Source organism: Desulforamulus putei DSM 12395 (genome assembly GCF_900129195.1).
Classification (GTDB): Bacteria; Bacillota; Desulfotomaculia; order Desulfotomaculales; family Desulfotomaculaceae; genus Desulfotomaculum; species Desulfotomaculum putei.
Map to the genome: position 1 here is coordinate 1 of NZ_FQUY01000020.1, position 55,476 is coordinate 55,476.

Genomic DNA, 55,476 nt, shown 5'->3' on the forward strand with positions numbered 1-55,476 from the left:
CATCAATTCCACAACAGATGGGGTAAACGATTTTTAACATTAAAGTCTCCCTTCGTAAGAAATTATTGAGAAAAGCAGGCATTGACTGACTGTCCAGCTATAAACGAGTTGTTTATACAAAGATAAGTCTTCGTGCTCTGAAGGCACACTTATTTGTGCTTGAAAGGACAGTCTACACATATAAAAATACGGTCTGCTCCCAAAGGAACAGCGCACTCACCTCCACGTGATTTGTAGTTGCCTGTTATCTCAATAAGATAGTTTTAAAACAAAACAAGCTCATAGGCAACGTTTCATTCCGTTTTGTGCCTTGAGCTTGCGAAAGGAATGGTTATAAAAATGGATGAAATGCTAAAAGCCATTCTGAATGCAATAAAGACTGTTCAGGAAGAAGTAACCGGCATGAAAGCAGAAATCTCCGGTATGAAAACAGAAATTGTCGGTATAAAAACAGAAATCGCCGGTATGAAAACAGAAATTACTGATATGAAAGCGGATATTGCCGGTGTGAAAGCACAGGTTTCTAGTTTGGAAGCAGAGGTTTACGGTATCAAACTAGAAATTAACCATATGAAAAATGACATCAACGACCTGAGATCGGCCGTTAAGCGGATTGAAGAAAGACAGCATCGTATGGAGGCCAAACAGGATATTATTTACGAGCAAACGGCCAGGCTGACCGAAAACCATGAGGAAACAAGGAAGAGGATCTCTGAATTAGAACATGACAATTATTATACCATGGCAATGATCAGCCGGCACGAAGCCAGGTTTATCGCCATGAGAAACAAAGAAAAATATGAGGAACTGAACAACAAAGGGGCTTAATGCCCCTTTGTTGTTCAGTTCCTGTTGATGGCCCTTTGTCCGATATCTTTTCTATAATGGGCTCCCTCGAAATCAATGGCTGCCACTCCCTGGTAGGCCCGGGCAATGGCATCGGGTATGTCCTTACCGGTGGCAGTTACACCGAGCACCCGTCCGCCAGCGGTCACGATTTTTCCTTCCCGCCGGGCAGTCCCGGCATGGAATACTTCCACACCGGCGGGCACCTGATCCAGGCCCTTGATTTCTTTCCCTTTTTCATACTTGCCGGGATATCCCCCGGCAGCCATGACCACGCAGACCGCCGCTCCCTCTTTCCATTGGATGGGTTGCTGGGCCAGGCGTCCCTCCAAAATGGCTTCGATGATGTCCACCAGGTCTGTCTCCAGCAAAGTCAACACAGGCTGGGTCTCGGGGTCGCCAAACCGGGCATTGAATTCCAGCACCTTCGGCCCCTCCTGGGTAACCATCAGCCCGGCATACAAAACACCCCGGTAATGTCTGCCCTCGGCCGCCAAGGCCCTGACGGTGGGATAAAGTACTTCCCTCTCCACCACTTCCGCCAGTTCCGGCGTGTATACCGGCGCCGGTGCGTAGGCCCCCATGCCACCGGTGTTGGGGCCGGTATCGTTGTCCCCCACCCGCTTGTGGTCCTGGGCAGCCACCATGGGAACAACGGTTTCTCCGTCCACAAAGGCCAGCACACTGACTTCTTCACCCTGTAAAAACTCTTCAATCACAACTTTGTCTCCGGCCCGTCCAAAGGCCCGCTCGGCCATAATGATGTCTACAGCCGCCAGGGCTGTCTCATCGTCCATGGCAACTATGACGCCCTTGCCCGCCGCCAAGCCGTCGGCTTTAATGACGCAGGGCGCGCCATGCTTTTTAACATACTCCCGGGCTTCCTCCGCTTTGTCAAAGGTGGCGTAACGGGCCGTGGGGATGTTGTATTTGGCCATCAGGTCCTTGGCCATGGCTTTGCTGCCTTCGATTTCAGCAGCTGCCCGGGAAGGACCGAATATCTTCAAGCCTTCTTTTTGAAACAAATCCACAATACCATTGGTCAGGGGTATCTCCGGTCCCACCACCGTTAAATCAATTTGTTCCCCTTTGGCAAACTCCAGCAGTCCGTTGATATCTTCCGCCGGAATGTTCACACAGGTGGCCAGGCTGCCGATCCCGGCATTTCCCGGCGCGCAAAAGATCTGCTCCACCCTGGGACTCTGCCGGAGTTTCCAAACCAGTGCGTGTTCCCGGCCACCGCCGCCAACCACTAGAATTTTCATGTAATCCACTCCACAAGATAAAATAGTCGTTTTGAAAACCGAAGTTATTTAAATAAGGTTCGCTAAACAGAACCTGACAAATCAGTGTTTAAAATGCCGCAGACCGGTGAACACCATGGCGATGCCATGCTCGTTGCAGGCCTGAATGGATTCCTCATCCCGAATGGAGCCGCCCGGTTGAATGATGGCAGTAACACCTGCTCTGGCCGCTTCATCCACAGTGTCCCGGAAGGGGAAGAAAGCATCGCTGGCCAGTACAGCGCCTCTGGCCTTGTCGCCGGCCTGCTCAAAGGCGATGCGTGCGGCACCCACCCGGTTCATTTGACCGGCGCCGACGCCGATGACCTGGCCGTCTTTGGCAAGCACGATGGCGTTGGACTTCACATGCTTTACCACCGTCATGGCAAACATCATTTCTTTAAGTTCTGCCGCCGATGGCCGGCGTTCGGTCACAACCTTCAGCTCATCCGGATTGGCAACCACCCTGTCGGCCTCCTGCACCAGCAGCCCACCGTTTACCTTTCTCACTTCCAGAACATCACTGGTTTGTCCGGTCAAATCGCCGGTCCTGAGAAGCCGCAGGTTTGCTTTCTTCTTTAATATCTCCAGGGCCTCGGCGGTAAAGTCCGGCGCCACCACTGCCTCCAGGAAAATCCGGGACATCTCGCCGGCGGTGTCGGCGTCCACCGTTCTGTTGCATGCCACAATACCGCCAAAGGCGGAAACGGGATCCGCTGCAAAGGCCTTTTTATAGGCCGTAACCAGCGATTCAGCCATGGCGGCGCCGCAGGGGTTGTTGTGTTTAATAATCACCGCGCAGGGATCGCTGAATTCCCGCACCAGTTCCAGGGCGCTGTTGGCATCCAGAATGTTATTATAGGAAAGTTCCTTGCCGTGCAGTTGTTCCGCGTTGGCAATACAGGGGCCGGTAACGGAAGGATCCCTGTAAAAGGCGGCTTTCTGATGGGGGTTCTCCCCGTAGCGCAGGTCTTGCGCCTTTACCAGTGACAGGTTGAATTCCGGCCGAAAATCCTCTGTGCCGATGACTCCGTTCAGATAATTGGCAATGGCCGTATCGTAAGCGGCGGTATGGGCAAAGGCCTCCCTGGCCAGCTCCAGGCGCAGGGAAGGGGTAAGTTCTCCGTCCTTCTCCAGTGCCTCCAGTACCTGGCCGTAACGCTGCGGGTTCACCACAATGCCCACGCAGGCATGGTTTTTGGCGGCCGCCCGCACCATGGTGGGGCCGCCGATATCTATGTTTTCGATGGCATCGGCCAATGTTACTCCGGGTTTGGCAATGGTTTCACGGAAGGGATAGAGGTTGACCACCACCAGGTCAATGGGGGTAATTTGATGTTCCTTTAACTGGTTTAAATGTTCTTCGGTCCGCAGGGCCAGAATACCGCCATGAACATTGGGATGCAGGGTTTTCACCCGGCCGCCCAGGATTTCCGGAAAACCGGTTACATCAGAAATATAGATCACCGGCACCCCGGCCTCCCGCAGGGTTTTGGCCGTCCCGCCGGTGGAAACAATTTCAACCCCTAGGGCGGACAGCCGCCGGGCAAATTCCACCAGCCCGGTTTTATCCGATACACTAATTAAAGCGCGTTTAATCTTCACCAACACCACGCCCCTTGTTTTTATCAATGAATACTTTTCTTCCTTGCACCCGCAAACGTCCCTGGGCAAACAGCTTAACGGCCTCGGGATAAAGCCGGTGCTCCTGTTGGAGAATCCTGGCGGCCAGGGTTTCTTCCGTATCGTCATCCAAAACTGGCACCGCCGCCTGCAAAATAATGGGTCCGGTATCCATGCCTTCGTCCACAAAATGAACGGTACAGCCGGAAATCTTGACCCCGTAGGCCAGAGCATCCCTTTGACCGTGCAAGCCGGGAAAGGAAGGCAGCAGGGCGGGATGAATGTTCATAATCCTGTTGGGAAAGGCCTGCAGCAGGGGTTCCCCCACCAAACGCATGTAGCCTGCCAGACACACCAGTTGAACCCCGTGGTCTTGCAAAATCTTCACCACCGCTCTTTCGTAATCCCCTTTGCTCGCAAAGGCCTTCAGGTCTACGAAATGGGCAGGGATGCCCGCTGATTTAGCCCTTTCCAGGGCATAGACCCCGGGCTTGTCACTGATGACCACCACCACTTCCGCCGGGACCAAACCCTGGTTGCAAGCGTCCATAATGGCTTGCAGATTGGAACCACGGCCCGAGGCCAGTACGCCAACTCGTAATTTTCCCATGTTTTTAATCTCCCAGGAAACAAATAATTAGTGTGAAAATAGATATTTTTGAAGGCCATTGGCTTTTGGCCATTAGCCATTGGTATACTCCACCAACGGGTCCCCTGCTTCAACCCTGCCAATGAGGTAGGCGGCTTCACCCCGCTTGTCCAGTTCCTGCAGTACCGCCGGCGCCTGTTGCGGGGGCACCACCAGAACCATGCCGATGCCCATGTTGAAGGTGCGCAGCATTTCCTCTTCGGCCACCCGGCCGATCTGCTGGATCAACCGGAACACAGGCGGCACCGGCCAGGCTGCACGGTCCAGTACCACCTTCACCTCCCGGGGCAGGATTCTGGGAATGTTTTCCGTCAAGCCGCCCCCGGTAATATGGGCCAGCCCCTTAATCTCAAACCTTTCCAGCAGGGGCAAAACCGTTTTCACATAAATGCGGGTGGGAGTCAGCAGTTCTTCCCCAACGGTGCGACCCAACTGCTGCACATAGGTGTCCACCCGGTATCCCGCCACTTCCAGCAAGGCCTTGCGGGCCAGGGAATACCCGTTGCTGTGCAGTCCCGAGGAGGGTAAACCGATCACCCTATCCCCGGCGGCGATGCTTTTCCCGTCAATAATTTTGCTGCGGTCCACAATACCCACGGCAAAGCCGGCAATGTCGTACTCTTCCTCGGCATAAAAGCCCGGCATTTCAGCGGTTTCCCCGCCGATTAAGGCACAACCGGCCTGGCGGCAGCCCTCGGCCACCCCGCTGACAATGTCGGCCACCCTTTCCGGAACCAGCTTCCCGACAGCCAGGTAATCCAGGAAAAACAGCGGTTCCGCCCCTTGCACCAGAATGTCGTTAACGCACATGGCCACCGCATCAATGCCGATGGTGTTATGAATACCTGTTAACTGGGCCACCCTTAATTTTGTGCCCACTCCGTCGGTGCCGGAGACCAGGACCGGTTCCCTGTATTTGCCGGGTTCCAGGGCAAACAGCCCGCCGAAACCGCCGATATCCGCCAGCACCCCCGGGCGGAAGGTGCTGCGCACCGCCTGTTTCATAAGATGTACCGCCCGGTTGCCGGCCTCTATGTCCACCCCTGCTCCGGCATAGGTGAGGGGTTGTGATTTTGGCAGTGACATGGGTACACCCCCCTATTCCAAACTATACTTGCCGCTTTCCTTTGGCCTGGGCACTTCCACCGGGTAGTTCCCGCTAAAGCAGGCGGTACAGAAATGATTTTGCTTAGGCGCAAAGATATCCAGCAGTCCTTCCAAACTGAGGTAATGCAAACCGTCCGCGTTGATGCTGCGCCGGATCTCTTCCAGAGGCATCTTGGCCGCAATGAGCTCCTGTTCATCCGAGGTGTCAATGCCATAGTAACAGGACCGCAGTACCGGCGGGGAACTGATGCACATGTGCACTTCCCTGGCCCCGGCCTGCCGCAGCATGGCCACCAGTTTTTGGCTGGTGGTGCCCCGCACGATGGAGTCATCCACCATCACCACCCGCTTTCCCTGCAGGACTTCCCGGATGGGGTTTAACTTCAGCCTGACTCCGATTTCCCGCATTTCCTGGGTGGGCTGAATGAAGGTCCGGCCAATATAACGGTTCTTCATCAACCCTTCTTCAAAAGGGATCCCGGATTCCTCGGCATAGCCCCTGGCCGCGGCGGTGCCGGAGTCCGGCACCGGGATGACAATGTCCGCTTCCACCGGGTATTCCCTGGCCAGCTGGCGTCCCATCTCCCGGCGCACCTTGTTTACATTGAAAGTATCCATGGTGCTGTCCGGCCGGGCAAAGTAAATATATTCAAAAATACAATGGGCCGGATTTTGCGCCTTAAAACCCTGGGTGGAAGTCACCCCTTCACGGTCAATACGAATAATTTCTCCTGGTTCCACATCTCGTATAAAGGCGGCCCCCACCGTAGTTAAGGCGCAGGATTCGGAAGCTATCACATACCCGTCCCCCAGGCGGCCCAGGCACAGGGGCCGGAAGCCGTGGGGATCCCGTGCTGCGTACAGGGCGTTCTCGGTAATGATTAACAGGGAGTACGCCCCCTTAACATCAATCATGCATTTCATCAGGGCTTCTTCCAGGCTGTTGGCATTGTACCTGGCAATCAGGTTTACCAGCACCTCGCTGTCGGTGGAGGACTGGAATACCGAACCGGTGGAGGCAAGCTGGGACCGCAGGTCGGTGACATTGGTCAAATTCCCGTTGTGAGCCAAGCCCAGCATGCCTTTGGCATAACGAAACACCAGCGGCTGCGCATTGAGGGGCTGGCTGGCCCCGGTGGTGGAATAGCGAACATGGCCGATGGCCATGTGGCCGGAGAATTTGTCCAGGCTGTGCCTGGTAAACACCTCCGTCACCAGGCCCATTCCTTTGTGCAGCTGTACCTGCCTGCCGTCCGCCACCGCGATGCCGGCGCTTTCCTGCCCCCGGTGCTGCAGGGCATACAAACCGTAATAGGTTATCCTGGCCACGTCCATCCCGGGAGCATAGATGCCAAATACGCCGCATTCTTCAACAGGCTTGTCCGGGAGCGCAAAGGGATTTACTTCATTAAACATGCAATCGCCCCCCGCCAGGTTTCTTCTATTTTTTTCACGGGCAGGTTTACCAGGTTACCGCCGCAGCCGGTGCAGCCGGGATTCACCACATTAATAATCAGTGAATCGCCCCCCACTGTTCCCAACTGGGTATAGGGAACGCCGGCATCCACCAGTTTCTTCACCAGTTCAACACCTTTATGCCGGTCGACGCTGATGATGATGCAGGATTGGGACTCGCCGAACAGCAGGGCGTCTCCCCTGAAACGGCGCACCATGGTGATGTCAGCCCCAATGCCGCCGGAAATGCAGCATTCGGCCAGGGCCACGGCCAGTCCCCCTTCGGAACAGTCGTGGGCCGATTTAATGAGCCCGCTCTTGATTTCATCCAGCACAAACCGCTGTACTTTTTTCTCCAGCTCTAAATTGAGGGCCGGTGGTTTTCCTTTTTCCAGGCCGAACTGTATTTTCAAATATTCGCTGCCGCCCAGTTCCGGCAGGTTTTCGCCGATGAGAAAAATGGCGTCTCCCGCTTGCTTGAAGCCCTGGGTGCATACTTTATCCAGATCCTCTACCAGGCCCACCATGCCGATGGTGGGGGTGGGATAAACCGCGTTGCCCCTGGTTTCGTTGTAAAAACTCACGTTGCCGCCGGTCACAGGGGTTTCCAGCGCACGGCAGGCCTCGGCCATGCCTTCAATGCACTGCCAGAAGGTCCACATGACTTCCGGCTTTTCCGGGTTGCCAAAGTTCAGGCAGTTGGTAACAGCCAGGGGTTTGGCGCCGGAACAGACCAGGTTGCGGGCAGCCTCCGCCACCGCAATGGCAGCGCCGGTTTTGGGGTCCAGGTAGCAGTAACGGCCGTTGCAGTCAGTGGTCATGGCAATCCCTTTGCGGGTGCCCTTCACCCGCAGAACCGCAGCATCGGAACCGGGTGTTACCACCGTATTGAGGCCTACCATATAATCGTATTGCTTGTAAGCATACTCTTTGCTGGCAATGTTGGGGGAAGCCAGTAATTTCAGCAGCACCTCGTTATAGTCGTGGGGCATGTTAAGGGAATCCACCGGGTAGTTTTGCACTTCCTCCAGATAAGCCGGCACCCGGGTGGGACGGTGATAAACCGGCGCCTGTTCTGTTAAAGCCCTGGCCGGAATCTCCGCCACCACCTGGGAACCTTCCTTTATACGAAGAATACCGTCACCGGTGACCCGGCCCACCACCACAGCGTCCAAATCCCATTTGGCAAAAATCTCTTTTACCTTTTCTTCAGTCCCTTTTTCCACCACCAGCAGCATGCGCTCCTGGGATTCCGAAAGCATCACTTCATAGGGGGTCATGCCCTCTTCCCGCCTGGGCACCAAGGCCAGATCCATTTCCAGGCCTGTGCCCGCCCGGCTGGCCATTTCACAGGAAGAACTGGTAAGGCCCGCCGCCCCCATATCCTGAATACCCACCACATAACCTGTTTTGATGACTTCCAGGCAGGCCTCCAGGAGGAGTTTTTCCATAAAGGGGTCTCCCACCTGAACGGCGGGACGTCTTTCAGCCGCTTCTTCGGACAGCTCCTCGGAGGCAAAGGTGGCCCCGTGGATACCGTCACGGCCTGTCTTGGCGCCTACCACCATGACCGGGTTGCCAATGCCGGCGGCCACCCCTTTCTTGATATCCTTCTGGTCAATTAAACCCACGCACATAACATTGACCAGGCAGTTGTCTTCGTAGCTGTCCGCAAAATAAACTTCACCGCCGACGGTGGGTACACCGATGCAGTTGCCGTAGCCGCTGATGCCGGCCACCACGCCGTCAAACAGGTAGCGCACCCGGGGGTTGTCCAATTCACCGAAACGCAGACTGTCCAGCACTGCCACAGGTCTGGCCCCCATGGTGAAAATATCCCGTAAAATGCCGCCCACGCCGGTGGCAGCGCCCTGGTAAGGTTCAATGGCGGACGGGTGATTGTGACTTTCGATTTTAAAGACCACTGCCTGTCCGTCGCCGATATCCACAATGCCGGCATTCTCGCCGGGTCCCTGTAAGATAGCCGGTCCCTCGGTGGGAAGCGTTTTTAAGGCCGGTCGTGAGGTTTTATAGCTGCAGTGTTCCGACCACATGACGGCAAAGATGCCCACTTCCACATAGTTAGGTTCCCGGCCTAATATTTCCACGATTTTTTCATATTCAGAGTCGGTGAGGCCCATTTCTCGCCATACTTTGGGGTCCATTACCATCTAGCCGCACCTCCTCTGCCAGAAATCCAGTAGGGATTGAAAGATGAGTTGTCCATCGGTATTGCCCAGAACTGCCTCGGCACAGCGTTCGGGGTGAGGCATCATGCCCAGCACGTTGCCCTGCTCGTTGCAAATGCCGGCGATGTTGTTGAGAGAACCATTGGGGTTGGCTTCCGGGGTTACTTCCCCGTGGGGGTCACAGTAGCGGAATATAACCTGCTTATTTTCCTCTAACTGCCGGAGGGTCTCAGGGTCGGCATAGTAGTTTCCTTCACCATGGGCAATGGGGATTTTGATGACCTGCCCTTCCGAAGCCCGGCAGGTAAAGGGGGTGGTATTGTTTTCAACTCGCAGATAAGTGTCATGACACAGGAACTGCAAATTTTTATTGCGGTGCAGGGCGCCGGGAAGCAGTCCGGCCTCGGTCAGGATCTGGAACCCGTTGCAAATGCCCATCACCATGCCTCCCCTGCGGGCAAACTCAATCACCGGCTTCATCACCGGCGAAAACCTGGCCACTGCGCCGCATCTCAAATAGTCTCCGTAGGAAAAGCCCCCGGGCAGTACGATACAGTCAAAGCCATCAACACTGCCGGATTTATGCCAAATGTATTCCACCGGCTGCCCGGTTACGGTTTGAATGGCATGCAGGCAGTCGGCGTCACAATTGGAGCCGGGGAAAACCACCACTCCAAATTTCACCCTTTACACCTCCACCAGTTCAAATGTATAATCTTCAATCACCGGGTTCACCAGCAGCTTATCACACATGTCCCTGACCTGTTTTTCCGCTTCGGCCCGGTCGGCAACCTCCAAATCCACCACCATGTAGCGCCCGATGCGCACCTCCTGTACGTTATGGTAGCCCAGGGCATACAGAGACTTCCGCACCACGCTGCCCTGCGGGTCCAATACACTTTTCCTAAGGGTTACGTAAATCTTAGCTTGAAACACGTCAAACCCTCCTCTTATTAGCCGTCGGCTATCAGCCATCAGCCTTCAGCTTTTTAGGTTTCATTTTATTAAAATGTTTTACTCTTATGAGTAAGAATCATATTTTTCGTCTGTTGTTGTATTTAGCTTTCCAGTTAGGATAAATAGCCTTGCCTCATTTTGGCAGCCAATGGCCACCAGCTCAAAAACCAAAAGCTGATGGCCGATGGCTGACGGCTGATGGCTAAACCCCAAAGGAATACCTATCAGCCTACTCCCCCGTCAATCTCCTTAGAACCTCCCGGTAGGCTCCTTCCACGTTGCCGAGGTCCCGGCGGAAGCGGTCTTTGTCCAGTTTCTCACCGGTGGTTTTGTCCCAGAAGCGGCAGGTGTCCGGGGAGATTTCGTCCCCTAACAGCACCTGGCCCTTGTGAGTGCCAAACTCTAATTTGTAATCAATTAAATCAATGTTGACCGGAGCTAAATACTCCCGCATGATTTCATTAACCTTCAGTGCAGTTTCCTTGATAAATTCCATTTGTTCAGGGGTGGCCAGTTCCAGTGCAGCAATGTGGGAAGCGTTGATTAAGGGGTCGCCCAGGGCATCGTCCTTATAATAATATTCAAGCACGGTCCTGGGCAGAATCGTTCCCTCGGGCAAACCAATTCTTTTCGCCAGGGAGCCTGCCACAATGTTACGTACCACAACTTCCACCTTGATGATTTGCAAAGCCTTGACAATCATCTCACGGTCGCTGACCAGTTCCACAAAGTGGGTGGAGATGCCCTTGCTTTCCAGCAGTTGGAAAAACACTGCCGATACTTTGTTGTTGATAATTCCCTTGTTGTCGATGGTACCTTTCTTTTGCCCGTTAAAGGCGGTGGCATCGTCCTTGTACTCCACCCAGAAATAATCCGGGTTGTCGGTGCGGTAAACCTTTTTGGCCTTACCCTCATAAATCATTTCCAGCTTTTGCATCTGAGAACTCTTCCCCCTTTTACTTCATTTTTACAGACCGAAGCGTGCATAGATTTCATCGATGTGCTTCAGGTGGTAGCTATAATCAAACAGCCCCGCCAGTTCCTCACTGGTTAAGTGGGCCTTAATGTCAGCATCACCCTCCAAAAGATCCAGGAACCTGGTGCCGGTGCGCCAGGCTTCCATGGCATTGCGCTGTACCAGTTCGTAGGCCCGTTCCCGGGTCAACCCTTTGTCCACCAGGGCCAGGAGCACCCGCTGGGAAAAGACCAGGCCAAGGGTTTTCTCCAGGTTTCGTTTCATGTTTTCCGGATAGACCAGCAGCTTTTCCATAATGCCGGTAAACCTGTACAACATGAAATCCAGTGCGGTGGTGCTGTCCGGGATAATGACCCGCTCGGCGGAAGAGTGGGAAATGTCCCGCTCGTGCCAGAGGGTTACATTCTCCAGAGCGGCCATGGCATTGGCCTTTACCACCCGGGACAGACCGGACACGTTTTCAGCCGTAATGGGGTTCCGTTTATGAGGCATGGCCGAGGAACCCTTTTGCCCCTGGTTGAAGTATTCTTCCACTTCCAAAATGTCTGTTCGCTGCAAATTGCGAATTTCTGTGGCAAATTTGTCAAGGGAGGCAGCGATGACAGCCATGGTACACAGGTACTCCGCATGACGGTCCCGCTGGATAATTTGTGTGGATACTCTGGCAGGTTGCAAACCCAGTTTCTTGCACACATATGCTTCAACCCGGGGGTCAATATTGGCATAGGTGCCCACAGCGCCGGAGATAGCGCCCACACTGACGGTCTTAATGGCGTGCTGTAGTCTCTCGATATTCCGTTCGGTTTCCGCCACCCAGAGCAGCATCTTGAGGCCAAAGGTCATGGGTTCGGCATGAATGCCGTGGGTGCGACCAATCATCAAGGTATACCTGTGTTCTTTGGCCTTTTCCAGCAGCGCCTGGCGGAGGCGTTCCAGCCGTTGCAGGAGCAGTTCCCCCGCTTCCTTCATGCGCACACACTGGGCGGTGTCCACCACATCGGAGGAGGTCAGGCCCATGTGAATGTATTTGGCATCTTCGCCGACGTTCTCCGCCACGCAGGTTAAAAAAGCAATGACATCATGGCGGGTGACTTCTTCAATTTCCAGAATGCGCTCTACCGTGAAAGAGGCCCGGCGTTTAATGTTTGCCAGCGCTTCTGCCGGTATTTGGCCCAACTCAGCCATGGCTTCGCAGGCGGCAATCTCCACATCCAGCCATTTCTGAAACTTATTTTGGTCCGACCAGATCTGCTTCATTTCAGGCAAAGTGTAACGTTCAATCATATATAGAAAGAATCCTCCGTTTCCTTACTGTCACTGTTTGACGCTCAGATAACCGTCTACGCCCAATTCCTTCAACCTGGCGTCTTTGGCCTCCACTTCGCCGGCCAGTTCTTCCTTGAACCGATGCAGTTTTTGCCGCACGGTGTCATCCGATAAGGCGATGATTTGGGCTGCTAATATGGCGGCATTTTTGGCGCCGTTAATGGCCACCGATGCCACCGGAATCCCCGGGGGCATTTGCGCAATGGAATAAAGGGCATCCACCCCATCCAGGGCGCCGGATTTAACCGGCACCCCGATGACAGGCAGAACGGTGTGGGCTGCCAGGACACCCGGCAGGTGCGCCGCCAGTCCGGCGGCTGCAATGATGACTTTTAGTCCCCTTGACTCGGCGGTCCTGGCATATGCCGCAGTTTTATCCGGCGCCCGGTGGGCGGAGGAAATGCTCAATTCATAGGAAATACCGAACTTCTCCAGGGTTTTCACAGCATCTTTCATCAGGGGCAGGTCAGAATCGCTGCCCAGCACAATACCAACCAGTACTGACATGGCCAAACCTCCTTAAAATTAAATATTTATTCACCTTATTCACCGGCCAGGAAAATGAAGCGTGTGATAACCAGGACAAACAGGATATACATCAGCCAGTGAACTTCCCTGGCACGGCCGGCGAGAACCTTTAAAGCAGTGTAGAAAATAATACCCGCTGCAATACCATTGGCAATACTGTAAGTAAAGGGCATTAAAGCAAAGGTCATGAAGGCAGGAAAGCCTTCGGTAAAGTCATCGAAATCAATTTCCCGGACAGCGGAAACCATCAGCACTCCTACGATGATTAAGGCCGGTGCAGTGGCAGCGCTGGGGATTAATCCGGCCAGAGGCGCCAGAGCCAGGGCCAGCAGGAACAAAACACCGGTGGTGACAGCAGTCAGGCCTGTCCGTCCGCCTTCACCGATACCGGCGGCGCTTTCTACATAAGCAGTTACGGTGCTGGTACCCATCAAAGCGCCAAAGGAAACACCCAGTGCATCCACCAGCATGGCCCTGCCGATTTTAGGAGACTGGCCGTTTTTGTCCAGCAGCCCCGCTTTATCGGCGGTTCCTACCAGAGTTCCAAAGGTATCAAATAATTCCACAAAAGTAAAGGTAAACACAACAGTCCAGATACCCATATGCAGGGCGCCCATAATATCCAGCTTGCCTACATAAAGATTGCTGAAATCCGGTAAAGCAAAAGGAGTAAAGTTTTCAGGAATGATGGTAACACCCAGTGGAATACCAATGATGGTAGAAACCAGAATACCGATCAGCAGGGATCCTTTCACCCGGTTGGCCATTAACACTGCAGTGACGGCCAGGCCGATCAGCGTTAACAAGGTGGCAGGGTTATGAAATGAGCCCAGGAAGATGTTCCACTCGAAAAATTTCAGGGTTGCTACCCCACCTTTTTGCAGGGCCTCTAATGTTGGAGGAATGACGGGACCTGCTTTAACAATGGTAAGTTCAGACAGTTTTAAGCCGATAATGGTAATAAATAAGCCGATACCGACCGTGATGGCCCGTTTGAGTGAGTTTGGCACAGCCACAACCAGAATCTGACGCACCTTGGTAACCGTAAGAATAACAAAGATAATACCGGAAATAAACACCGCGCCAAGGGCCACCTGCCAGGGCATCCCTACATGCTGGGCGGCCACAGCGGCAAAAAAAGCATTAAGACCCATACCGGGTGCCAGGGCAATGGGGAAATTAACAAACAGACCCATGGCAATGGTTACTACACCGGCTGCCATGGCTGTGGCAAAAAACACAGCATTCTTATCCATACCGGTGGCAGACAAGATGTTGGGGTTCAAGAACAAAATGTAGGCCATGGTCATAAAAGTCGTCAGGCCGGCCACCACTTCTGTCCTTACGGTGGTTTTGTTCTCCTTGAGCTTGAATAACTGTTCCAGCACTTTCCAGATTTCCTCCTTAATTTAGTAAGTTTTCAGTGGCCCGGGTTCGTTTTTCCAGGTTATTATGACCCCTAGAAGATTTATCATGCAGGTTCAGAATTTTACACCACAGACCAAAACAAAAAAGCCCAGAACGATAGGTTTCATTCTAAGCAGAGTGAAACCTACCGCCTGGGCTTTTATCCCTATCGGTGTAGCGTAAAACGCCTGTACCGCTCGGACCAAACCAACCCTCCCCAAGGGGTTGCGGAACCCTAGGTACACTTTCCCTCCCGTAGTCAGGCAATTACGGTTGCCCGGTAGAAACACTTGAGCCAATTCCCAAGCATATACGGAATGATTGCTTTGTACAATCCAATACTAGCAAGACTGTGTACATTTGTCAACGAGCCAGGACAATTTTTTACATGAGTTGCTTTGTTAATTTTTTTCAACCTACTCCCATTCAATGGTTCCCGGAGGTTTGGAGGTGATGTCGTAGACCACCCGGTTGATTTCTTCCACCTCGTTCACCAGGCGGGTGGAAATGTTGGCCAGCACGTCATGGGGAATGCGGGCCCAGTCGGCGGTCATGCCGTCGTGGCTGTAGACCGCCCGCACTACGATGGCGTAGGCATAGGTACGGCCGTCACCCATCACGCCGACGCTGCGCATGTCTGGCAGCACCGCAAAGTACTGCCAGATCTCCCTGGCCAGACCTGCCTTTTTAATCTCATCGGTCACCACAAAGTCGGCCTCTCTTAAAATCTCCAGCTTGCCTTTGGTAATTTCCCCGAGGATTCTTACCGCCAGACCGGGGCCAGGGAAGGGTTGACGCCAGACAATCTCCTCCGGCAGACCCAGTTCCTCCCCTAACCGGCGCACTTCATCCTTAAACAGCCAGCGCAGGGGTTCAATCAGTTCAAACTTCATGTCTTCCGGCAGGCCGCCCACATTATGGTGGGATTTGATTACTGCGGCTGTAGCGGTGCCGCTTTCAACAACATCCGGGTACAGGGTTCCCTGCACCAGGAAATCGATGTCTCCCAGTTTTCTGGCCTCTTCTTCAAAGACACGGATAAACTCAGTACCAATAATTTTACGCTTTTGTTCCGGGTCGGTGACACCTTTGAGTTTCTCCAGGAACCGCTCCGAAGCATCCACATGCACCAGCTTGATATTAAACCGGTTACGGAAGGTATCCACCACCTGCCGGGCTTCGTTTTTCCTTAACAGCCCGTGGTCCACAAACACGCAGGTTAATTTGTCTCCTACCGCCCTGTGCACCAGCACCGCGGCCACCGAAGAATCCACGCCGCCGCTCAGGGCACACAGTACCTGGCGGTCTCCCACCTTTTGTTTAATCTCCTGCACCGCTTCCTCCAGAAAGGAACCCATGTTCCAGGAGCCGGTGCAGCCGCAAATGTCAAACAAAAAGCTTTTAAGAATCTCCATTCCCTTGGGGGTGTGGACCACCTCCGGGTGAAATTGCACGGCATATAACTTTTTCTCCGGATTGGCCATGGCAGCCACGGGAGCTTTTTCCGTTCTGGCGATGACCTGAAAGCCCGGCGGCACCTCTTCAACCCGGTCGCCATGGCTCATCCAGCATTCCTCATCGGCAGTGAGGTTTTTAAAAATATTGTCGCACTGCATCACCTGCAGGTTGCTGCGGCCATACTCGTGATGTTCGGCGGCAACCACTTTCCCCTTCAATTGGTGAGTCATCAACTGCATACCGTAACAAATGCCCAGTACGGGAATACCCAGTTCATACACCGCCGGGTCAACGGTGGGCGCGTTTTCCAGGTAAACGCTGGAGGGACCGCCGGAAAAGATGATGCCCCTGGGGTTTTTCCCCTTAATCTTGTCAATGGAAACGTTATGGGGTTCGATTTCACAATAAACATTACAATCCCGAATGCGGCGGGCAATGAGCTGGGTATACTGTCCGCCGAAATCCAGAACCAGGATGAGCTCCTGCTCAGCTAAAGACATCTTGATTCCTCCGTTCAGTAAAAACTTAACCCTTGTATATTTCCTGCTTCAGCACAGCAATGTAAGGTAAGTTACGATAGCGTTCGTTGTAGTCCAAACCGTAACCAACCACAAACTCATCGGGGATGCTGAACCCGTTATAATCAATGGGAACCTCCACTTTGCGGCGGTCGGGCTTGTCCAGGAGAGTGCAGACCTTTAGGGTAGCGGGACCCCGGGATTTCATATTTTCCAGCAGGTACTGCAGGGTGAGCCCGGTATCCACAATGTCCTCCACGATAATAACATGCTTTCCTTCAATACTCTTGTCCAGGTCCTTCAGTATGCGGACAACGCCGGAGGAAACCGTGCCGGACCCGTAGCTGGAAACAGCCATAAAATCAAAATAGGTCGGTATGTCAATGTTGCGCACCAGGTCTGCCAGGAAGATCATGGCCCCTTTCAGAATGCCAACCATGAGGATGCTTTCGCCCTGGTAGTCCTGAGTAATTTGCCGACCCAACTGTTTTACCCGTTCATTAATTTGCTTCTCATCTAAAAGTATTTTCTCCACATGGGGATGCATCATCTTCACTCCTTGCCAGTCATTGCCTACCAAATGAGCATAACAAAAAAACCTTTTTTTCGTCAATAGTTGAACTTTAAGTTTCCTTTGTTTAGATTTTCCGATATTCCGATAAAAATGCCGTTCCCATGAGAAACGGCATAGAAAACTTTACCCGGGTTGATTTTGTTTGGTTTCTACCGGCACCTCAATCTTCAGGTTCCGGTCGTAATCCCATATCTTGATTAGAATTTCCAGCCCGCCGGTACCGGTGTCTGCCTTGTTTGCCCTGATCATGGCCTGGCGAATGTTCATTTCCTTTTTATCCACCCAAACCTTATAATAAAAACCATCAAATTGGTCTTCTAAAAACACATTCTCCACATTGGGCGTCAGTTCAAAGACCAGGCACTTGTCTCCGTCCAACTTTTCTTCGCCCACCAGGGCCAGTTCCGGGATATCTTTAAAATTAAAATTGGCCAAAGGGTTTAACTCTGAAAAAAACAATTCCGTTTGCGACAGTTTTAAATCCTTCAGGGTCAGCCATTTGCCGGAGAAGGGATCCTTCATGTAGGTGTTGTCTTGCACCTGGGTAAATTCCACCGGTGTTTTCAGGACCGTACCTTTGATATGAACCTTATCCGGCATCACCCGCTCCCCTTCCACCTTGCTGTAAAACTCATGTTCCCCCAGGAGTTTTGATTCCACCACAAAGCGAAAACTGCGGCTGGCAAAGGTGTTATCCAGGGCCGTTGTAAAGATTTTTTCCTGGTCTACCCGACCGGTTCCCGAAAACAACCGGCTGCTTAAAAAAACAAGTGCAATAATAATTCCAGCCACAGCCGCCATTGGGCCGAGCCGGCGCCTGTTGAAAAATATCCATCTCGGTGTGAGCACAAAAAATCCCCCCAGGCTAAGTTCTTTCTAAAATAATACTGTTGAATCTTCTGCTTTATACCAATAACACATGAAAAAGACGCCAGGGGTAACAATAAAAGGGAGTCAATGGTATAATGTACCTGTTGGAGTTCATACAATCGGGAGGGGTTCTGTGAGTCTCAAGGACATGCAAAAGGATGTACACCAATGGATCAGCCAGTTTGAGGAGGGTTACTGGCATCCCCTGTCCATGCTGGCCCGCTTGACCGAGGAAGTGGGTGAACTGGCCCGGGAAGTGAACCACCTGTACGGCCAAAAGCCCAAAAAGGAAGGGGAACCGGAGGGGAACCTCGCTCTGGAGCTAGCGGACATTTTGTTTATCGTCGGCTGTTTTGCCAATTCATTGAATATTGACCTAGACAAGGCCTTCCAGGAAATGATGGAAAAATACCGGCAGCGGGACGGCAATCGCTGGACGCGCATTCAGCCGGAGGAAAAATAAAGTGCGGAGGTATATGCAGATGGCTAAGGCGGCTTTCATTAAACAGTCCGGCATGCATCCCCTTTCCCTGCTGGACAGGCTAACCAGGAACTTTATGCAAGAGGATTTTATCTTGTACCAGGAATACCGGAACCTTGACCTTTTATTAAGCAGGATGGAATCCCTCAGCCGGCGTGCCGACGGCGGGAAGCGGCCGGTCTTTGTTTTATTTGCGGGAGGAGACTGCGCGTTCATCAATACATTAAAAGAAAACAGCAACCTTTTACAGACCATTTCTCCCGGTGAAAAGGAGCAAACCCTGGTTGTCTTTCAACAGGAAGTCTTGGAAGGTATCCTGGGCCTCAGTCCCCGGGAGCAAGCGGAAAACGTCATTTACACCGAAGACCTGGCCGCGGCCCTGCAGGCCGTAGATGATGGACAATATTCCTTCGTCTTTTTACTGAATGAATAGCTGCTGTCAGGAGGATGAAGCGGAAAATCCAATCGGCAAAAACAAACAGAGGTGAGAAGGAAATTCCTTAACGGAATGACCGTCTCACCTCTGCTGTTACTTTTAAAACCTTTTATTGCCCAACCTCTGAATTCTTTCCATGGGGCTAATGATATTGGTAATGCGAACGCCAAAGTTTTCGTTAACCACCACCACTTCCCCGGTGGCCACCAAAGTTCCGTTTACCAACACTTCCACCGGTTCATCGGCCAGGGCATCCAATTCCACCACTGAACCGGGCGCCATCTTTAATACATCCTTGATGGGGCGTCTCGTTCTGCCCAGAACAACGCTGACCCGCAGGGGGATATCCAGGATCAAATCCAGGTTCCTTTGCTCCAGGGATCCCAGAGACAAAGGTTTATATTCCGGTTGGGCGGCGGGTTGCTGCGGCAAAGGCGTCGGGGCCGGCGGGGGGCTGCTCTCCCGGGCTAACATCCCTGCCTCCAACTCCTGCGGGCCGGGTACGCCCGGTGATGCAACTTTCGGCTCCTCAGGCTGCGATTCCGGCATGCCCATGATATCCCTTAAAAGAAGATTCGCTTCTTCTTTGGCTGTCTCCACACTCATGATCTGCATGATATCGGTATCAACCAGATCACCGATCTTCATATTAAAGGAGACAACTACGATAATGTCCTCGATTGTTTCCGGCGGCTGCGCCAGGGGATCTTCCTTTGTTTTCAAAAGGTTGGTCTCCGGCGGTGAAATGTTGATGGGCCGGTGGAACATCTGTGACAGGGAGGTGGCGGCGGTGCCAATCATCATGTTCATGGCCTCGGAGGCGGCACTGATTTCCATCTCTGAGATTTCCTCGGACATGGGGGTGCCGTCTCCCCCCATCATCAGGCTGGCCATGGTGGCAGCGTCATTTAAACGAATGACCAGCAAATTATATCCGCTCAGCCCTTCGCTAAAATCAACCTTAATGACCAGATAAGGAACATCAAAGGAAGCAAACAATTCCTTCTTGGTTAGAATTCTCACACGGGGGCTGGTGATACTGACCCGCTGGTTTAAAATTTCCGATAAGGTCGTCGAAGCAGACCCCATGGAAATATTGCCGATTTCCCCCAGGGCATCCATCTCTTCCGGGGTCATTAAACCGGTTAGATCCAGGTCTTGCAAGCCGTCCCCCGGCGTGTCCGGACTGCCTGCCGGTTCCTCCGGCGGGACTCCGGCGCCTTCTGCCGCCGCTTCTGTTGCCGATAATGGGTCCTGGTTGCTGCCCATGGTTTGGGCTCTCATTAATGCATCAATTTCTTCCTGGCTTAAAAGTTTAGACAATTTCCCACGCCTCCTCGGCCAGTGAGGTCACCTGAACTGCCAGACTCTGGCCGACCGTTCCCACTTGGACTTTATATTTAAGCTCATCATCCACATACAAATCAAGGTCCTGGGTATACCCCCTGTTCAGGGGTAATACATCCCCCACCTGAAGCTGCAGGAATTCTTTTACACTGATATCTGCATGTCCTGCCACCACGCTGATCTCAACATCAGACTCACCCAGCCAGAACTCCAGCGCCCGCAGGTCCTTCTCTTCCTGCTCGGTCTCCCTGATAAACTGGTTGGCCATGGTAAATCTGGAAAGTACAGAGTCAAGCAAACTGTAAGGCAGACAGAGATTGATAAGTCCTCGCACCTCCTCTCCCACACCGGCGGAAAAGGTGATCACCGCTACGATATCGTTGGGCGATATCAACTGGTGCAGGTGCGGGTTGGCATCAATTGATTCCACCTTGGGAGTAATGCTGACAATATCTTTCCAGGTGATGGTTAAGTGATCCAACAGTCTTTTGATAATACGGTTGGCTACAGAAAGCTCAATATCCGTAAGTTCCCTTACCTTTAAAGGCATTTCGCCGGGACCCCCGAACTGCAGGTCAATGACAGGAAATAAAAATTGCAGGTTGGTTTCCATCAGGGCTGTCCCTTTCAGGGGCGCTAGGCTGAAGATGGTCATCACCGTCGGAGTGGGCACTGAATTGATAAACTCTTCATATGTAAATTGCCCTATGGAAGCTACTTCAATGGAAATGGTGGACCTCAGATAACCCGATAAAAAGTTGGAGAGCAGCCGGGCATAACCCTCGTGTAAGACCTGGAGGGTGCGCAGCTGTTCCTTGGTAAATTTATTCGGCCTGCGGAAATCGTAGAGCTTTAACTTTTTATGCTCCTTAGCTTCGACCGCCTCCTGTGGTACATCACCTGCCATCAAGGCCGCCAACAGCGAATCTATTTCCCCCTGGCTGAGAACATCCTTGGACAACTTCTACACCCCCCTTAAAACAGGCATTGGCTGGCTCATTACCCTCTGGACAGCACACGCTCGACCGCCTGCAGGATGCGGTCCTGTTGAAAGGGCTTAACGATAAAGTCCTTGGCGCCGGCCTGAATAGCTTCCATAACCATGGACTGCTGCCCCATGGCGCTGCACATAATGATATTGGCGTTGGGATCCACGGCCCGGATGGCCTTGACACCCTGAATACCGTCCATTTCAGGCATGGTAATGTCCATGGTCACCAAATCCGGCTTTAATTCCTTATACAGTTGCAGCGCCACAGCGCCGTTTTCCGCTTCCCCCACCACTTCATAACCGTTTTTGGTGAGTATATTTTTAATCATCATACGCATAAAAGCAGCATCATCCACGATAAGAATACGCTTACTCATTCTACGAATCCCCCTAATCATTAAAGTGTTAGTCCTAAAGAGTTAAATAGGGTTTGCAGTGAACCCTGGTCGGTGAACAAGAAAAAGTGACCCTTGATTTGCTCCTGGTTTTCAAACAGCAACGTTTCTATGGTTAAAATGTGTTCCTCGACGTAACCGCCGGCCACCAGCGAGGCACTTAACACGGCGCCCAGCATGTCGGTGGCAAACATGGGAACGGTAGGAATCATGGTTAATCCGGTCATGCTGCTGATGGCGCTGAGAAAAGAACCTGTTAAAACATTGCCGATTTCTTTTACCACCGATTCTCCCATTTCGTCCAGTTCTCTGGTGGTTCCCTTTTCCATGCCCATCAGCATATCCACCAGATTGAATGTACTTTCCAGATTAAATATAAACAGGATCTGGCCTGGCACATCCCCGTCCAATCGCAGGCTCACGCAACTCACCACTTCTTCCAGCCCGCCAATCAGGTTCATCACCTCTTCCAACGAAAGGAACCTGCTCTGGGGAACTGCCATATCGATACGTTTATTGACCATGGTAGCCAGAGCGGTAGCTGCATTACCAAGACCTATATTGCCAATTTCCTTCAGTACGTCCATATGGGTCTCTGTCAAAACTCGGTTACCGGCCATTTCATCCCATCCTTTCAGCCACCGTCAACTGATTATTTTTTTCGGTAGAAACACGGAGAAACCTTTTCAAAGCCCATTTCTGCATAATTAAAGATCGTTTCACTGCCGCCGATAAACAAGTACCCTCCGGGGTTCAAAGATTGAGCAAATTTGAAGTTCACCTTATCCTGGGCTTCCCGGGTAAAATAGATGGTCACATTTCTACAGGCAATCAAATCGTATCCTCTAGGATAATTATCGGCCAGCAGGTTATGCTGCTTAAAGGAAACTTTCGATTTTATTTTACCGGAGATGTGATATTTCCCCTGTTCGAGGGTAAAATATTTGGCCAGCCGTTCCTTTGACACATTTCTTACGGCATCCGCACCGTAGCTGCCCACCGCCGCCGCCTGCAGGATGGTGTTATCGATATCCGTGGCATCGATTTGATGCCTTTTCCCGGGAGATATCTCTTCCAGAATGATAGCAATGGTATAGGGCTCACACCCGTTGGAACAGGCCGCACTCCAGATTTTCAGACTGCCCCTTTTCTGTATCAACTCCGGTAATACTTTGGATTCCAAGGTTTGAAACATTTTAACATCCCGAAAGAATTCCGAGACATTGATGGTGAGATAGTCCAAAAACTCATGCCAGGCATTTCGGTTGCTGTTCAAGTAGTTAAAGAAAACCTGATAATCCGCATACTGCTTGCGGGTTAATAAATTATCCAAACGTCTTTTCAGCTGGTTCTCTTTATAACTGTTAAGATCCAAACCAAAGGTTTGATAAACCCTCTCCTTAAAACGTTCAAAATCTGTCATTTTATATCACCTTTATGGGAGATCCGATTGTTCGTATCGTTACCTGCCCGTTGGAAGTATCAAAGATCATGGTGCGGCCCCGGTTACCGCCCAGTTCTTCGGCCAAGATGCGGATCCCTAGTCTGCTTAAGATTTCACGGGCCATGGCTGCGTTTCGCTGCCCGATGTTTAACACAAATTTCTCGTCCAGACCCGAGAACATCTGGGCACCCCCTGCCAGTTTAGCAGTTAACCGGCTCGGGTTCCCACCTTTGCGTTTAATCTCTTCGATCATAAGCGGAATCCCTGTATCCGCAAACTTTGCGGGTTTGGTTACATTGTTAAATTGGGTACTGTCGGGAAGCATGATGTGTAAAAGCCCCCCTACCTTGGCAACAGGATCGTACAGCGCCACCCCAACACAGGAACCCAGACCCAGGGTTATCAGTCGATGGGGGGATGATGCCACCTTGTAATCGGCGATGCCCACTTGGATTTCCGCATTTCCCTTTGACAGCTCCATGTCTGCCCCCCTTAAGGTTATGATATCATGCAGTTTCTTTATATTTAAGGTAAATTCACCTTATTTTCGCAAATTATTTGCTCTGTCCCACATTTCATCGGCGGTCTGGATGGTGCGGGAATTGGCGGCATAGGCTCGCTGAGCCTCAATCATGCCGATCATTTCCACTGCCAGATCCACATTGGAGCGTTCCAAATAACCAGACCGTATGTACCCAATGCCCTCTTCGCCGGGTGTTCCGGAGGTTGCCTCCCCGCTGGCTGCCGTTGGCATATACAGGTTGTTCCCTTTGCTCAGCAGATTGGCCGGAGCCGGAAACGTATATAACTGAATGGTACCCACGGGATCAGTATCAATTGAACCGTCTTTTTTGATGCCGTAGACGTTACCCTTCTCATCCACTTTATATGATTGGTATTCTTCCGGATTCAGCTCGCCGTCCCAATCCAGCTTATAACCGCTTGCATTGACCAGAACCGGTTCGTCGTCGACGGTGGTGATGTAAAAGGACCCGTCTCTGGTGTAGTATTCTTTGTCATCCTCCCCTGTGACAGGTATCACCTTGAAAAATCCCTGCCCTTCGATGGCTAAATCCAGGTCGCGTCCGGTTTGCAATAAGTCACCCTGGTCAAAGATCCTGGCAATGGAAACCGTCCTAACGCCGGATCCTCCTTCCGGTCTGGGATCAGAGGCGGTTGGAATACCCTCATCCCCCAGGGCTTGCCGGACCATATCGGCAAAATTGACCCTGCTTTTTTTAAAGCCGGTGGTATTGATATTGGCAATGTTATTACCAATGGTATCAAGCTTTAACTGGTGTGCCCGCATGCCGGAGGCCCCGCTGGCCAGGGTCTTAATAATCATTTCATCACCCACTTATTTAAATTTTTTCAAATACGCAATTACTTCACGCGCCCTACCTGATTGATGGCTTTATCCAGCAGTTCATCGTTCACTTGTACCAATTTCTGACTGGATTCGTAAATACGGGCCACAGGGATGATATCAATCATTTCCTGTACCGGGTCCACGTTGGATTTTTCCAGCCACCCCTGCAGCACCGTGGTATTGGTAGCCGGTTCAGCAGTCCCGTCGGGGTCAACAAAATAATTGCCGTCCGTCTTTTTAAGCAATGCAGGGTCCGCAAACTCAACAATCCGGAGTTTATCCACTTCCTCGGCTTCTTTTCCCTCCCCTGCGAAAATGGCGCCATCCTCCCGTATAACCAGGTGTTCCGGATCTTCAACGGTAATGGGACCTCCTTCGCCCAGTACCCGATATCCTTCACTGGTTAAAAGATTGCCTTCGGCATCCACCTGGAAGGAGCCGTCCCGGGTATAGAATTGTTCGCCGCTGTCATTCTCCACCGCAAAGAACCCTTTGCCCTCCAGCGCCACATCGGTGGGGTTCCCCGTTTCCGTCAGGGGGCCGGGCTTAAAATCAATATGAACCTGCGTTATCATATTGCCCAGATTTCCCTGGCCGATGGGCTGCCGCTTGCCGCCGGGACCGTTGGCCTCCAATGCCAGCTGCAGGGTTTCGGAAAACCGGTTTTCCAGCACGTTATTCTTCTTGTACCCGGGTGTGGCCAGGTTCGCCAGGTTATTTGAGATATTATTCAATTTCGCCTGTTGAACATCCAGGCTGTTCATGGCGATATAGAGCCCGCGTAGCATGTCCTTCCCTCCAACTAACGATTTAACATATCCTGCAGGGTCTTCCGTAATTTTTTCATCACCTGGGTATGCAGCTGGCAAACCCTGGATTCCGATACCTCCAACACATGACCGATTTCCTTTAAGGTTAAACCTTCCCAGTAGTACAGCGACAGGATGAGCTTATCCCTTTCTCCCAGCTTCTCAATGGCCAGTGTCAAAAGCTTTTTGTTTTCCTTTTCTTCTACAATACTCAGGGGATCCGGGCTGTTGATGTCCTCCACGGTTTCCAGCTTGCTCATGGCGCTGCCGTCATGGCCGGCCATTTCCTCATCCAGTGATTGAAAATACATCCGGTTGGCCTGCCAAATCAATTGATGCAGTTCCTCCAGGGAAATACCCATTTCCTTTGCCAGTAATTCATCGGAAACAGCTTTCCCTTTTTCTCTTTCCAGGCGCTCCCGGGTACTTTTCAGAACCTGAAACTTTTGCCAGGTGGTCCGGGGCAGCCAATTCTGCCGACGTACTTCATCCAGCATCGCCCCCCGGATCCGGTGATAGGCATAGGAATCAAAGCTGTTGCCCATGGCGGGATCAAATTTATCCAGAGCTTCCATAAGTCCGATGACCCCGTAGCTCTCCAGATCCTCCCTTTGAATAAAGGAGGGCAGCTTGACTGCCACGCGGCCGGCCAGATGCTTGACCAGGGGCAGGTAGTGAAGGATTAGTTGCCGCCTGGCTTCCTCATCCCGGGTTTGTATAAACTTTTCCCAAGCCAGATTTATCGACATGCTACCCACTTCCAGTTACTGTCTGCGTTTTATCTCCGCCATACGTTCAAAAACAAAAGCCATAATCAAATCCTGCTGGGCCGGTCTGATATCCAAAAATTTGAATCCCACATGATACACCTTTGTATCTTCAGCAACCAGCTGGCATCGAACAGCCTGGGCCTGTAACTTAAATTCCTGCTGTTTTTTCTTGGTCTTTATATTCAGCGTAAAGGTTAACAGAACCATGGTTCCTTTGTAAATGGGCTCCTTAACGGCTACCTTCATTCCACCGCCGCTTATATCAACGGTGTAAGCTTTTTTGATAGTAGCTGTATCCTTTTCATGATGCGGAGCATACTGCACCTCGATCATTACAGGCACCCGGACAAACTCCCGCATTTGAATTCTTTTAATGTCCGAATCCAGGGGGTGTTTTAATATATACATGGGGAGCCTGTCCTGCTCCATTTTCCTGCCGATGGCTTCGGTAACAAAGACATAGGCGCTGTCTTCCCCAATGTATTTCACATTGACCCGCTGCCCGCGGCTCAGCACCAGCGGTCGATTACCGGCATAGGGGATGGGTATGTAAATGCCCCCGGCGTCAATGTCATAAACCGAACTGACGTACTGTTCGTTCTCATCCATAGGAAAAACAGTAACCTTCTGACCTACTTTTAGCTTTTCTACTATCACGCCCTCAGCTCCCTTACCCAAACAAACGCATTAGCTTACCGAAAAAACCTTGCAGTCCCAGGGGCTCTTCCTCCCTGCCTGAAATCAAGCGGTTGGCGATTTTTGCCAAATTCTGTGACGCCGGGGTGGATGGGGCCATCTTGACAAAAGGCTGCTGCTGCTTGACGGCCTGCACCACCGTGCTGTCTTCCGGCAGGTACCCCAGGTTGATCAAACGAACTTGCAAAAACTGACCTGTGGTTGTTTCCATAGAGCGATAGGTCCGCCAGGCTTCCTTTTCGTCCATGGCACGGTTCACAACAACCATTATTTCGTTATGAACATTATATTTTGAAAGAACCTTAATTAACCCATAGGCATCCGTAAGGGAGGTGGGCTCCGGCGTGATCACCACCACCACTTCGTGAGCCGCCGCCACAAATCCCAACACCGTCTTGGAGATACCGGCGCCGGTATCCACCAGCACAAAGTCAAAGTTGCGGTCCAGTTCCTGCAGTCCCCGCCCCAGCCGCTTTCTCGCCTGATAATCCAGGTTGGCCAGTTCCACAAATCCGGATCCACCGGAAATAATTTGTATGCCCGGAGGAGAAGCCGCCAGAATTTCGTCCATGCTTTTGCCCTTAAACAGGTAGTCGTACAGGGTGTATTGGGGCACGATGCCCAGCAACACCTCGGCGTTTGCCATACCCAGGTCGGCATCAAAAATTGCTACCCGGTAACCACGGCGATTTAATTCAACGGCCAGATTTACCACCAGGTTGGTTTTGCCGACACCGCCCTTGCCGCTGGTTACGGCGATAACTCTGGCCCCGGAGTCACTTCGCTTGTTGACTGTTTGAAGGAAGTTATGATTCGGACTCCTCATAACGATCGGCACTCCTAAACAATAAATTGGCTAACTTCTTGGGATGAGCCTTTTCCAAGTCATCTGGAATGCTCTGCCCGTCGGTATAATAGGCGATGGGTAACCCGGTGCGGCTCACTACATTCAGCATGGAGCCCAGTGTTTCGGTTTCATCGGTTTTGGTAAAGATAAATTTATTGAAATGGGCAATGCGAAAATCCTTGATGGTACGGAACAGATCCCGGTCTTTGGTGCTGGCATTGAGCACCAGGAAAATGTCCTGTTCACCGGGTATGACCTCCAAAAACCCCTTCAGTTCCAGTACCTGCCCGGTATTTTTGGAAGAACGGCCAACGGTATCAATTAAGAGGTGATCCTTATCGGCATGTTTCTCAATGGCCTGGCGCAGTTCGGCGGGGGTCATGACCACTTCCACCGGCACGTCAAGGGTTTCCCCATAGACCTTCAGTTGATCGGCACAACCGTAACGATAGGTATAAATGGTAATTAAAGCCACTTTTTTCTTTTGCAGCAGTTTAAATCGGGTGGCCAGTTTCGTCAGCGTGGTGGTTTTTCCAACGCCGGGTTGCCCCACAAAGGTCATAAAACGGGCGTCCTCTTCCCTGCGGTAAGCAGATTTTAAAACCTCGGCAGTTTTGTTGATTAAAGACAACTCAATCATATCATCGGACACGTATTCCCTGACTTCCCGCAGGGCCGCCTCCAGCAGGGCCCTGGCTACGCTCTCCTGGATATCCATATCCAGCAGTTTGTCAAGCCAGCGCCGGTATACATGATTGTTTCTGCCACGCAGTTCCATGCCTTTCACCTTCGTTCCAAGGTCTGTTTCCGCCATCTGCAGCAACGCCTCGTCCAGTAAAGGTTGAAAACGGGTTTCCGGCAGCTTCACCCGCTCAACCCGCCCGTTAAATGTCTCATAAGAAGGGCTCTGACTTCTCATCAGTTGATAATTTGCATAGTGTGTTTCCTGAACGGTTGCACTTCTATGCTCCGGCATACCGGGAGATTCCGGCACAATGGCCGGTTCCGGCCGGGACTTTACCCTTGCTCCGGCTTCCGCTGCCGGAGGAAGTTTTTTCATTTCCGGCACCGGGGCGTCATCCAGCACCGCTGTAACCTCCAGCATCCTGCGGAACCAGCCCAGCCAGCCGGGGCCTTTAATTTTATAACTGCTCACAATAACCGCCTCAGGACCCAAATCCTGCTTAATGAGCTGAATGGCTTCTTGCATCTGGCTGACGGTATATTTTTTTATCTTCAATCAATGCTCACCGTCCCAATGGCTTCCACTTCTACGTTGGCCGGTATTTCATTTAAGGAGAGCACCGCCAGGTTTGGCAGGTACCTTTCAATTAACCGTCTGAAGGGCAAACGAACCCTGGGGGAGCAAAGCAATACCGGGTTGGCGCCCCGCATGGTCACATCTTCCACCACAGTATTTAGTTTGTCTAACAGTTTTCTTACCAATTGCGGCTCCAAAACAGGGTAGGCGCCAAATTGCGTCTGTTGTATCGCATCTTGAATGGTTTGCTCCAGCCTGGGGTGCAACGTAATGACGGACAGTTTCCCCCGGTCGTCCGTATATCGCTGGCAGATGGTACGGGACAGGCTCTGGCGGGCGCTGTCCGTCAGGTAATCGGGGTCTTTGTTTATTCTGGCGCCGTCTGCCAGGGCCTCTAAAATCGTTACTAAATCCCGGATGGGAACTCTCTCCTTCAGTAAGTTCTGCAAAACCTTTTGAATCTCACCCAGGGAAAGCATATCCGGCACCAGTTCTTCCACCACCGCCGGGTTCTTTTCCTTGACCACGTCAATGAGTTCTTTTACTTCCTGCCGTCCCAGCAGTTCGTGGGCATGCCGCTTGAGGATTTCCGTCAGGTGGGTCACCAGAACCGTGGAGCAGTCAACCACCGTAAACCCGTTGAGTTCCACAAACTCCCTGTCCTGCCCGGTGACCCACCAGGCGGGCAGGTTAAAGGTGGGTTCCGTGGTGGGAATGCCGTTAAACTTCAAATCCTGTCCTAGGGGGTCCATGGCCAGGTGGTGGCCCGGCATCAGTTCACCGCTGGCCACTTCCACGCCGCGGATTTTAATGACATAGGCATTATAAGGCAGCTGCATATTATCCCGGATGCGGATGGGCCGCACCAGAATGCCCATTTCGGAGGCACACTGCCGGCGAACGGCCGCCAGTCTCTGGAGCAGGTCGCCGCCCTGTGATTCATCCGTAAGAGAGATTAAATTGTAACCAATTTCAATTTCCAGCGGATCAACCTGAAAATAGCTGAAAACATTTTCCGGCTCCCGCTTTTGCATTTTCTGGGCTTGCAGGGCCTGGGCCTGCTGCTCCGACAGGGCTTTCTTCTTTCTTTCCCTGGTTATGGTTTTGGAGGAATAAAGCAGCACCGCCGCCATAGACAGGATTAAAAGGTTGGGCATGGCCGGGATCAAGCCGATGAGGCCCAGAATAATGCCTGCCAGCAGCAGCACTTTAGGAAAGTTTAAAAATTGTTTGGAGATATCCTTACCAAAGGTGCCGTCGGAGGTGGCTCTGGTCACCAGGATACCCGCAGCCGTAGAAATCAAAAGGGCCGGGATCTGGGCCACCAGCCCGTCACCAATGGTTAATATGGTAAACTTTTTCAAAGCCTCGTCCATGGGCATGCCCAGTTGGACCACACCAATGACAAAACCGCCTAAAATATTGATCAAAAGAATGACAATCCCGGCAATGGCATCGCCCCGCACAAATTTGCTGGCGCCGTCCATGGCCCCAAAGAAGTCTGCTTCCCTTTGCAAGCGTTCCCTTCTGGCCCGGGCCTCATCTTCGGTAATCAGACCGGAGTTGAGGTCGGCGTCAATGCTCATCTGCTTACCCGGCATGGCATCCAGGGTAAACCGGGCGCCCACTTCGGCCACCCGGCCGGAACCGTTGGTAATCACCACAAATTGAATCACGGTGATGATAATAAAAACCACTGCGCCGACCACATAGTTGCCGCCAACCACAAACTGGCCAAAGGCTTCAATAACCTTTCCGGCAGCGCCCTCCCCCAGGATCAGGCGGGTAGAGGAAATATTGAGGGCCAGCCGGTACAACGTGGTCACCAGCAGCAGCGACGGGAAAATGGAAAACTGCAGTGGTTCCGTGGTAAACATGGTGATCAGCATAATCACCAGCCCCAGAGACATGCTGAGAATGAGGAAAAAGTCCAGCAGGCCGGGGGGCAGGGGAACAATAATCAGCAGCACAATGCCGATAATCAGGCCGGCAATGATGAGGTCGCTATACTGTTTTAAATTGGCTGCCAGGGATGTGGGTGCTGCCACTTATCGCCAACCTCCAATCTACATTCCCTTCCGGTTCTTTAACCGGTAGACCATGGCCAGTATTTCCGCCACGGCCTGGTACATTTCCACAGGAATGGCCTGCCCAAGCTCCACATTGGTATACAGCAATCGGGCCACCTCGACGTTTTCAATCACAGGTACCTTATGTTCCTTGGCAATTTCCCTGATCTGTTTGGCCAGCCGGTCTGTTCCCTTGGCCACCACAACGGGGGCCTCCATGGGCGGTTCATACTTTAAGGCCACCGCATAGTGGGTGGGGTTGGTAACAACCACCGTGGCCCGGGGCACTTCCTTGCGGACCAAATTCATCAACAACTGGCGCTGGCGCCTGCGCAGCCAGCCCTTGATTTGCGGGTCTCCTTCTGTCTGCTTGTATTCCTCTTTAACTTCCTGTTTGGTCATCCGCATTTGCTTTTGAAAGGCATACCGCTGATAGATTAAATCCAGCAGAGCAATGCCCAAGTAAACCGCAGCTCCCCACAACATCACTTTAAGGGCTACGGTAAGCACTTGATTCAGCATGGTTTGCGGGGGGGAGTGGAAAATGGCCAGCAGGTTGGCCAGTTCGCCCATCACCGCCGCGTAAACCGCCCATCCCACAACAAGGATCTTTAACAGTGACTTGACCAGTTCAAACAGGGCGCGGCCGCTGAATATGTTTTTAAAACCGGTGAGCGGATTCAGCTTATCCAACCTGGGCTTAACGGCCTCCGGGGCAAACAAAAAGCCAATCTGCGCCATATTGGCCCCTAAGGCCACCGCCACCAGCACCATAAAAAAGGGAATGAACACTGAAAAAAAGTTAATGGTAAAATCCATAAGCAGTTGGACTAGATAACTGTCCGGCTGCCGCTGGTGTACAAAACTATTAAAGTATGTATAAAAATATTTCCGGGTTTGGCTAATCAGACTGTCTTTGGACAAAAGCGCAAAGAGACCGGCCACCAGCAGCAGGATCGCCCCGTTCAGGTCTGCACTTTTCGGCACCTGACCTTTCCGCCTGGCTTCCTGCAATCGCCTGGGCGTCGCCTGTTCGGTTTTTTCCTGAGAACCTTCTGGCATCAGGCCAACCCCTTCATGAGAAGTAAAAGATCCTTTTGTAAGGTATCAAACATATATTTAAAAAGGGAGGTCAAAGCCGGTAACAGGATGGCCAACGCCGAGACCCCCACCGCAATTTTCAAAGGAAAACCCAGTTGGAAAATGTTTAACTGGGGCGCTGTTTTTCCGATCAAACCCATGGCCAAGTCGGTGATTACCAAAACGGCCACCACCGGCGCGCAAATTTGCACCGCCAGGGCAAAGGTATCGGTAAAAATCCGGATGATTAACAGAGTGACTTGCCCGTTAATCCCCGCCGCCGTTAACGGCACCAGTTCGTAGCTTTTCACCAGCGCTCTGATCAGGGCATGGTGCCCGTCCACATTCATGAATAAAACCAGCGTCATAAAGAAGAGAAACCGGGAAAGCAGTGTATTCATACTGCCGCTCAGGGGGTCCATCACCGCCGCCATGGCAAAACCGATTTGAAAATCCAACAGCTGCCCGGCAATCCTTATTGCGTTAAAAACAAAGGTACATACCAGTCCCAGGGCCAGCCCGACCCCCGCCTCACTGAGCGCTGCCACGGCAAACCCCCACGTCCCGCCGGGAAACTCCGGAGAAGGCGGCATTACCATGGGAGTTACCAGCGCTGCCAGGATAAAGGAAAGCCCGGCCTTCACCAGGGGAGGAATCCCCGGCACGGCATAAAGGGGGCAGGAAAAAACAAAGGAAGCCATCCGTATCAATACCAGAAAGAAAACCGTGATTAAATCAAAATTCAGCACTTCCTGCACTCCTAGCGGACCAGATTGGGAATTTGCTCATATAACCGGGTGGTAAACTTAACAGCAATATTTAAAAGCCACCCGGCGGCCACAATTAAAGTTACAAAGACCGCCACCATTTTGGGCACAAAGGACAGGGTTTGCTCCTGAACCTGGGTGGTGGCCTGCAGGATCCCGATGATCAGTCCCACCAGCATAGCTATTCCCAGAGCGGGGAGGGAAAGAATTACCACCATCATTAAGGCTTCCCGAGCCAGGTGCAATACGTATGTTTGAGTCACAACAAGCCCTCCTACCTAAAGCTCTCCACCAGGGATTTAACCACCAGGTACCAGCCGTCCACCATCACAAACAACAGCAATTTAAAGGGCAATGCCACCATCACCGGCGGCAGCATAAACATCCCCATGGACATCAGGATGCTGGCCACCACCAGGTCAATAACCAGAAACGGTACGAATAGAATAAAACCAATTTGAAAGGCCGTCTTCAGCTCGCTGATCACAAAGGCAGGCACCAAAACAGACATGGGAACTTCTTGAATATTTTGGGGCTTGTCCATCTTGGCCACACTGAGGAACAAGCCCAGGTCCTTTTCCCGGGTTTGCCTGGACATAAAGTTTCTCAGTGGTTCCGCCGCTTTATCCATGGCCTGTTCATAGGTCAGTTGATTGGCTAAATAAGGTTGTATGGCATTCCTGTTAATATCCTGGTACACAGGAGACATGATAAAGATGGTAAGAAAGAGGGCCAAACCGATCAACACCTGGTTGGGCGGTGTCTGTTGGGTGCCCAGGGCGCTGCGTAAAAAGGAAAGCACCACAATAATCCGCGTAAAGGAAGTCAACATCATTAAAAATGCAGGGACCAGCGACAGCAGGGTTAAAAAGATTAACAGTTTGACACTGTCAACCACCTGCTGGGGTTGGCTGGCTGTCTCTACATTTAAGTTAATATTGGGTATCGGAATCAAGGGTTCAGCTGCAACCCCAGACGGTAGCATAAACAGAAACAATGCTGTCAAAACAATTAAGATAAACCTGCTACTTTTTTTCCTCCTGATCACGTTCCGGACACCCACTCCCGCTCCTTCCCTGCCGGCGCAGCCCGGACAGGTATTGTTGTGATAACTTTATCTGTTGGGACAAAATTTCTCTAAAATCCGTCACCGGCCCGGGACCTGCGCCCGGGCCGGAAACCGGTTCCGGTAAAGAGTCAAATTCTTTTAACAATGAAATGCTGTTTTCCTGGAAAGCCACCAAATAATAGCGTCCTCCCAGTTCCACCAGGGTCAGCCCGCCCTTGGACCCCAGGGGTAAATGCTCCACAATCCTCATATGCCGGGCCCCGGCGGTAAACCCCCTGCTCCGGGCCAACCCGTATTTGATGGTAAAGTAGGCCAGCACAAGGACCAGCGGCAGCAGCGTTATCAATTTGATGAACAACCAGAGGGTTTCGCTATCCATTACTCACTCTCTCGCCTGATATTTTTAGGGGGGAGGATTTTATTGATCCTTACCGCAAAGTTATCGTTAACAACAATTATTTCCCCCAGGGCTGTTTTTTTCTCGTTCAAGTAAATATGAATGGCATCACCGGCGGATTTCTCAAGGTCAATGACGGAGCCAACATCCAGATTCAGCACCTCGCGGAATTTCATGATTTTTTCTCCCAGTTCAGCGCTGATGGTAACCTTAACATCCTCAATATGAGCCAAACCGGTTTTTATGGCTCTCCCCTGTTGTTGTAAGGAATCCAGAGGAGGAAAGCGGACCTTTTTTACGGCCGCTTCCCCCCTGCTCTGTGTTCCGTCCAGCTCACTCAGAAACTGTTCTATTTCTTTTTCCGTCATCATGATTCAATCACCCTTACTGAGTGAGATATTCCGAAAAGTAAACCCGGTGAATCTGGCCCTGGTGGAGATTCTTGTTAATCTCTGTTTTTAACTCTTCTGCCACTTTATCAATGCTGTCCGGCGGCTGCACATCCGCCAGTTTCTTTTTACGGATGACCCGAATGATACAGTCTTGCAGAACTACTTTGTTCTTGGAGAGTTCCTCGCCCAGCTTTTTGTTTTCCTTACTTTCTTCGTATTCCAGCACCGGGGTGAGTCGCATAAAATTGCTGCCACCGGGATCAGCAAGGTTCACCAGCAGGCTGCCCATACTGAAGGTAACCAGTTTTTCAGGGTCCGGGCCTGATTTTTTCTCACTGGCGAGGGTACTTTTCAAGTAGATATAGCCCCCTACACCCAGACCGGCTAAGAAGAGGAGAATGATTAAAATAATCAGCAAGGTCTTTACGGTAAAGAATTTCTTCTTTTGCACCTGCGGTGCTGCCGCCACTTTTTACTCACCCTTTACATGTTAGGATTTGTCCGCTAACTATTTATACTACTATCGTTTGAGCTGGATAAGTTCCTCCAGCAGCGTGTCAGAAACCGTGATGACCCTAGCGTTGGCCTGATAACCGCGCTGGGTGGTGATCATGTTGGTAAATTCTTCGGTTAAGTCAACGTTGGACATTTCCAGGTAGCCTGACTCAATGGTACTGCTGCTGCCCGGGTTAGCAAGTGTGCCGCCGGTGGAGCCAGATTCTGGAGTTTCAATATATAAGTTACCCCCTTGTTTCTTTAATCCACCGGGGTTAGGAAAAATTGCTAAGCCAATTGCGCTAGTTGGACTGATATCAGCTCCGGTATCGTCTTTTATAGTAATGGTTCCATTTTTAGCTATGTTAAGTGAAGCGATATAATTGGGAGGTGTGGGCATACTGATTTGGATGGGAGCCTCTGCGGTGTCGCATAATTTTAATCCTTGCGAGTTTACCAGGTAGCCGTCTTTGTCAATGAAGAAAACACCCTCCCTGGTATAGTACTTTTGCCCGGCGTCATCTTGCAATTCAAAAAAACCATCGCCCTGGATGGCTAGGTCAAGGGGCCTGCCAGTGCTCTGTAAGGGACCCTGGGTAAAGTTATTATTTACACTTCCTACTTTCACTCCGGTACCTACTTGGACTTGACCCAATACCGGGTTGGTGCCAATAAATTGACTTAAAGAATCTTGAAAATTAGCCCGTGATGATTTATAACCCGTTGTATTTACATTGGCTATGTTATTGCCAACCACATCCATGCGGGTTTGGTGGTTGCGCATGCCCGATACACCAGCATATAAAGAACGAATCATTTTGCCCATTTCCTCCTTTTTATTATTTCCCACCTCTGTCGGTCAGTGGGTAGGGCAGCTTCCTTACGGGCCAGCTGCGTAAAACTTACTTAATAATGACCGCACTGTCAATATTGGTAAATACATGTTCTTCCATGCTCTTGCCATCCATTGCGGTAACTATAGTACGGTTCGTAATATTGGTTATCAACGCCATGTCACGGTACAGTATCAGTGAATCCCGGGACCCTTTGGCGGCAGCCTTTTGTACAGCGTTGCTTATCTTAGTAAAATCTTCCTGTGAGAGAAAAATACTTCTTTCCTGAAGCCTTTTCTCTGCATGAGCTGATAGTTTAACTCCCTGTGGTCGGCCTAATTCTTGCTGTAACAGTTCGTTGAAAGAACAATTATAATGTTGATTAGCTCGCTCCTGTTTTCTTATCTGAGTTTGGTTTAACTGTTGCGATATTCTCCTGCTACCAGTAGGTGCCGCCGGGTAATTATTTAGACTCATCAGGTGTACCCCTTTCTACGGCAGTAACCTGTTCTAAGGTGTAGGGATTCCCAGCCACCCAGATCTTGACGCCATTTTCACCCATGGTGGCTTTTTCTACGGTTCCCGTCAACAGCTGTTCGCCATTTTGCAAGGTTACTTTAAAGCCAATCAAAAAGGACGCCTGGTTAAATTGTTGCAATGTATATAATTTTTCTATATTAGTGTTCAAATTGGTCATTTGTTCTAAAGATGTAAATTGAGCCATTTGCTCGATAAACTTGCTGTTATCCATAGCATTGGTGGGATCCTGGTACCTCAGTTGAGCAACCATAATTTGCAAAAAAGCATTTTTATCCAGCGTTTTAACAGGATCCCTTAGCTTTTTATCAGTGTAATAAAGAGTGTTATTGGTCTGATTAACTTCCATGGCCTTCTCCCCCCTTACACAATAATATTAAGCCCGGTGTGTGCTGTTAAGGAATGATCGGTAGACTCATTATCCTCAGTTACGCTAAATTGATTGTATGACCCCGCAGAAACAGTTTGCCTTGTTTGGTAACCCTGTCTGGTCTGTCCGAACGGGTTTTGATTATCTTGCCAGCCCTGCTGGCCCATAAATACAGCAGCCTCACTTAGTCGAATATTTTGTTGCGCCAGGATTTCTTTAAGTTGTGGCAGAGAAGACTCCAATGCTTCCTTCGCTAACCCTGAAGCAGTAACAAACTGGGCAGCAAGCTCCCCTTTGGACCATGTTAACTTAACAGTCACTTCGCCCAGCCGCTCCGGCTGCAGTTTAATCTTAAAGGTGGTCTCGCCGGGGCTTTGCTGCACCACCATTGCCCGGACCATCTCCATTATCCGGCTCGGCAATTGTGCCATAGTGACTTCCCTAACAGGTAGCATTGTTTGGCCCAATTCGGCTGGTCTAGTTGGTAGATGATGTAGGGGATCACGGCTGCTCGGCAATTCTTTAATTTGTTTAAAGGTTATTTTTTGTATTGAATCTTCCTTCTGCCGACTATCAGATTCCAGGGAAATTTGCTTCTCCATAGTTGATGACATCTTTGTCCAGGGTGGTTGAACAGTCACCTGGAATGCTGCTTTTGTTTCTTTAAGGAGGTGTTGCTGTTCCTTTGCTTGAGATTGCCATATTAGATCATTTTGCTCAGACTCAAGGGAAGCTAGATAATCTTCGCCACTTGTCAGGGGAGTTAATAATGGTCCCTTATCAGGTAAGTTAACAGTCATGCTACTTTTATCTCGGCTATTTATTTTTTCAACTGGTAGTAAAATATAATTGTTACCGTTTCCTATTATTTCCTTTGTTTCCTTGCCCTCTGAATTAATAACCTCCTCTTGTCCCGTATCCTGACGGGTAAACTGGACTAGCATACTTCCACCATTGACCCGTTCGTGAACCTCTTGATATTGCGCATTGGCAATCTGCCCGGAATCATTCAGGGCTTTAACATTTGGAAAGAGATAATCCCTCTGCATTAAAACAGGTTGGTTTTTGGGTACAGTCAACTCATACGTTACATTAGAGGAATTAACTTCCATAGGTAAACTAATCTGTGGATTAAATGGTCTAGCTACCTCTATCGGTTGTGTTTGAGGAAGATTATCCTTTGCTACCGATGCCTGTTCCTGCCGGGCAGTCTCTATCGATACAGTAATATTACTTTTATCGCCTGTTAGACCGGGATCAACTTCCAGGACAGCTGCCAAGTTGCTTTTTATCCCGGAACTTGCTTTTGTAACAAAATCATTGTTGCTAGTGGTAGGAAGCTCTCCCCCTTGTTCGTTAACTGTATTAGACAATAATTCGCCATATGGAACCCGAATCTCTGTATATGGTAGAGGCATAACACAGTTTTCTTCTTTGTTATCCCCAACCGTAACAAGGATATCCTGCTGCATAGTTTTATCTGCAGCATCATTAGAAATGTATGGGTTTGGAGGCTGCACCATCTGATAAACAGCTAAATAACTTTGTGTTACAGCGTCCCGCAACATACATTTTCCAATAGGTGTTCCTGTTTTTTCCTCCGGCGGCCGGTTTTCATTATCCGAATCTAAAACCATAAGTAGTTGCAGTAAATCGCCAAAACCTTCTCCCATAGACTTACTAATGTTTACCTGACTTGTTCCCTGTTGGGATATAACCCTGCCTATTTCCACTCATATCACCTCCTTTCATAAGTTGTCATGTAACAACTAATTAATCGTTCTGATATAACGCGAAGTAGCCAATTCATCAATTTCCTTTTGCTCTAAATAGAATTCAAGTTCTTTATATTCTTGTACTTGTTTTTCCTTTAACTTCTCCAAGATCATTCGTTCCTGTCTGGCCTTTAAAGCAGCCTCCTTGCGCAGCTGCACTATCTCCTGGGCCCGTTGTAAAAGTCTTTGCTGACATTGTATGTTTTTTTGCAAATGCTCCAAATAAATTAAAGATTGCATATGCTCGCCGGGATGCCTGATGCTTTCAGTATAGGCGATGGTCTGCTGCATTTTTCCCTTGCTTTCATTTAATTCTCTCTCACACCTGGCGCATTCCTGCTGGGCCTTGGCCAGTTCCAGCAAAGCCTGTTCTTCTTGCTTGATTTTTTGCTGCAGCACCTGTTCCAGCCGGAAGTGGAACTTTTTCAAGGTTATCTACCCCCTGCCGCCAAGGCTGCTAAATGGTTTAAGGTCTCTTCGTATCCGCTGTATTCGGATGGAGACTGTTTGAGGAAGCTAATGATCCTGTCATGTTTCTCTATAGCTTCATCAATCTTGGGGTTGGACCCTTTAACATAAGCCCCGATATTAATTAAGTCCTCCGACTGTATGTAAGTTGCCAGCAAATCTCTGATGATCCCGGCCTGGACCTTGTGTTCCTCGGAAGCGATATCCGGCATCAGGCGGCTGACGCTTTGCAGTATGTCGATGGCCGGGTAATGGTTGCTGGCAGCCAGTTTACGTGTTAAAACAATATGGCCGTCCAAAATACCCCTAACGGCATCGGCAATGGGTTCATTCAAGTCGTCCCCGTCTACCAGAACCGTATAAAAGGCGGTAATGGAACCTTTTGGCCCCATCCCGGAACGTTCCAGCAGCTTCGGCAGCAGGGCAAAGACCGAAGGGGTATAACCCTTGGTGGCCGGCGGTTCGCCCACCGCCAGGCCCACTTCCCGCTGGGCCATGGCAAAACGGGTTACTGAATCCATCATCAGCATGACATCCAGACCCTGATCGCGAAAGTATTCAGCGACGGCGGTCGCCACAAAGGCGCCTTTCAGTCTGACCAGAGCGGGTTGATCGGAGGTAGCTGCTACAATAACAGACCGGGCCATCCCCGCGGGGCCAAGGTCTTCCTCAAGGAATTCCAATACTTCACGGCCCCGTTCGCCAATCAACGCAATCACGTTTACATCGGCACTACCATGCCGGGCAATCATCCCTAAGAGGGTACTTTTTCCTACACCGCTGCCGGCAAAAATACCAATGCGCTGACCTTTGCCGCAGGTGAGCAAGCCATCCACCGCCCGGACCCCGGTAGGCAGTACGGTATGAATTCGCTGCCTTTTGAGGGGATGGGGAGGACGGTTATCCACAGGAAACTCTTCGCCCGGGCCAACATCCATGGCTCCATCGATGGGTCTCCCCAGGCCATCCAGAACCTTGCCCAATAAATGATGACCAACTTTAACGGTAAGGTTGCGGCCGGTAGGAACCACGGCGCTGCCGGGGAAGATACCCCTTAATTCTCCCAAGGGCATCAGCAGCGAATGCCGATCCCGGAAACCCACCACTTCGGCCCTGACAGGCTCCGCTTCCTCCTGTACCACAATGTCGCAGACTTCGCCTATGCGGGCAATGATCCCCTGAACCTCAATCATCAGGCCGATGACCCGGGTCACTTTACCAATGGGTTTGATCACTCTGGCCCTGTTTACCCTTTCTTTATAAGGAGCAAGGTTAATATCAACCTTAACCTCCATCGGTTTATTCCTCCCGGCCGTACAACGCCTTTAATACTTCCTGCCACCGGGTTTCCAGGGTGGCATCCACTTGCCCCTGGTCTGTCTCTATGCGACAGCCCCCGGGCTTAATACCGTTATCCACCAGGACGTTTAATTCTACTTTCCCCGGTAACCCCTGTAACAATTGATTCTTGCCCTGTTCTATAATGGCAAGATCGGCATGGTTTACATAGATATTGACCAAGGGCCTGTTCTTAACCAGCTCCATACATTCCCTGGCAATTTCCATCACCGTCTGTGGTTCAACAGCAAGCTGAGTCATGACCACCCGTTCGGCAATATCCACCGCCAGGTCAACAATTTCTGATTCCATTTTTTCCAGGGTGTGTCGGAATGTGTCCTGCGCCTGAAAAAGCACTTCCCGGGCCTGCCGGCGAATTTCTTCGGCCTCTTTTTCCGAAGCGGTTATGCCCTCCTGCCAGCCGTCTTGCCTGGCCTGTTCCTTGATTTGCCGGGCCGAAAGCGCCGCCTCTGCCCGGGCTTGCTCAATGATTTCGGCTGCCTCTCGCCTGGCCCTGGCAATCATTTCTGCCGCCTGCTGCCTGGCCATCATCAGGAGTTCTTCAGGGGTGGGATGTCCACTTTCCTCAGAGGGCGGCAGAGAAAGCTGCCGTAACGGCAAAACCTGATCAGCCTGATCCACAGGAGCGCTTTTGATGACCCTAAACAAGTATTGCATCCTCCCCACCGCGGGAAATGACGATTTCTCCGGCTTCTTCCAGGCGCCTGATCACATTTACAATGCGCTGCTGGGCCTCTTCCACTTCCTTCAGCCGGACAGGCCCCATGTATTCAATTTCTTCCTTCAGCATGTCTGCCGCACGCTTGGACATGTTCTTGTAGATACGGTTATTAACCTCCTGGTTGGCGCCTTTCATAGCCAGCGCCAGGTCTTTATTATCCACTTCACGCAGTACCTTTTGAATAGATATATCATGCAGCTTGACAATATCTTCAAAAATGAACATCATACGGCGTACTTCTTCAGTGAGATTGGGGTCGACCCGCTCCAGCTGCTCAAAGATGGCTTTCTCTGTAGCGCGGTCTACCCGGTTGAGAATATTCACCAGGCACTGGATGCCCCCAACCACCGTTTCCTCATGCTGGGCCACCGAGGCCAGCTTCTTCTCCAGAACCTTCTCCACCTCTTTGGCCACATCGGGCGAAATTCTGTCCAGAATAGCCACCCGCCTTGCAACTTCACTTTGTATTTGCGGGTCCAGCTCGGATAAGATAACTGCCGCCTGGTCGGGTTTTAAATAGGACAAAACAAAGGCGATGGTTTGGGGATGCTCCTCCCGGATAAAACTTAAAATATGCCTGGGATCGGTTTTGCGCAGGGAGCCAAAGGGAACCGATTGCATGGTGGAACTGATTCTTTCCAGTATTTCGGCGCCCTTTTGGTAGCCGTAGGTTTTTTCCAATAACTCCCTGGCATAGTTAACGCCGCCGTTCAACAAATAATCGCGGGCCTGAATTAAGTAGATAAATTCTTCAATGACTTGTTTTTGAATGTCATTAGGAACCTTATCCATTTCAGCAATGGCGGCGGTAATTCGTTCAACTTCCTCCTCGGTAAATTCATGCTTTAAAAGTTTGGAAGAGATATCGGCTCCCAGGGAGATAAGTAATATAGCTGCTTTTTGTTCGCCGGTAAGTTTATCGTAATTCATGGTTCTAACCCCTTATTCCCTTAGCCATACTTTCAGCACGGAAGCCACATCATCAGGTCGTTCTTCCGCCAAGTTCTTTAATTGCTTCTGTTTGTCCTTTGGCGGAGGAATTTCCCACTGAGGTTCTTCCTCATCCGCAGGCTGCGCAGCTTCTTCTACCGATAAACCCAGGGTTTCTTCAATTTGCGGCTCAGCCTTCTTCTTGCGGCGCCGGATAAAGAAAATCACAAGAGATAAAAGCAGCAGTAAACCGCCTGCAGCAGCCGCAATCATCATATATAACTGTTCCTTGTTCTTTTGTTGCTTTGCCTCCAAATCTTCTCCCAGATCGTACAGGCTCCGGTCAAAGGGCATGGAGGAAACGGTAATTTGATCGCCCCGCCGCGGGTCAAAGCCTATGGCAGCGGTTACAATCCGTTCCACCTGGGTTTTATCCAGATTCTTAATGGATTCGTCCAGCACCACAGCGGTGGAAAGTCTTAAAACCCTGCCGGGGGCTTGTACCACGGACTCTACCCTTGTGCCATGCTGGTAATTCTTGATGTCATCGGATTTTTGGTAGCTGCTCTGACCGGCAGAGATTTGTCCGGGGATGCTCTGCCCGGGCATTTGCGTGGTAGAGCCGGGGATGCCGCCGCTGCTTCCGTCGGTACCGCTTTCTTTGGTACTGCGTTCGCTGACAACTGGACCGGGCACAACTTCGGTGGTGTTGGTTTGCTGCTGGTTAAAATCCAGTTCCGCCGTCACCATGGCCACCGCTTTATTGGGCCCCAGCACCTTGGACAGCATGGTCTGCACCCGGTTCTCCAGTTCTTTTTCAAAGGCCCGGCGGATTTGCTGCTGGCGTTCTACGGCAGTTCCGGTAAAACTACCTGCTGCTGTACCGGCGGGGTCTTTCAGAAATTCGTTTAATACATTACCTTCCGTGTCGATGATATGTACATTTTCGGCTTTCAGCCCTTCTACACTGCCCACAATCAAATCGTTCAGGCCTTTAACCTGTTCCGGCTTCAGTTTGGCGCCGGGTTTCAGCTTAATCACCACCGAGGCCGAGGCGGTCCCTTCATCCTCGAGAAAGACACTTTTTTGCGGGATCACCAGGTGAACTCTGGCCTGGTCTACCCCTTCCACCTTGGTGATGGTGCGCCTGAGCTCCTCCTGCAGGGCCCTTTGATAAGCGATTTGCTGCTCGAAATCGGTTTCCCCGAATTTACTCTTGTCGAACAATTCAAAACCGTGGTCTACTCCTGTCAGTAGTCCGTCACTGGCCAGCTTAACTCTTATTTCATCCACTTTCTCCTTGGGAACCAGGATGGTCGTTCCCTGGTTGGTTAGCTGGTATGGGATCTTTTGACTCTCCAACTGGGCCACGATCTCGCCGGCATCCTTGGGTTCCAAGTCCCCTAATAAAACAGCATAATCGGGGCGGATAAAAACGGTACCCAAATACACTGAACCTGCCAGGATAACTGCACTAACCAGAATGATCAAGGCTTTTCTCTTTTGATTTGTTTCCTGCCACCGCTGTTTTAATTTATCCAGCAGGTCTCGAAAATTCACAATACCACCTCAAAGGGGATTATAACTGCATGCGAGATATTTCCTGGTAAGCTTCAACAATTTTATTTCTCACTTCAACCGCCAGCTGCATGGTGAGTTTTGCTTCCTGCATGGCAATGGTAACTTGGTGTATATCCTGTATTTCGCCCACCAGAAACTTTTGCATGGCTTCATCAGCTTTTAACTCCGTCTGATTGAGCCTGGCAATGGCGTCATTTAATACCCCGGCAAAGCCGGTATCTCCTGCGTATTTTTCTTTAGAAATAACCTCCAGTATTGGTAACGGCATGGGCGCCGGCAAAACTTTCATTAATTCCTACCCCCTACCCGCGGGAAATTTCCAGGGCCTTAAGAGCCATGCTTTTGGCTGCATTCAAGGCCGTTACATTGGCTTCATAGGTCCTGCTGGCGGTAATCATGTCTACCATTTCATTTACAATGTTAATGTTGGGATAAGCAACATTGCCCTGTTCATCCGCCAGCGGGTGATTGGGGTCGTTAACGATCCTCGGGGGAGCCGGGTCTTCCACAATGGCCTTTACCCTGACCCCTAACCCTCTGGGTTCTTTCTCATCGGCCGCCATGGTTTGCCGCAGTTGTTCTGCAAACAAAGGAACTTTTCGACGATATACAGGGCTGGCGGGGTCATTGGGACGGCTGGCTGTGTTCATGTTGGCAATGTTGTTGGCAATCAGGTCCAGCCGTAAACGCTCAGAAGTCATCCCGGAAGCGCTGATGCGAAAGGTATCAAATAATCCCATCCTGCATTACCTCCTGCCGCCGATTACGATCCCAAGAATGTTATAGCGATCTATCAGCCCCTGGCTGATCACGTCATATTGAATGGTGGTGGCAGCCAGATTCACCATTTCCTCGTCTATATCTACGTTATTGCCGTCGTAACGCATGGTCGTGTCCTTGACCTGCTTAACCTCCGGTTTTATTGCCGCACCGGATACTCCGATATGCAGCGGGTGGGTTCCCTTGAGGGGGGCCCCGCTGCTATTGATGGCAGCCTTGAGTTGATCTTCAAAACTGACATAGGATTTCTTGAAGCCCGGCGTATTTAGATTGGCTACGTTATTGGCAATCACCCGCTGCCGCAAAGCGCCGGCATCCAGTCCTTTTTTCAGAACATTCATAACGGGGCTGTCAAAAATATTCATACCATCCATCCTCGTTCTCAAATTTCTTGAATTATGCACTAAAGATTTACGTTAATATTACGATAAAATGGTTAAGGGGAATACTGACGTAGTGTTAAAAAATATGAAAATACTCCACCATATGATAAAATTCTACTTTGTTGTAAAAAAACCCTTCCGCAGGGTTGATTGGCAATAAATTTTATAAGAAAGCTTCGCAATCTTGAAAAAACGTCTGTACTATAATAGTACAGACGTTTATTTTTTTGTCTTTGTTCACTATCATCTGTTATATCAAATTTGTAGTATTTTGTCGGGATATTTCTTCTAATTTTATTGTAAAATAGGCTAATATGTCCATATGTAACCATAAGACTCGGGTCTAAATATTCTTGGGACTAAAGTCCTGTGCCGGAAGTTTTCCCTGCTGCCAATGCTTCCTTGAGCAAACGGACTGTTTTTATCATCATTTGATCATCATAATTGGGAAACGTGGGAAGATTGATTACCCTGCTGTAATAAACCTCCGCTTGAGGGCACAGGGGTCCTTCGATGGTGCAAATGTCCGGGTGTCCCTGCCAGAGATAAATGGGATGCAGGTAGATGGGATAAAACTGTACACCTACCGGAATACCCTGCTCTAAGAGTTTTTCTACGATCTGCCTGCGTCTGGCCACAAGTTCTTGTCCCTTCAGTAAGATGGGAAAGCTATACCAGGCCGGCTCGCCAAAACCCCACTGCAACGGTAACTCCAAACCTTCTTCTCCTTTGAGTGCTTCGTAATACGCAGCCGCCATTTCCCGGCGGCGGGCTTGCATAAGATTGGCCTCCTGAAGTTGCCGCAACCCTATCTCGGCCTGCATACTTGTCATACGGTAATTAAACCCGATTTCCTGGGCTTCAAAATGCCAGGGCCCTTCATCTTTCACCAGCGCTTCCTTATCCAACTTCATCCCGGTATCACGGAACAATGTTAGCCAGTGATAATATTCCTCTGAATTTGTTACCACCATACCGCCCAGTTCTGTACAGACACCCTGGGGGTGGGAAAAATCAAAAACCGTTAAAGGGCTGACCGTTCCGATTTTCAGCCCCTTATATGTAGCCCCCAATGCCTGTGAGGCATCTTCAATAAGGACAATGTCCTTGCCTTCTATGAGTTTTTTAAACCCTTCCATATCACAGGGCTGTCCGGCATAATGGGTGGCAATAACAGCTTTTGTGTTGTCGGAAATCCGCCACTTTACCGCTGCGGGATCCAGGCAGCCGGTTTGGGGATCTACATCTGTATAGATAGGCACACCATCCAGGTAACGAATGGCATGGGCCACTTCCGGGTGAGCCAGGGGGGACAAAATCACCTCGTCTTTATGGCTAACCCCGGCGGCATACAGCGCAGCATGCAGGGCCGCCGTACTGTTGGCAACAGCCACCGCGTATTTGGCGCCAATATAGTTGGCAAAGGCGGTTTCAAATTCTCTGACCTTTTGCTCTCTGTTGTTCATTTAGATTGGCTCCTTATTTTGTAGAGATTGTCAGATTTTATTATATACCAAAATTGGGCCTGTATTGTCGATAAAAATATCAGAGCCTGCCCCAAACAAGCAGGCAGGCCTGTAATACGCTGTTCAGGCAAATTTATCCACCACAAGTCCCAGCATTTCTTTAAAATAAGCTACCATATTAAGCACTCTTTCCGGCGGAATCTCCCTGATTACAGAATGATCCTTGGTATTGATGATTTTAACGATATACTCGCCGCTCTTCTCGTGCAGCTGAAAGCGCAACTCCGTATTATAAGTTTCCATGGTCTTGTTCATTTTGTTTACGGCCTGCTGCACTTGATCCGGGTTTAATTCCTGCTGTTTCGCCTGGATACCCGACGTAACATCCTCATCTTTATTAGCAGGAGTATCTGCTCTATCGGCTTCCTGTGTGGACATTTGCTCTTTGTACACAGGACGTTGCATATAATCCTGAACTTTAACCACCGAGCCGATCCCCTCCAACATTGCTTCCTCACCTCCCGCACCAGCTTATTTTTTCTTATCAATAAAATAGCCAAACCTCTGCGGTTGCTGCGCGGGTCCATAGGCCTGCCGCATTGCTTTACTACCCGTTAAATCCTTAAGTTTTTGTTTAACGTTCATAAACTCACGATCAAGGTTGGCTTTATTTTCTTCGTCCTGAGCAATAATTTGCTTCAGTAAATGGTTTATTTCTGCTTGCAAAGCCGCCGGCTGTTCTTTGTTGGCAAAGGGCTCCGACAACTGCTCTTGGGCCAAGTTAATTTGCCGGTCTGTCTGGTCAACCTCATCCATCACCAATTGCCTTGCGTTCAATAGTTGTGTCAATTTATCTATATCTTGATTTTTAATTGTCTCAGCCTGCTGGAGTGTAAGATCCAGTATTTTCTGCAGTTTAAGTTTTTTCTGGTTGTATAGTTCTGATAATTGCTCCACTGTACTAACTCCCAACTGAAGCGCCGGTCTTTACCTGCTTGACAGCCTGCACCCAGGTATCTCTGATTTCTTCGGCATAACCGGTAATTTCCTGGAGAATTTCTTTATCCTTTTTTAGATTAGCCTCCAGTAAACGACGGTTCATATAATCATACATGAGATTTAAATTTTGACCCACTTCATACCTTGTGTCCAGGGTATTCATTAAATGAGCAATAATATCCTGGGCATGGATAATTGCCTGATGGGCCGACTGGATATCCTTTTTATCAACGGCCTCTTGGGCCAGCTTCAAATCCTTCACCAAGCGATTATAGAGCATGGTGGTTAATTCTTCCGGGCCAGCGCTTAAAATGGCATTTTGCTGGTAGCTTTTATATGGATCTTTGGCAATCATACCGCTTTCCCTCCGATTTTCTATTTTTTATGCTTTTCCGCCGAACTGCTGGGCCAGCCAGGCGCTCTGGCTGTTCATCTGGTTAATGGCCTTTTCTAAAGCAGTGAACTTTTTCCAATAGCTGTTTTCAATGGTTTTTAGTCTATCCTGCCAGGAAGCTATTTCTTTATCCAATCCGCTGATTTTTTTACCCAATATGCTGTTGTCAACCAGACTGTAACCGGAGGAAGAACCGGCTTTGTCCTTGATGGTATTGATGGCATTTGTTAATTCATCGTACAGACGCACAGCCAGTCCCTTATTGCTATAAGTATCTGAAGAATTGGTAAATAGCTCCATAACAGCTTTAGGATCTGCCGCTAAAGCTTCTTTTAGTTTGGTTTCATCAATATACAACTTACCCTTTTCGGAATAACTCAAAGTCTTAATACCTATCTCAGCCAAAGTATCGTACTTGGAATTGCTTACCCCGGATACTAGTGACGTCATAGTGCTGCGCATCTTACTCACTATACCGGATAACAGGGAATCGTTTTTTAACAAACCGCTCTTGGCTTTCTCTTCCCACTTCTTTTCCTGGTCATCACTTAGCTGTTCCCTTTGCTCATCGGTTAAAGGCAGGTAATCCCTGTAACGTTCCTCACTGAGTTTACTGTTAATTTTATCCAGGGTGGCATTGTAAAGGTCGATAAAGGATTTAATGGAGTTAAATACCGCATCTGTGTCATTGGTGACATTGATGTTAACGGTCTCGGTGGTCGATGTGCCGGTTAAGGTAAAATTAATGCCGGCTAATGAAAACTGGTTGCTGGTTTGTGTCGTTACGGTCACTCCGTTAAAAACAAATTCAGCGTTGGTGCCTGTTACTTCAGATCCCCAATCAAACCCATCTACGGGGTCACCGTTTTTATCCAGCTTTAGTTTGTCGCCAAATAATTCATTTATTTGCGTTTCGAAACCCGCCACTGCATCAAAGTCAATCTTTTGATTGGCGCCGGTGGAACTAGAAAAAACAAACATACGGTTAATTGTTTTATCAAAAAAAGCGGTAACCCCGGCGCTGGTTTTGTCATCGCTCATTTTGGCAGCATTTATTTTGGAAATTAAGGAATCAATGGTCTCGTTATCAACGTCAACCTCAATTTCCTTACTGCCATTTACCTTAAACTTGATAATACCCCCATAACTTAGAGAAAGCTGATCCTTTAAGTTTGTTGCATCTTTATTAAACGCTACATCCTCCGAACTGTTCAATTTAGCGGTACTGGCTAAAGAGATAACTTTCAGAGTATAATTTCCCGGCACAGCCGATGAAGTAGCGGTAGCTTTGACAATACTTTCATTGGAGGAGGAAGCCTTTTTCACTAAATAGGTTCCCTGCAGTTTCATGTTAAAAACATTATCCCGCAAAGAACGGAGGGAATTGTTTATATCCCGGTAATCATCCCGCTGCCACTCGGCAATTTGTTTGTTCTGTTTAATTTTGTCTACCTTCATGCGCTGAACCTTCATCAAGTCGCTGACCATCTGGTCTATATCCAAACCGGAGGCTAAGCCGCCAATCCGCAAATTGGAAGACATAGTATCCCGCCTTTCAGAATTTCCTACAGATAAATTCGGCTGTTTGCTGTGAATCTTGAGCATATTGTGTTACATTAGAATTAAAAGAATTAAATAAGTAATCGAAAACAACAAGGAGGCCATTAAAAGTGGATCAAACAGCCATCTGCGGTGTTAAAATAATCTTTGAGCAGGGCATACCAGGATTTGAAAACTTGAAGGAATTTTTTATTTCCAAGCCCTTTGCCGACAGTCCCTTTTATTACCTGCAGGCAGCCCAACAAGCTGATATTTGTTTTTTATTAATCAACCCCTTTGAAATTACCAAGGCCTATGAATTTAACCTGCCGGAGCCGGTTCAGGAAGTGCTGGAGATAAAGGAACTGTCCGATGTGGCAGTTTTTAATGTCGTTAATGCGCGGGAAGGTCTGGATAACGCCACCGTTAACCTGCAGGCCCCGGTGGTCATCAATGTGCGCGGCCTGAAAGGTATGCAGGTGGTTTTGAACGAGCCAACCTGGCAATTGCGGGAACCCTTAAAAAACCTGCTGCAGGGAAAGGTGGGGCAATGATGCTGATACTTTCGAGGAAAAAAAATGAAGCTATCCATATAGGAGACAATATCATTGTAACCATCCTGGATGTTTCTGGTGAAACAATCAAAATTGGCATTGATGCCCCTAAAAATATACAGATCTTTCGCAGCGAAGTGCTGAATGCCATTCAGCAGGAAAACAAACAGGCTGCTTCTTACCAGGTAAATATGCTAGAAATTAACAAACTGCTGGGTAAAGAAAGCATACGGAGGGAGGTACAATAATGATGAATATGATCCCCTTAAAAGCCAACAAACCTGGCTTTAACGGAATGTTTAATCATGTACGTTGATGAGAAAACAATTTTAACGATCAAGCAGTACCTGACAGAAAAAATATCCCCTTATTTAAAATTTCGCACTCTTTGTCTCAGGAAAGCGCCGGGCGCTTTTGGATAATTAATTGATTCACTTGATTCCAAGGTAATCATGTCCGCCGCAAAATACCAACTTATCTTAGCCATTGAAGCAGCCCAGAACATCTGCACCCACTTAGCCGCCAGGGTGTTTGCCAAATGTAAATTAATGGTTGTTCCTTTGTATTATATGATAAATCCCTGTGAGAAGAAGAAGCGAAAAAGAGATATCTTTGGGTGGCGGATGTCATTTACCTAACGATGTACTAGCTCTATAAAATGCAATAATGCAAACCTAATTTATATTAGGCTATCTTCCACTTCGATAAAAATCTTCACAAATACAGTACCTGGTATACGGGGTAACCGTTAATCATTTACCTTAACCCCGACTCAAGAGAACCGTCCCCTTGATTCGGATGGTGGTATATTGTGTTATAATATACAGTGAGGGGGGAATTTGCCTTGACTACGCCGTTTATTCGTCTTTCTACCACAAACCCGGTGTTGCGCCGACAGGAATGGCGGCCATGGAAAAAACTTGGCTATCGGGTACTGGCTGAAGACGGTATAACTGTTTATCATGAACAGGAAGCAATTAAGCAATGTATCTTGCGGGCATTTTCGCATATAGATGCTGATATTTTTTTGTTTGGTTCCCGCGCAGCCAGAACAGCACATCCAAAGTCAGATTATGATATTGGGTATTATACCGAAAAAAAAATTCCTGCCCACATACTGTCAAACTTAAAAGAACAATTAGAGGAAATGCCAATCCCAGCACGGGTTGATTTGGTTGACTTCTCCAGCCTTGCCCCGGACTTTGTACGCATTGCCTTAAAAGGAGGTATTGAGATATGGAAACAAAAAAAGAAGAACTCGCTTTTCACATAAGCCGCCTGGAAAGAGCATTGGCTACACTGGATGAAATATTAGAACAACCTTTTTCTGTTATAATCAGGGATGCAACCATTCAGCGTTTTGAATATTGCTTTGAATTATCCTGGAAGCTATTAAAAAAAGCATTAAAAATAGATGGCATCGATGTAAACTCCCCTCGTCAGACAATCCGGGCCGCATTTGAAACCGGATATATTGATGACATTGATATCTGGTTTGAAATGCTGGAAGACCGTAATATGACTTCTCATACTTACGACCCGGATATTGCCAATCAGGTCTATGAGAGCGCCAATCGGTTACCGGAAGAAATTCGCAAAGTCCTTAAAATTTTGGCAAAAAGCAGATAAGCCTCCAAGGCTTCCCGATAGTGAGGTTAAATATCGGCGACTAGGATTTGTCAATTTGTTCTACCGGCGCTGACATCCTCCCACGGCTGAAGCCCGTGGGGTTCCACGGAGCCGTGGTACAAACGGTTTTATATTTTGCGGCTGCTCAGAACAGGCTTAGGAGGCCTGTTTGAACGTCCCCTGTCCACGGCCTAGCGGTGTGGTTTTTCTCCACACGAACAGGTTGACCGCAGGGCGTGCCAGTGCGCCCACTACTCCCGACCAGTCCAGGCAGGACCCTAGTCCGGTCTCACGGAGATATCTTCGCAAAATGTTATACGCGCCAACTAAGTCAGCGTTGAAAGCTTGTTTGCAGTGGATGAACAGTCCCCGGTGCACACGGGCTTTTTTGACCCTCTTACTGCATACTGGGCAAGTAGTGCTGGTGTTCTTTTCAGAAACCTTTACCACCCGGATACCGGCCAGCGCCGCCTTATAAGTGAGCAGGCTGATTATCTTACTAAACGGCCAGGCGTGGAGCTTCTGGTTGCCCACATCTCCCCAGTTCTTGTCCGTGCGAATACCTTTTAATTCGCCGACTGCGATGGTAAAGACGTTGTGAGTTATCGCCAGGTTAACTAGCCATTTAGTTAGCACATGTAGATAGTGGTTATGCTGCCTGCCCCACTTGACGTTAAGCTCGACGCATTTTTTGCTGGTGGATTTGGTGCATTTGGCCTTCTCCTTCTGAAAATACCGGTCAATAGCCAAAAGTTCCCCGCCCGGCACGGTGAAAGAAAAACCGTCGGTGATTAACCCGGCCACAATGTTCACGATACCCAGGTCAAGGGACATGATGTTTCCGGTTTCGCGATACTTGATTGGGACCTTGTGGGTGATGTGCAGATACCAGTCTCCGGTTTTATGTTTGTACACCAGCTTGACCTGCTGTACCTTACCCAGGGCGGTGTCTGGCGGAAGCTGGTATTCCAGTATGATTTCCCACCTGCCGTATGTCTTGGGCAGTTTCAGCTTCGCCCGGTTGTCTGGCAGTATTTCAAAAGCTTTCTGCTTAAAAGTTACCGTGCTGAGCATATCTTTCTTCCTGAACCCCGGCGGGCGGGCCTTTTTGTCGCCGTTCTTCCGGTGAGAGTACCATGAACGGTAGGAGTCGTCCTGTTCACCCAGGACTTCCTGAGCGGACTGGGACGGCAGGAGCTTGTACCAGCGGTTGCCTTTGAGTTCCCGACACTGCTCCGCAAAGCCAGGTATCTTGCCAGTTTCGTCCCAGACAATGCACCGATGGTGGTTGGCCACATTCCACAGCTTTGTAGCGAAAAAACCTAAAAGCCCCAAGAGCAAGGCATCTTGGTCAGAAAGGTTCAATACTTTTATTCTGGCCGTAAGGGTCTGCATCGGTACATTGCTGCTAGACTTTTTTTTGCGTGCCAGTTCAATCACCCCCTTTTCTTCTGCATTTCGATGTACTTGCGAATGGTGTCGGAGGAAATGTTGCCGGCAGTAGAAACAAAATAGCTCCGCGTCCACATGGACGGCATCCGTGCGATATGGTCAAACTCCCGACGGAGATGGTGCGAGGATGTACCCTTGAACCGTGCTACTATTTCATGCGGTGCCAATGTAGGGGGCGCATTGACAAACAGGTGCAGGTGGTCCGGCATGATCTCCAGGGCCAGGATTTCCAACTCTAACTTCTCGGCTACCTCCCTGATCAGTTCTCTGAGCCTGGTTTCGACGGGGCCGACCAGCACCTTGCGCCGGTAGCGCGGGCACCATATGAAGTGGTAGTTTACCAGCGATACGGACGTGTGTTTGTGTCTATATTTTTGCTCCATAGCTATATTATAGCTGTTTTGGAACAAAGACGCAACAAATGTTCGGGAAAATATATAAGCCGCGCTTTCATCCCACGGCTGAAGCCGTGGGCTTTCCCGCGCGGATTTTGTAAAGTGCCAGGGATTACCTTGAGCCTGGTTCCCCCGAGCCGAGCAAAATTCTTGACTTACGTTAATGACAATGATATTTTTAACATATACCAAATTTTAGTGGAAATTAAGATGGAGGAATTGTTTATGAATCCAACGGAATGCATATTAGAGAATATGTCAGAACTGCGTAATGCTTATCGGGTTTCCAGTCTCGGAATTTTCGGCTCATTTGCAAGGGGCGAAGCTAATGAATCGAGCGATGTAGATATACTAGTGGAATTTAGTGACAACGTGGATCTGTTTCATTTTATCAGATTGCAGTATCATTTGTCAGAAATTCTTGGGCGAAAAGTGGACCTAGTTACGCCGGAAGCATTAAAACCCGAAATAAAAGACCGAATTCTTCAGGAGGTCTTGTATATATGACAAGAGATGCACTCCTATACCTCAACGATATCTTTGAATCAATTGAAAAGATTCTGCAGTAGTATACCGCAAATTTGACTTTTAAAGAATTTGCTGCAAATAGCATGGTAATAGATGCCGTAATTAGAAACTTTGAAATCATAGGGGAAGCAGCAAGCCGCATTCCTGATGACATTCTGTCCGCGTATCCAGAAGTTCCGTGGTTTGAAATGAAAGGCATGCGTAATATCATGGTGCATGAATATTTTCGCGTTGAACTTAAGATTGTCTGGGTAACAATACGTCAATCCTTACCTGCACTGCTGCCGGTGATTAATCGAATAATAGCAGAGAGGCAATGATTAACCTAAAACGACCTCGATTTCTTCCAGAACTGCCATCCTCTGTGCCGCCCAAACTAGCTTCAGGTAATCTTCGTTGTAAACTTACGGTGTAAAACACGCTTATTTGTTCGGGTCATTTGCTCGTGACGAACATATAGACTCAAGAGAACCGTCCCCTTGATTTACTGGCAGGTCCCCGCCAGCTCCAGCATCCTACTGATGATTTCATATCGCTCGTTCATCTCTTTTTCCTCACTTCGCTGTTTAAATTAAGCCAAACGCGCCAAGAATTCCTTCGATCTATTACAACCAGCCAGGGAAGAATTTCATTAAAACTGCCATTTAGACCCCTATGTCGCAAGTGCGACACCGTCAGGGGATGAAAAACAATTTTTCAGGTTAGAAAATGAACCCAAAAAGCACTTATACTTGGTTTAGTAGCGGCAGGCACCTTTTGGTAATGTAGTATAGACTCAAGAGAACCGTCCCCTTGATTCATTAGATTCATTTTTTGTGAAGGGGCAGTCCCCTTTTGTTAGTTATAGCCAGTCCCCTGATGGGTCCTGGCTATAACTAATACGATTACGGATGAAGGTCTTTCTCAATCTCAAACAAGATATCTTGCAATGCTTTATTAAAGGCGACTTGAACAGCTAAGCATTTTTCTAACTGTTTTATAGGTGGTTCAGGAAGTGCTTTTTCATTAATTCCATACATAATTACAGTTACAGGATCCTTTCCGTTCTTAATACCAGGTGCTACTTTTTTAACTTCCCATCGGGTAATCTCAGGATCAAATCGGTGGGTATGACCGTGACGTAATTGGTCAAATGCATGTAGCGAAGATTCTAAAGGAGCAAGTATTTTTTTAAACCTATCCACATTATCTAATCTTTCAACAACTTTCTTGAAACTTACAGCCTCTTGTCCCCTTTTAAATGCCTCAGCCAGGTTAAGCTCCTTATAGACATTAACCAGTTGTGCCAACTTCTCTGCCAGTGAAAAAGCCCGGTCAGCAGCACTATCAATAAAGTAAGATACATGTGGTTCGTAGAATGCTTCTGAAGGGTTTTTGTGATACAACCCTTCATTGTGTTTGGCAAGATAAAAATGCAGCAAACGGAAGTTAATTTTTAGAGCACCCCTGCTCCCATATTTACCATCTAATGGTAGGGTGGTTTAGCATCCTGACCTGAACATTTTACTTTCAAAGATAGTCCGGCGGCCTTGACATCCACCCTGCGCGTGGTTATTTAGCAGCACCGACGGGGCGGCTCCGGGAAACATGATAGATTACATATCCCGTCGGACTGTCAATTATACCACGCGCAGGGCACCCGTCTGTCAAGGCTACCCTTCGGCGCCTCCTGCTCTGAGGTACTTACCTCAGAGGCCCACCAAAAAACATAATTTAAAAAACTCTATAACAAAGCACCTCCGTAATTTAAGAATTTATGGGCGAATCTATAAGCCGGTGACTGGGACCGGTGAACATCAGTAAATGACTATGATGGATAAGCCGATCTATAATTGCCGCAGTCATAATTTCATCATAAAAGATACCGTTCCATCGGCTGAATTCAAGGTTCGTTGTAATAAT

Annotated in this window: 65 protein-coding genes and 1 riboswitch; of the genes, 9 read left to right on the forward strand and 56 right to left on the reverse strand. The window is 49.7% G+C overall.

Translation table 11 applies throughout. The features are described 5' to 3' along the window. Positions 1 to 339 precede the first annotated feature (339 nt). Positions 340 to 828 (forward strand): hypothetical protein, encoded by a 489-nt coding sequence (locus tag BUB67_RS11925; protein WP_073239653.1) that lies wholly within the window; start codon positions 340 to 342, stop codon positions 826 to 828. A 14-nt stretch (positions 829 to 842) separates the two neighbouring features. On the opposite strand, the gene purD is transcribed toward BUB67_RS11925, so the two are convergent. The 15 genes from purD to BUB67_RS12000 all read right to left on the reverse strand — a co-directional run bounded on the left by purD (position 843) and on the right by BUB67_RS12000 (position 17,745). Continuing rightward, a complete protein-coding gene (gene purD / locus BUB67_RS11930; protein WP_073239654.1) occupies positions 843 to 2,111 on the reverse strand; it encodes a phosphoribosylamine--glycine ligase in 1,269 nt (422 codons plus the stop codon). 81 nt (positions 2,112 to 2,192) lie between these two features. Continuing rightward, positions 2,193 to 3,734 carry a bifunctional phosphoribosylaminoimidazolecarboxamide formyltransferase/IMP cyclohydrolase gene (purH, locus tag BUB67_RS11935; protein WP_073239709.1) on the reverse strand — a complete coding sequence of 514 codons (1,542 nt, stop codon included), beginning with the start codon at positions 3,732 to 3,734 and terminating at the stop codon, positions 2,193 to 2,195. Further along, the gene (gene purN, locus BUB67_RS11940; RefSeq protein WP_073239655.1) at positions 3,724 to 4,362 is read right to left on the reverse strand and encodes a phosphoribosylglycinamide formyltransferase; all 639 of its coding nucleotides are present in this window, start codon (positions 4,360 to 4,362) and stop codon (positions 3,724 to 3,726) included. The genes purH and purN overlap by 11 nt, the downstream gene beginning before the upstream one ends. A gap of 72 nt (positions 4,363 to 4,434) precedes the next feature. Then, complete coding sequence (purM, locus tag BUB67_RS11945; protein WP_073239656.1) at positions 4,435 to 5,487, reverse strand: phosphoribosylformylglycinamidine cyclo-ligase; 1,053 nt, start codon at positions 5,485 to 5,487, stop codon at positions 4,435 to 4,437. Between the two features lie 12 nt (positions 5,488 to 5,499). Next, a complete protein-coding gene (gene purF / locus BUB67_RS11950) occupies positions 5,500 to 6,924 on the reverse strand; it encodes an amidophosphoribosyltransferase (RefSeq protein ID WP_073239657.1) in 1,425 nt (474 codons plus the stop codon). Next, positions 6,909 to 9,128, reverse strand: coding sequence for a phosphoribosylformylglycinamidine synthase subunit PurL (gene purL, locus BUB67_RS11955; protein ID WP_143157076.1), 2,220 nt, complete (start codon positions 9,126 to 9,128; stop codon positions 6,909 to 6,911). The genes purF and purL overlap by 16 nt, the downstream gene beginning before the upstream one ends. A gap of 6 nt (positions 9,129 to 9,134) precedes the next feature. Then, the gene (gene purQ / locus BUB67_RS11960; RefSeq protein WP_073239659.1) at positions 9,135 to 9,836 is read right to left on the reverse strand and encodes a phosphoribosylformylglycinamidine synthase subunit PurQ; all 702 of its coding nucleotides are present in this window, start codon (positions 9,834 to 9,836) and stop codon (positions 9,135 to 9,137) included. Between the two features lie 3 nt (positions 9,837 to 9,839). Then, the gene (purS, locus tag BUB67_RS11965) at positions 9,840 to 10,088 is read right to left on the reverse strand and encodes a phosphoribosylformylglycinamidine synthase subunit PurS (RefSeq protein WP_073239660.1); all 249 of its coding nucleotides are present in this window, start codon (positions 10,086 to 10,088) and stop codon (positions 9,840 to 9,842) included. Positions 10,089 to 10,338: 250 nt separating this feature from the next. Further along, on the reverse strand, positions 10,339 to 11,046 hold the full coding sequence (gene purC, locus BUB67_RS11970) for a phosphoribosylaminoimidazolesuccinocarboxamide synthase (RefSeq protein WP_073239661.1): 708 nt from the start codon (positions 11,044 to 11,046) through the stop codon (positions 10,339 to 10,341). A gap of 30 nt (positions 11,047 to 11,076) precedes the next feature. Beyond that, positions 11,077 to 12,369 carry an adenylosuccinate lyase gene (purB, locus tag BUB67_RS11975; RefSeq protein WP_073239662.1) on the reverse strand — a complete coding sequence of 431 codons (1,293 nt, stop codon included), beginning with the start codon at positions 12,367 to 12,369 and terminating at the stop codon, positions 11,077 to 11,079. Between the two features lie 30 nt (positions 12,370 to 12,399). After that, positions 12,400 to 12,918, reverse strand: coding sequence for a 5-(carboxyamino)imidazole ribonucleotide mutase (purE, locus tag BUB67_RS11980; protein WP_073239663.1), 519 nt, complete (start codon positions 12,916 to 12,918; stop codon positions 12,400 to 12,402). 35 nt (positions 12,919 to 12,953) lie between these two features. Next, on the reverse strand, positions 12,954 to 14,327 hold the full coding sequence (locus tag BUB67_RS11985) for an NCS2 family permease (protein ID WP_073239664.1): 1,374 nt from the start codon (positions 14,325 to 14,327) through the stop codon (positions 12,954 to 12,956). A gap of 255 nt (positions 14,328 to 14,582) precedes the next feature. After that, positions 14,583 to 14,682: riboswitch (purine riboswitch) on the reverse strand. An 80-nt stretch (positions 14,683 to 14,762) separates the two neighbouring features. Continuing rightward, on the reverse strand, positions 14,763 to 16,304 hold the full coding sequence (gene guaA / locus BUB67_RS11990) for a glutamine-hydrolyzing GMP synthase (RefSeq protein WP_073239665.1): 1,542 nt from the start codon (positions 16,302 to 16,304) through the stop codon (positions 14,763 to 14,765). Positions 16,305 to 16,329: 25 nt separating this feature from the next. Continuing rightward, on the reverse strand, positions 16,330 to 16,869 hold the full coding sequence (gene hpt / locus BUB67_RS11995) for a hypoxanthine phosphoribosyltransferase (protein WP_073239666.1): 540 nt from the start codon (positions 16,867 to 16,869) through the stop codon (positions 16,330 to 16,332). 150 nt (positions 16,870 to 17,019) lie between these two features. Then, a complete protein-coding gene (locus BUB67_RS12000) occupies positions 17,020 to 17,745 on the reverse strand; it encodes a hypothetical protein (RefSeq protein WP_073239667.1) in 726 nt (241 codons plus the stop codon). Between the two features lie 154 nt (positions 17,746 to 17,899). On the opposite strand from BUB67_RS12000, the gene BUB67_RS12005 reads away from it, so the two are divergent. Both BUB67_RS12005 and BUB67_RS12010 read left to right on the forward strand, forming a co-directional pair. Next, positions 17,900 to 18,229 (forward strand): nucleotide pyrophosphohydrolase, encoded by a 330-nt coding sequence (locus tag BUB67_RS12005; protein WP_073239668.1) that lies wholly within the window; start codon positions 17,900 to 17,902, stop codon positions 18,227 to 18,229. A 19-nt stretch (positions 18,230 to 18,248) separates the two neighbouring features. Continuing rightward, on the forward strand, positions 18,249 to 18,680 hold the full coding sequence (locus BUB67_RS12010; protein ID WP_073239710.1) for a hypothetical protein: 432 nt from the start codon (positions 18,249 to 18,251) through the stop codon (positions 18,678 to 18,680). Between the two features lie 102 nt (positions 18,681 to 18,782). Here the strand turns inward: BUB67_RS12010 and fliY are convergent, their stop codons facing one another. The 37 genes from fliY to BUB67_RS12195 all read right to left on the reverse strand — a co-directional run bounded on the left by fliY (position 18,783) and on the right by BUB67_RS12195 (position 49,019). After that, a complete protein-coding gene (gene fliY / locus BUB67_RS12015) occupies positions 18,783 to 20,006 on the reverse strand; it encodes a flagellar motor switch phosphatase FliY (RefSeq protein WP_073239669.1) in 1,224 nt (407 codons plus the stop codon). After that, positions 19,999 to 20,991: a flagellar motor switch protein FliM gene (gene fliM / locus BUB67_RS12020; RefSeq protein WP_073239670.1), complete on the reverse strand. Its 993-nt coding sequence runs from the start codon at positions 20,989 to 20,991 to the stop codon at positions 19,999 to 20,001. The genes fliY and fliM overlap by 8 nt, the downstream gene beginning before the upstream one ends. Before the next feature lie 38 nt (positions 20,992 to 21,029). Then, positions 21,030 to 21,398 (reverse strand): response regulator, encoded by a 369-nt coding sequence (locus tag BUB67_RS12025; RefSeq protein ID WP_073239671.1) that lies wholly within the window; start codon positions 21,396 to 21,398, stop codon positions 21,030 to 21,032. A 20-nt stretch (positions 21,399 to 21,418) separates the two neighbouring features. Beyond that, on the reverse strand, positions 21,419 to 22,036 hold the full coding sequence (locus tag BUB67_RS12030; RefSeq protein WP_073239672.1) for a chemotaxis protein CheC: 618 nt from the start codon (positions 22,034 to 22,036) through the stop codon (positions 21,419 to 21,421). Positions 22,037 to 22,068: 32 nt separating this feature from the next. After that, entirely contained in the window at positions 22,069 to 22,839 is a 771-nt protein-coding gene (locus BUB67_RS12035) for a CheR family methyltransferase (RefSeq protein ID WP_073239673.1), read from the reverse strand. A gap of 1 nt (position 22,840) precedes the next feature. Beyond that, positions 22,841 to 23,341, reverse strand: coding sequence for a chemotaxis protein CheD (locus tag BUB67_RS12040; RefSeq protein ID WP_073239674.1), 501 nt, complete (start codon positions 23,339 to 23,341; stop codon positions 22,841 to 22,843). A 60-nt stretch (positions 23,342 to 23,401) separates the two neighbouring features. Continuing rightward, on the reverse strand, positions 23,402 to 24,205 hold the full coding sequence (locus tag BUB67_RS12045) for a flagellar hook-basal body protein (protein WP_073239675.1): 804 nt from the start codon (positions 24,203 to 24,205) through the stop codon (positions 23,402 to 23,404). Between the two features lie 38 nt (positions 24,206 to 24,243). After that, on the reverse strand, positions 24,244 to 25,017 hold the full coding sequence (gene flgF / locus BUB67_RS12050) for a flagellar basal-body rod protein FlgF (RefSeq protein WP_073239676.1): 774 nt from the start codon (positions 25,015 to 25,017) through the stop codon (positions 24,244 to 24,246). Positions 25,018 to 25,031: 14 nt separating this feature from the next. Continuing rightward, positions 25,032 to 25,787 (reverse strand): sigma-70 family RNA polymerase sigma factor, encoded by a 756-nt coding sequence (locus BUB67_RS12055; protein WP_073239677.1) that lies wholly within the window; start codon positions 25,785 to 25,787, stop codon positions 25,032 to 25,034. Between the two features lie 15 nt (positions 25,788 to 25,802). Beyond that, positions 25,803 to 26,465 (reverse strand): flagellar brake protein, encoded by a 663-nt coding sequence (locus BUB67_RS12060; RefSeq protein ID WP_073239678.1) that lies wholly within the window; start codon positions 26,463 to 26,465, stop codon positions 25,803 to 25,805. 13 nt (positions 26,466 to 26,478) lie between these two features. Then, a complete protein-coding gene (locus tag BUB67_RS12065; protein ID WP_073239679.1) occupies positions 26,479 to 27,330 on the reverse strand; it encodes a MinD/ParA family protein in 852 nt (283 codons plus the stop codon). Further along, positions 27,311 to 28,591: a flagellar biosynthesis GTPase FlhF gene (flhF, locus tag BUB67_RS12070; protein ID WP_073239680.1), complete on the reverse strand. Its 1,281-nt coding sequence runs from the start codon at positions 28,589 to 28,591 to the stop codon at positions 27,311 to 27,313. The genes BUB67_RS12065 and flhF overlap by 20 nt, the downstream gene beginning before the upstream one ends. Further along, positions 28,588 to 30,660 (reverse strand): flagellar biosynthesis protein FlhA, encoded by a 2,073-nt coding sequence (flhA, locus tag BUB67_RS12075; protein ID WP_073239681.1) that lies wholly within the window; start codon positions 30,658 to 30,660, stop codon positions 28,588 to 28,590. Before flhA ends, flhF begins: the two co-directional genes overlap by 4 nt. 18 nt (positions 30,661 to 30,678) lie before the next feature. Then, positions 30,679 to 31,743, reverse strand: coding sequence for a flagellar biosynthesis protein FlhB (gene flhB / locus BUB67_RS12080; RefSeq protein ID WP_073239682.1), 1,065 nt, complete (start codon positions 31,741 to 31,743; stop codon positions 30,679 to 30,681). Next, positions 31,743 to 32,510, reverse strand: a complete 768-nt coding sequence (gene fliR, locus BUB67_RS12085; RefSeq protein WP_073239683.1) for a flagellar biosynthetic protein FliR — start codon at positions 32,508 to 32,510, stop codon at positions 31,743 to 31,745. Before fliR ends, flhB begins: the two co-directional genes overlap by 1 nt. An 11-nt stretch (positions 32,511 to 32,521) precedes the next feature. Then, entirely contained in the window at positions 32,522 to 32,791 is a 270-nt protein-coding gene (gene fliQ / locus BUB67_RS12090; RefSeq protein WP_073239684.1) for a flagellar biosynthesis protein FliQ, read from the reverse strand. Between the two features lie 11 nt (positions 32,792 to 32,802). Continuing rightward, positions 32,803 to 33,513, reverse strand: a complete 711-nt coding sequence (gene fliP, locus BUB67_RS12095) for a flagellar type III secretion system pore protein FliP (protein ID WP_333871670.1) — start codon at positions 33,511 to 33,513, stop codon at positions 32,803 to 32,805. Between the two features lie 40 nt (positions 33,514 to 33,553). Next, a complete protein-coding gene (fliO, locus tag BUB67_RS12100; RefSeq protein WP_073239686.1) occupies positions 33,554 to 33,976 on the reverse strand; it encodes a flagellar biosynthetic protein FliO in 423 nt (140 codons plus the stop codon). Beyond that, on the reverse strand, positions 33,976 to 34,365 hold the full coding sequence (locus BUB67_RS12105; protein WP_073239687.1) for a FliM/FliN family flagellar motor switch protein: 390 nt from the start codon (positions 34,363 to 34,365) through the stop codon (positions 33,976 to 33,978). The genes fliO and BUB67_RS12105 overlap by 1 nt, the downstream gene beginning before the upstream one ends. A gap of 13 nt (positions 34,366 to 34,378) precedes the next feature. Continuing rightward, positions 34,379 to 34,855 (reverse strand): flagellar basal body-associated FliL family protein, encoded by a 477-nt coding sequence (locus BUB67_RS12110; protein ID WP_238457046.1) that lies wholly within the window; start codon positions 34,853 to 34,855, stop codon positions 34,379 to 34,381. A gap of 51 nt (positions 34,856 to 34,906) precedes the next feature. Next, positions 34,907 to 35,698, reverse strand: a complete 792-nt coding sequence (flgF, locus tag BUB67_RS12115) for a flagellar basal-body rod protein FlgF (RefSeq protein ID WP_073239712.1) — start codon at positions 35,696 to 35,698, stop codon at positions 34,907 to 34,909. An 85-nt stretch (positions 35,699 to 35,783) separates the two neighbouring features. Continuing rightward, positions 35,784 to 36,191, reverse strand: coding sequence for a TIGR02530 family flagellar biosynthesis protein (locus tag BUB67_RS12120; RefSeq protein WP_084127726.1), 408 nt, complete (start codon positions 36,189 to 36,191; stop codon positions 35,784 to 35,786). Continuing rightward, positions 36,178 to 36,600, reverse strand: coding sequence for a flagellar hook capping FlgD N-terminal domain-containing protein (locus tag BUB67_RS12125; protein ID WP_073239688.1), 423 nt, complete (start codon positions 36,598 to 36,600; stop codon positions 36,178 to 36,180). The genes BUB67_RS12120 and BUB67_RS12125 overlap by 14 nt, the downstream gene beginning before the upstream one ends. Before the next feature lie 14 nt (positions 36,601 to 36,614). Then, the gene (locus BUB67_RS12130; RefSeq protein ID WP_073239689.1) at positions 36,615 to 38,354 is read right to left on the reverse strand and encodes a flagellar hook-length control protein FliK; all 1,740 of its coding nucleotides are present in this window, start codon (positions 38,352 to 38,354) and stop codon (positions 36,615 to 36,617) included. Between the two features lie 36 nt (positions 38,355 to 38,390). Then, positions 38,391 to 38,825 carry a flagellar export protein FliJ gene (gene fliJ / locus BUB67_RS12135; RefSeq protein ID WP_073239690.1) on the reverse strand — a complete coding sequence of 145 codons (435 nt, stop codon included), beginning with the start codon at positions 38,823 to 38,825 and terminating at the stop codon, positions 38,391 to 38,393. A gap of 2 nt (positions 38,826 to 38,827) precedes the next feature. Then, positions 38,828 to 40,159 (reverse strand): flagellar protein export ATPase FliI, encoded by a 1,332-nt coding sequence (gene fliI, locus BUB67_RS12140; protein WP_073239691.1) that lies wholly within the window; start codon positions 40,157 to 40,159, stop codon positions 38,828 to 38,830. Positions 40,160 to 40,163: 4 nt separating this feature from the next. Then, positions 40,164 to 40,871: a FliH/SctL family protein gene (locus tag BUB67_RS12145; RefSeq protein WP_073239692.1), complete on the reverse strand. Its 708-nt coding sequence runs from the start codon at positions 40,869 to 40,871 to the stop codon at positions 40,164 to 40,166. After that, positions 40,864 to 41,874 carry a flagellar motor switch protein FliG gene (gene fliG / locus BUB67_RS12150; RefSeq protein WP_073239693.1) on the reverse strand — a complete coding sequence of 337 codons (1,011 nt, stop codon included), beginning with the start codon at positions 41,872 to 41,874 and terminating at the stop codon, positions 40,864 to 40,866. The genes BUB67_RS12145 and fliG overlap by 8 nt, the downstream gene beginning before the upstream one ends. Before the next feature lie 12 nt (positions 41,875 to 41,886). Beyond that, positions 41,887 to 43,434 carry a flagellar basal-body MS-ring/collar protein FliF gene (gene fliF, locus BUB67_RS12155; protein WP_073239694.1) on the reverse strand — a complete coding sequence of 516 codons (1,548 nt, stop codon included), beginning with the start codon at positions 43,432 to 43,434 and terminating at the stop codon, positions 41,887 to 41,889. A 19-nt stretch (positions 43,435 to 43,453) separates the two neighbouring features. Continuing rightward, positions 43,454 to 43,744, reverse strand: a complete 291-nt coding sequence (gene fliE / locus BUB67_RS12160; protein ID WP_073239695.1) for a flagellar hook-basal body complex protein FliE — start codon at positions 43,742 to 43,744, stop codon at positions 43,454 to 43,456. A 13-nt stretch (positions 43,745 to 43,757) separates the two neighbouring features. Next, on the reverse strand, positions 43,758 to 44,195 hold the full coding sequence (gene flgC / locus BUB67_RS12165; protein WP_073239696.1) for a flagellar basal body rod protein FlgC: 438 nt from the start codon (positions 44,193 to 44,195) through the stop codon (positions 43,758 to 43,760). A 6-nt stretch (positions 44,196 to 44,201) separates the two neighbouring features. Next, positions 44,202 to 44,600 (reverse strand): flagellar basal body rod protein FlgB, encoded by a 399-nt coding sequence (gene flgB / locus BUB67_RS12170; protein WP_073239697.1) that lies wholly within the window; start codon positions 44,598 to 44,600, stop codon positions 44,202 to 44,204. 377 nt (positions 44,601 to 44,977) lie between these two features. Next, entirely contained in the window at positions 44,978 to 46,084 is a 1,107-nt protein-coding gene (locus tag BUB67_RS12175; RefSeq protein WP_073239698.1) for a DegT/DnrJ/EryC1/StrS family aminotransferase, read from the reverse strand. Positions 46,085 to 46,207: 123 nt separating this feature from the next. Then, complete coding sequence (locus BUB67_RS12180) at positions 46,208 to 46,591, reverse strand: flagellar protein FlaG (protein ID WP_073239699.1); 384 nt, start codon at positions 46,589 to 46,591, stop codon at positions 46,208 to 46,210. A gap of 24 nt (positions 46,592 to 46,615) precedes the next feature. Beyond that, complete coding sequence (gene flgN / locus BUB67_RS12185; RefSeq protein ID WP_073239700.1) at positions 46,616 to 47,041, reverse strand: flagellar export chaperone FlgN; 426 nt, start codon at positions 47,039 to 47,041, stop codon at positions 46,616 to 46,618. Positions 47,042 to 47,045: 4 nt separating this feature from the next. Next, positions 47,046 to 47,438 (reverse strand): flagellar export chaperone FliS, encoded by a 393-nt coding sequence (fliS, locus tag BUB67_RS12190; RefSeq protein ID WP_073239701.1) that lies wholly within the window; start codon positions 47,436 to 47,438, stop codon positions 47,046 to 47,048. A gap of 27 nt (positions 47,439 to 47,465) precedes the next feature. Then, complete coding sequence (locus BUB67_RS12195; protein ID WP_073239702.1) at positions 47,466 to 49,019, reverse strand: flagellar hook-associated protein 2; 1,554 nt, start codon at positions 49,017 to 49,019, stop codon at positions 47,466 to 47,468. Positions 49,020 to 49,147: 128 nt separating this feature from the next. Between BUB67_RS12195 and fliW the strand changes: the two genes are divergently transcribed. From fliW to BUB67_RS12220, 4 genes are all read left to right on the forward strand, one after another. Next, on the forward strand, positions 49,148 to 49,570 hold the full coding sequence (gene fliW / locus BUB67_RS12200) for a flagellar assembly protein FliW (protein WP_073239703.1): 423 nt from the start codon (positions 49,148 to 49,150) through the stop codon (positions 49,568 to 49,570). Beyond that, positions 49,570 to 49,818 carry a carbon storage regulator CsrA gene (gene csrA, locus BUB67_RS12205; protein WP_073239704.1) on the forward strand — a complete coding sequence of 83 codons (249 nt, stop codon included), beginning with the start codon at positions 49,570 to 49,572 and terminating at the stop codon, positions 49,816 to 49,818. The genes fliW and csrA overlap by 1 nt, the downstream gene beginning before the upstream one ends. Before the next feature lie 596 nt (positions 49,819 to 50,414). Then, positions 50,415 to 50,843 (forward strand): nucleotidyltransferase domain-containing protein, encoded by a 429-nt coding sequence (locus tag BUB67_RS12215; protein ID WP_073239706.1) that lies wholly within the window; start codon positions 50,415 to 50,417, stop codon positions 50,841 to 50,843. Next, complete coding sequence (locus tag BUB67_RS12220) at positions 50,807 to 51,199, forward strand: nucleotidyltransferase substrate binding protein (RefSeq protein ID WP_084127729.1); 393 nt, start codon at positions 50,807 to 50,809, stop codon at positions 51,197 to 51,199. The genes BUB67_RS12215 and BUB67_RS12220 overlap by 37 nt, the downstream gene beginning before the upstream one ends. A 156-nt stretch (positions 51,200 to 51,355) precedes the next feature. Here the strand turns inward: BUB67_RS12220 and BUB67_RS12225 are convergent, their stop codons facing one another. Further along, positions 51,356 to 52,639 carry an RNA-guided endonuclease InsQ/TnpB family protein gene (locus tag BUB67_RS12225; protein WP_084127730.1) on the reverse strand — a complete coding sequence of 428 codons (1,284 nt, stop codon included), beginning with the start codon at positions 52,637 to 52,639 and terminating at the stop codon, positions 51,356 to 51,358. Then, a complete protein-coding gene (gene tnpA, locus BUB67_RS12230; protein ID WP_073239707.1) occupies positions 52,636 to 53,034 on the reverse strand; it encodes an IS200/IS605 family transposase in 399 nt (132 codons plus the stop codon). The genes BUB67_RS12225 and tnpA overlap by 4 nt, the downstream gene beginning before the upstream one ends. 237 nt (positions 53,035 to 53,271) lie before the next feature. Between tnpA and BUB67_RS12235 the strand changes: the two genes are divergently transcribed. Continuing rightward, the gene (locus BUB67_RS12235; RefSeq protein WP_073239716.1) at positions 53,272 to 53,553 is read left to right on the forward strand and encodes a nucleotidyltransferase family protein; all 282 of its coding nucleotides are present in this window, start codon (positions 53,272 to 53,274) and stop codon (positions 53,551 to 53,553) included. A 74-nt stretch (positions 53,554 to 53,627) separates the two neighbouring features. Continuing rightward, complete coding sequence (locus BUB67_RS12240) at positions 53,628 to 53,894, forward strand: HepT-like ribonuclease domain-containing protein (protein ID WP_238457047.1); 267 nt, start codon at positions 53,628 to 53,630, stop codon at positions 53,892 to 53,894. 564 nt (positions 53,895 to 54,458) lie between these two features. Here BUB67_RS12240 and BUB67_RS12245 read toward each other — a convergent pair. Both BUB67_RS12245 and BUB67_RS12250 read right to left on the reverse strand, forming a co-directional pair. Further along, entirely contained in the window at positions 54,459 to 54,995 is a 537-nt protein-coding gene (locus tag BUB67_RS12245) for a Cthe_2314 family HEPN domain-containing protein (RefSeq protein WP_073239708.1), read from the reverse strand. A 325-nt stretch (positions 54,996 to 55,320) separates the two neighbouring features. Then, the coding region (locus tag BUB67_RS12250) for an ATP-binding protein (RefSeq protein WP_159431840.1) at positions 55,321 to 55,476 on the reverse strand (156 nt) is incomplete at its 5' end.

Coding starts and splice junctions, on each gene's coding strand:
- flgF (WP_073239676.1), bottom strand. CDS start 25,017: ATGCTACGCGGGCTCTATATCGCCATGAACAGCCTGGATGTTCAACAG.
- flgF (WP_073239712.1), bottom strand. CDS start 35,698: ATGATTCGTTCTTTATATGCTGGTGTATCGGGCATGCGCAACCACCAA.
- purM (WP_073239656.1), bottom strand. CDS start 5,487: ATGTCACTGCCAAAATCACAACCCCTCACCTATGCCGGAGCAGGGGTG.
- fliP (WP_333871670.1), bottom strand. CDS start 33,513: ATGCTACCGTCTGGGGTTGCAGCTGAACCCTTGATTCCGATACCCAAT.
- BUB67_RS12040 (WP_073239674.1), bottom strand. CDS start 23,341: ATGGAGCTGTCAAAGGGAAATGCGGAAATCCAAGTGGGCATCGCCGAT.
- purB (WP_073239662.1), bottom strand. CDS start 12,369: ATGATTGAACGTTACACTTTGCCTGAAATGAAGCAGATCTGGTCGGAC.
- BUB67_RS12220 (WP_084127729.1), top strand. CDS start 50,807: ATGGAAACAAAAAAAGAAGAACTCGCTTTTCACATAAGCCGCCTGGAA.
- purL (WP_143157076.1), bottom strand. CDS start 9,128: ATGGACCCCAAAGTATGGCGAGAAATGGGCCTCACCGACTCTGAATAT.
- flgB (WP_073239697.1), bottom strand. CDS start 44,600: ATGAATATTTTTGACAGCCCCGTTATGAATGTTCTGAAAAAAGGACTG.
- BUB67_RS12065 (WP_073239679.1), bottom strand. CDS start 27,330: ATGAGGAGTCCGAATCATAACTTCCTTCAAACAGTCAACAAGCGAAGT.
- csrA (WP_073239704.1), top strand. CDS start 49,570: ATGCTGATACTTTCGAGGAAAAAAAATGAAGCTATCCATATAGGAGAC.
- fliO (WP_073239686.1), bottom strand. CDS start 33,976: ATGGATAGCGAAACCCTCTGGTTGTTCATCAAATTGATAACGCTGCTG.
- purD (WP_073239654.1), bottom strand. CDS start 2,111: ATGAAAATTCTAGTGGTTGGCGGCGGTGGCCGGGAACACGCACTGGTT.
- purN (WP_073239655.1), bottom strand. CDS start 4,362: ATGGGAAAATTACGAGTTGGCGTACTGGCCTCGGGCCGTGGTTCCAAT.
- BUB67_RS12045 (WP_073239675.1), bottom strand. CDS start 24,205: ATGATTATTAAGACCCTGGCCAGCGGGGCCTCCGGCATGCGGGCACAC.
- BUB67_RS12010 (WP_073239710.1), top strand. CDS start 18,249: ATGGCTAAGGCGGCTTTCATTAAACAGTCCGGCATGCATCCCCTTTCC.
- BUB67_RS11925 (WP_073239653.1), top strand. CDS start 340: ATGGATGAAATGCTAAAAGCCATTCTGAATGCAATAAAGACTGTTCAG.
- tnpA (WP_073239707.1), bottom strand. CDS start 53,034: ATGGAGCAAAAATATAGACACAAACACACGTCCGTATCGCTGGTAAAC.
- BUB67_RS12120 (WP_084127726.1), bottom strand. CDS start 36,191: ATGAGTCTAAATAATTACCCGGCGGCACCTACTGGTAGCAGGAGAATA.
- BUB67_RS12035 (WP_073239673.1), bottom strand. CDS start 22,839: ATGACAGATTTTGAACGTTTTAAGGAGAGGGTTTATCAAACCTTTGGT.
- fliG (WP_073239693.1), bottom strand. CDS start 41,874: ATGAATTACGATAAACTTACCGGCGAACAAAAAGCAGCTATATTACTT.
- BUB67_RS12030 (WP_073239672.1), bottom strand. CDS start 22,036: ATGGCCGGTAACCGAGTTTTGACAGAGACCCATATGGACGTACTGAAG.
- BUB67_RS12025 (WP_073239671.1), bottom strand. CDS start 21,398: ATGAGTAAGCGTATTCTTATCGTGGATGATGCTGCTTTTATGCGTATG.
- BUB67_RS12125 (WP_073239688.1), bottom strand. CDS start 36,600: ATGGAAGTTAATCAGACCAATAACACTCTTTATTACACTGATAAAAAG.
- purC (WP_073239661.1), bottom strand. CDS start 11,046: ATGCAAAAGCTGGAAATGATTTATGAGGGTAAGGCCAAAAAGGTTTAC.
- BUB67_RS12055 (WP_073239677.1), bottom strand. CDS start 25,787: ATGTCGATAAATCTGGCTTGGGAAAAGTTTATACAAACCCGGGATGAG.
- BUB67_RS12180 (WP_073239699.1), bottom strand. CDS start 46,591: ATGTTGGAGGGGATCGGCTCGGTGGTTAAAGTTCAGGATTATATGCAA.
- guaA (WP_073239665.1), bottom strand. CDS start 16,304: ATGTCTTTAGCTGAGCAGGAGCTCATCCTGGTTCTGGATTTCGGCGGA.
- fliS (WP_073239701.1), bottom strand. CDS start 47,438: ATGATTGCCAAAGATCCATATAAAAGCTACCAGCAAAATGCCATTTTA.
- BUB67_RS12235 (WP_073239716.1), top strand. CDS start 53,272: ATGAATCCAACGGAATGCATATTAGAGAATATGTCAGAACTGCGTAAT.
- purE (WP_073239663.1), bottom strand. CDS start 12,918: ATGTCAGTACTGGTTGGTATTGTGCTGGGCAGCGATTCTGACCTGCCC.
- flgC (WP_073239696.1), bottom strand. CDS start 44,195: ATGGGATTATTTGATACCTTTCGCATCAGCGCTTCCGGGATGACTTCT.
- BUB67_RS12175 (WP_073239698.1), bottom strand. CDS start 46,084: ATGAACAACAGAGAGCAAAAGGTCAGAGAATTTGAAACCGCCTTTGCC.
- BUB67_RS12105 (WP_073239687.1), bottom strand. CDS start 34,365: ATGATGACGGAAAAAGAAATAGAACAGTTTCTGAGTGAGCTGGACGGA.
- fliE (WP_073239695.1), bottom strand. CDS start 43,744: ATGAAAGTTTTGCCGGCGCCCATGCCGTTACCAATACTGGAGGTTATT.
- fliI (WP_073239691.1), bottom strand. CDS start 40,159: ATGGAGGTTAAGGTTGATATTAACCTTGCTCCTTATAAAGAAAGGGTA.
- BUB67_RS12195 (WP_073239702.1), bottom strand. CDS start 49,019: ATGTCTTCCAATTTGCGGATTGGCGGCTTAGCCTCCGGTTTGGATATA.
- hpt (WP_073239666.1), bottom strand. CDS start 16,869: ATGCATCCCCATGTGGAGAAAATACTTTTAGATGAGAAGCAAATTAAT.
- flhB (WP_073239682.1), bottom strand. CDS start 31,743: ATGCCAGAAGGTTCTCAGGAAAAAACCGAACAGGCGACGCCCAGGCGA.
- purF (WP_073239657.1), bottom strand. CDS start 6,924: ATGTTTAATGAAGTAAATCCCTTTGCGCTCCCGGACAAGCCTGTTGAA.